Origin of the sequence: Vagococcus sp. WN89Y, from assembly GCF_052220145.1 — a bacterium.
In the GTDB taxonomy this organism is placed as follows: Bacteria; Pseudomonadota; Gammaproteobacteria; order Enterobacterales; family Enterobacteriaceae; genus Kosakonia.
This window is the reverse complement of the sequence record NZ_JBQPOM010000028.1, coordinates 346,029-403,699: the sequence shown is the minus strand read 5'-3', so window position 1 is coordinate 403,699 and position 57,671 is coordinate 346,029. Positions and strand designations below refer to the sequence as shown.

The following is a 57,671-nucleotide window of genomic DNA, read 5'->3' as shown; positions in this document are numbered from 1 at the left end:
GTTTGTTTAATCTGCCGTGCCCCCGTTTCTGGGATTTGCTGTTTTTGCTCCCCTTTCTTACGCCGCCTTATATTGCCGCGTTATCATGGATGCTGGTGCTGCAAACGAACGGCTTCCTGATGCAGTTCACCGGTATCGATTTGAATGATGTGTTGTTCAGCAAAAGCGGTATTGTGCTGGTGATGACGCTGAACATTTTCCCGGTGGTCTATTTTGCCGTGTCACGCAGTTTGCTTGCCAGCGGGCAGCGGCTCGCGCAAGTGGCGCGGGTGCATGGCGCGACAGCGTGTAAAGCATTCTGCCATATCACGCTGCCGCTGCTCACCCCGGCGCTGGCGGCAGGTATGCTGCTGGCCTTTACCCTCGCGGCAGAGGAGTACGGCGTACCTGCGGCGCTCGGCACTCGGGCGGGCGTGGTGATGCTGACCGTGGGGATTGAGGAGAAGCTTGCTGACTGGCCCATTGATTTGCCTGGCGCATCATTGCTTTCGCTGCTGCTGATTGTTATCGCGCTGAGTGGATGGTGGTTGCAGCGCAAACTCACCGGCGATAAAGACGTGAGCAGTGTGTCGGGAAAACCTGCCGAACATGTTGGCGCACGTCTGGGACTGGCGATGCCGCCGGTTGTGGCTGTGATGGCGATGGTCGGTTTGCTGGCAGTGGTGATGCCGGGGCTTTCGATGGCGCTGACGGCCCTGAGTGGAACGCTCTCCGGTGGGCTATCGATGGATAATCTCACGCTCAGGCATTTCAGCGCGTTGTTCGTCCAGCGTGGCGATGCGCTTTCGGCTCTGGGTACCAGTCTCTCGCTGGCATTTGGCGCAGCAATCATTACCGGGGCGCTCGGTTTATGCGCCGCCTGGCTGGTAGTGATGCAGAAGGTAAAAGGACGCAGTGTAATTGATGCGCTCTCGTTGATGCCTGCGGCACTGCCGGGGGTGGTGATCGGCGTGGGGCTTATCCTGTTATGGAACCGGGCGTTCTGGCCCGTGTCGCCGTATAACAGCTGGGGAATATTACTGATCTCTTATTGTTGCCTGTTGCTGCCCTGGCCGGTGCGTTATATCGCCAGCGCCATGCGTCAGCTTGGCGGAAATCTCGAACCCGCCGCCCGCGTGCATGGCGCCAGCGCGTTTCAGGCGCTGCGATTGATAGTGCTGCCCCTCGTTTTCCCGGCGATGTTCGCGGCGATGCTGATGGTGTTTGCTATTGCTTCACGGGAACTGGTGACATCGCTGCTGCTTGCCCCGGCGGGTACGCAGACGGTGGCGGTGTTTATCTGGCGGCAGTTTGAGCAAGGCTCGGTTGGGCAGGGGATGGCGATGGCGACCCTCACGCTTTGCGTCGCACTGGTGCTTATGTTGACCGCGCTGGCAATGTTGCAGCGCAGCGCCCGGCAATAAAGGGCACAAAAACGCCAGTGGCGTCAGAAAAATGCGTTATAACAAAGTCTCAGTACTTCTGAGGACACGGTATGACGCCTTTTTTAACCGCCTATCTGGCCCGCATTGGCTGGAAACATACGCCCGATGCATCAGTGGAAACGTTACGCGCGCTGCACCTGCATCACAACTGCGCGGTCCCGTTTGAAAACATCGACGTGATATTGCGACGGGAAATTGAACTGACCGATGAGGCTATTTTTCATAAACTGGTGGTCGCGCGTCGTGGCGGTTACTGTTTTGAGCAAAACGGATTGTTCGAACGCGTATTAAAGGAGCTGGGTTTTGACGTGCGCAGTTTGTTGGGCCGCGTACTGCTTGCCAGTCCGCCGCAGATGCCGCCGCGTACTCACCGTATTTTGCTGGTTATGCTTGCAGGCGAACCCTGGATTGCGGATGTGGGCTTCGGCGGGCAAACGCTGACCGCACCGATTCGCCTGCGGGCAGATGAGGAACAGCAAACGCCGCATGGCATTTACCGTTTACAGCGTGCGGGTGAAGACTGGCAGCTCCAGTTTCGCCACCATGATAGCTGGCAAACGATGTATCAGTTTGAATTAACCCGGCAATATTTTGCCGACTTTGTGATGGGCAATTTCCACTCGGCGCACTGGCCTGCTTCGCATTTCCGCCACCACTTGTTGGTGTGTCGCCATCTGCCGGAGGGGGAAAAACTGACGCTGAACAATTTCCTTTTTACCCACTGGCGGCAGGGGGAGAAAGAAGAGACACAACTGCCCAACGCCACTGCGTTGTATGAAACATTACAAACGCGTTTCAATCTCGGAGTCAGTGACGCGAAGTCAGGTTTTAGCCTTGAGCAGCTGGAAAGGGTGATGAACAGTTTCGGCGTCGCACAGGGTTAGCACAACTCTTTTTGGATGGATGCCGCCAGATGATGCTGCAACGCTGCTTCATCAACACCCGGCATCCCCAGAAGCCAGATCCCGTCCAGGCCACAGGCCAGCGCGATAAGCCGCCAGGCGATATGCTCTGCACTGTCTACGTTGGTGAATTCCCCGGCCTCGCGCCCCTGGCGAATAAGCTGCACCACTTTTCCGTGCCACATCTCCATCGACAAAACATACGCGCCCTTAATCTCCGGCTCTTTTTCCGCCAGCAGTAACGCCTCGCGCCATAGCCGGATATAGGGTTCAAGCGCGCCATCTTCGCTGCCAAGCATCGAATGCAACTGCTCTCGCCAGCTTGCGGTGGGCGGCACCAGCTCAATATCCAGCAGCTCTTCAATCAGGCGGATGAATGCCTGGGATTTTAATTCATTTGCCGAGGCGAAATGATGGTGAACCTGACCGGTTGATACGCCGCCTTCGCTGGCGATACGCCGCACGGTCATTGCGGTAAAACCTTCTGCCAGCGCGACACGCATAGCAGCTTGCAGGATCACCTCCCGGCGATCGTCACGGGTTAAATAGCGCATAAAACCTCGACGTTTTGCGAATGGAGGGAGTGTAACAAAAAGCTGGACATATGTTCAACTTTACGTAGGATCGCCAGTTCTGGACATGTGTCCAGGATGTACTGGAAGGGAAAATCTATGTTTCGTCAATGGGTAACGTTGGTCATTATTGTGCTGGTGTATATTCCTGTCGCGATTGATGCAACGGTGCTGCATGTTGCTGTGCCAACGCTGAGTGCCGTGCTCAACGCCAGCGGCAATGAACTGCTCTGGATAATCGATATCTATTCGCTGGTGATGGCGGGAATGGTGCTGCCGATGGGCGCGCTTGGAGATAAGATTGGCTTCAAACGACTGCTACTTATCGGTAGCGGGCTGTTTGGGCTGGCGTCGCTGCTGGCTGCTTTTGCCGCCAGCGCGAGTTGGCTGATTGCTACCCGCGCGCTGCTCGCTATCGGCGCGGCAATGATTGTGCCAGCAACGCTCGCCGGGATCCGCAACACCTTTTCACAAACGCAGCAGCGAAATACGGCGCTGGGCGTCTGGGCGGCCGTCGGCTCCGGCGGCGCGGCGTTTGGCCCGCTGATTGGCGGCATGTTGCTGGAGCATTTTTACTGGGACTCCGTGTTTTTGATTAACGTTCCGCTTGTGCTGATGGTGATGGCACTGACGGCACGTTTCGTACCGCGCCAGCAAGGGCGCACGGATCAGCCGCTTCATTTACAACAAGCGCTGGGGCTGATTGTGGCGATTTTGCTGCTGGTGTGGAGTGCAAAAACTGCGCTTAAAGGGGCCGTTCCGTTGTGGATAGTGGGCGCGGCGTTACTGACAGGCGGTGCGTTACTGTGGCGATTCGTGCGACTTCAGCTTGCCGCTGCCACACCGATGATAGATATGCGCCTGTTTACGCACCGCGTCATTCTGAGTGGGGTGATAATGGCGGTGACCGCGATGGTGACGCTGGTCGGTTTTGAATTGCTGATGGCGCAGGAGTTGCAGTTTGTGCATGGGTTTACCCCGTTTGCCGCCGGTATGTTTATGTTGCCGGTGATGCTGGCAAGCGGCTTTAGCGGGCCGATTGCCGGGGTACTTGTTTCACGGCTCGGTTTGCGCCGGGTAGCAACCGGCGGAATGGCGCTGAGTGCGTTGAGTTTTCTGGGCCTGTCGGTGACGAACTTTTCAACCCAGCCGTACCAGGCGTGGGGACTGATGGCGATGCTGGGCTTCAGCGCAGCCAGCGCGTTGCTGGCTTCAACGGCGGCAATCATGGCCGCAGCGCCGAAAGAGAAAGCGGCGGCGGCAGGAGCGATAGAAACAATGGCTTATGAGCTGGGTGCCGGACTGGGGATTGCGGTGTTTGGCCTGATTTTAAGTCGCAGCTTTGCCGCATCGATCCAGTTACCACAAGGGTTGACGGCGCAGGAAGCGGCTCAGGCCTCGTCGTCCATTGGCGAGGCATTCCGCCTGGCGCAAACGGCGGAACCTGGAACCGGGGCCAGTATTATCGCCGCCGCGCGCGAGGCGTTTATCGGATCGCACAGCGTCGCCCTGAGCACGGCGGGTTTACTGATGTTACTGCTTGCAGCCGCCATCTGGTTTAGCCTTGCCAGGGTTGAGCAGCCCACGCACTAATCGTCAGGCTGCCTTGCGTGTTGACCACCAGCAGAGCAGCGAGCCTGCACAGACCATCAGCGCCCCTTGCCAGAAGGAAAATGACAGCGGGGCGCTGAGAACCAGCGCTGCCAGCGCCGAGGAGAGGACTGGCGTGAAGTAAGACGCTGCGGCGAGCACGGTAACATTGCCGTGCAGAATGCCCACATTCCACGCGGCATACGCAAAGCCCAATGAAATAGCGGTCAGTAATAATTTCACCACCACCGGAAAACTAAAGTTCATCGGCGGCTGCGGCGCTAACAAAAATTTCACCCACAGCATCACGGCGGTCAGTAAAACAAACAGCGTAATACCGTTGGCGCCGTTGGCATATTTCGCGGTCACGATGCAATAAAAGGCCCAAATAAACGCGCCTGTAAAAGCCAGCGCGTAACTGAGCGGGCTGGAAATTATGTTCTGGCGAATCTCCGTAATATTCAGCCCCTGGTCCCCGCCTAATACCCAGCAGACACCGAGCAGGGCCAGTAATAAGCCTGGCACCACCCAGAGCGTCGATTTTTGACCGTTAAATAAGATGGCGCAAAGGATAGTCAGGCTGGGCCATAAATAATTGACCATCCCGACCTCGATGGCTTGCTGGCGCGTGGCGGCAAAACCGAGCGACAGCGCGAGGCAGACTTCATAGCTGGCAAATAACAGACTTCCGGCAATAAGATATTTACGGGGAAAGGTGCGAAGGTTAGGAAAACCCACGGTTACTATCAGTAATAACCCGCTGAGGGTATAGATCATTGCCGCGCCGCCCACTGGCCCTAATCCTTCGCTGACCGCGCGAATAAAGCCCACCATGGTGCTCCATAATAATACCGCCAGTAAACCAATTAGCGTTGCTCGTTTTTTATTCATGGCTGCACATAATACCGGAAACAAAACCTCAACTTATACCATGAATGATTTTACCAACGCGAATCGTTATTCCATGCGCCTACTACTTTTGAGTGAGTAAATCCTGACAAGCGCAACTATTAGGTAGCAATGCCCTGGCGTTATTGATTTACCGCAATTTATTCACCGCTGTAAGTGTTTAGTTTTCCGGCCGCAGTCAACGATAAAAATGAGGAAAGCAATGGACGTCAGCCGCAGACAATTTTTTAAGATCTGCGCGGGCGGTATGGCCGGAACGACAGTTGCCGCATTAGGTTTTACACCGAAGATGGCGCTGGCTCAGGCGCGAAATTATAAATTACTGCGCGCAAAAGAGACCCGAAATTCCTGTACATACTGTTCCGTAGGTTGCGGGCTATTAATGTATAGCCTGGGAGATGGCGCGAAAAACGCGAAAGAAGCCATTTATCATATTGAAGGCGACCCGGATCATCCGGTCAGCCGTGGTGCGCTGTGCCCGAAAGGCGCGGGCCTGCTCGATTATGTACACAGCGAAAATCGCCTGCGCTACCCGGAATACCGCGCGCCGGGGTCGAACAAGTGGCAGCGTATCTCCTGGGACGAAGCCTTTAGCCGAATTGCCCGGCTGATGAAAGACGATCGCGATGCAAACTTTATCGAACACAACGCAGAGGGTGTAAAAGTGAACCGCTGGCTCTCAACCGGCATGCTTTGCGCCTCGGCGGCCAGTAATGAGACCGGCATGCTGACGCAAAAGTTTGTGCGTTCTTTGGGGATGCTGGCAGTTGATAACCAGGCGCGCGTCTGACACGGACCAACGGTAGCAAGTCTTGCTCCAACATTTGGTCGCGGTGCGATGACCAACCACTGGGTTGATATCAAAAACGCTAACGTGGTGATGGTGATGGGCGGTAACGCCGCTGAAGCCCACCCGGTTGGTTTCCGCTGGGCGATGGAAGCCAAAAATAACAACGATGCGACGCTGATTGTTGTCGATCCACGCTTTACACGCACGGCTTCGGTTGCCGATATCTATGCGCCGATACGTTCCGGGACGGATATTACTTTCCTCTCCGGCGTGCTGCGCTACCTGATTGAAAACAACCAAATCAATGCGGAGTACGTAAAAAACTACACCAATGCCAGTCTGCTGGTGCGGGAGGATTTTGCCTTCGAAGACGGTTTATTCAGCGGCTACGATGCGCAAAAAAGGCAGTACGACAAAACGTCATGGAACTATCAGTTTGATGAAAACGGCTACGCCAGGCGTGATGATACCTTGCGTCACCCGCGCTGTGTCTGGAACCTGCTGAAAGAGCACGTTTCACGTTACACGCCGGAGACGGTAGAGAACATCTGCGGTACGCCAAAAGAGGATTTCCTCAAAGTATGCAAAGTGCTGGCTTCCACCAGCGCGGCAGACAGAACCACCACGTTCCTCTATGCCCTCGGCTGGACGCAACACACGGTGGGGGCGCAGAACATCCGTACCATGGCGATGATTCAGTTGTTGCTCGGCAATATGGGGATGGCCGGTGGCGGGGTAAATGCGCTGCGCGGGCACTCCAATATTCAGGGGCTGACGGATTTAGGCTTGTTATCAACCAGCCTGCCGGGTTACCTGACGCTGCCTTCGGATAAGCAGGCCAGTCTTGAGCAATATCTGACCGCCAGTACGCCAAAAGCGACACTGCCGGATCAGGTGAACTACTGGAGCAACTATCCGAAGTTCTTTGTCAGCCTGATGAAAGCCTTCTATGGCGAGGCGGCGCAAAAAGAGAACCACTGGGGGTATGACTGGTTGCCGAAGTGGGATCAATCCTATGACGTTATCAAGTATTTCAACATGATGGCGGAAGGCAAAGTGAATGGGTATATCTGCCAGGGCTTTAACCCGGTGGCCTCGTTCCCGGATAAAAACAAGGTGGTCAACACGCTGAGCAAGCTGAAGTACCTGGTTGTTATCGATCCGCTGGTGACGGAAACCTCAACGTTCTGGCAAAACCACGGCGAGATGAACGATGTTGATTCGTCGGCGATTGCAACTGAAGTGTTCCGCCTGCCATCCACCTGCTTTGCAGAAGAGGACGGTTCGATTGCGAACTCCGGGCGCTGGTTGCAGTGGCACTGGAAAGGGCAGGATGCGCCGGGCGAAGCAATGAATGACGGCGAAATCCTTGCCGGGATTTACCATCGTCTGCGCCAGATGTACCGCACGGAAGGGGGCAAAGGCGCCGAACCGCTGCTGAAAATGTCCTGGAACTACAGGCAGCCGCACAACCCGCACTCGGAAGAAGTAGCAAAAGAGAACAACGGTTATGCGCTGGCAGATCTCTATGACGCTAACGGACAGTTGCTGGCGAAGAAAGGGCAATTGCTCAGTAGCTTTGCGCTGCTGCGCGATGACGGCACCACGGCGTCGTCGTGCTGGATCTACGCCGGTAGCTGGACGGAGCAGGGCAACCAGATGGCTAACCGCGACAACGCCGATCCGTCAGGGCTTGGCAATACGCTCGGTTGGGCGTGGGCGTGGCCGCTGAACCGTCGGGTATTGTACAACCGTGCGTCAGCCGATCTGCAGGGTAAACCCTGGGATGCGAAACGGATGCTTATTGAGTGGAACGGTGCGAAATGGGTCGGAAATGATATTCCTGATTTCAACAACGCACCGCCAGGCAGCGCGACCGGGCCGTTTATTATGCAGCAGGAAGGGCTGGGGCGTCTGTTTGCGCTTGATAAGCTTGCTGAAGGGCCGTTCCCTGAGCACTACGAGCCGATGGAAACTCCGCTGGGTACGAACCCGCTGCACCCGAATGTGGTTTCAAACCCGGTAGTACGTATCTATGAAGACGATATCAAACGCCTGGGCAAAAAGGATCAATTCCCGTATGTCGGTACGACGTATCGTCTCACGGAGCATTTCCATACCTGGACGAAACATGCTCGCCTGAATGCCATCGCTCAGCCGCAGCAGTTTGTCGAAATCAGCGAAGCGCTGGCTGAGGCAAAAGGCATTGCGAATGGCGATCGGGTCACGGTCAGCAGCAAGCGAGGTTTTATTCGTGCTGTGGCGGTTGTTACCCGCCGCCTGCGTACTCTTCAGGTGCATGGGCAGCAGGTGGAAACCATTGGTATTCCGCTGCACTGGGGTTTCGAAGGGGTTGCGCAGAAGGGGTATATCGCTAATACCCTGACGCCAAACGTCGGGGATGCAAATTCGCAAACGCCGGAATATAAAGCGTTTTTAGTGAATATCGAGAAGGCGTAAAGGAGCGAAATATATGGCTTTGGAAACTCAGGACATTATCAAACGTTCCGCGACCAACTCCGCCACGCCAGCCCCCCGGGCGCGCGATTATAAGGCCGAAGTCGCTAAGCTTATCGATGTCTCCACCTGTGTGGGCTGTAAAGCCTGCCAGGTGGCATGCTCGGAGTGGAACGATATTCGCGACGAGGTCGGGCACTGTGTTGGTGTGTACGATAACCCGGCAGATCTCAGTGCGAAGTCCTGGACGGTGATGCGGTTTAGCGAAACTGAGCAGAACGGCAAGCTGGAGTGGCTGATTCGTAAAGATGGCTGCATGCATTGTGCGGAGCCAGGCTGCCTGAAGGCTTGCCCGTCTGCCGGTGCAATCATTCAGTACGCCAACGGTATCGTGGATTTTCAGTCCGATCACTGTATCGGTTGTGGTTATTGCATTGCAGGCTGCCCTTTCAATGTGCCGCGTCTTAATAAAGAGGACAACCGGGTCTATAAATGTACGCTTTGTGTTGATCGCGTCAGCGTAGGCCAGGAACCGGCTTGTGTAAAAACCTGCCCGACGGGGGCTATTCACTTTGGCACGAAAACAGAAATGCTGGAGCTTGGGCAGCAGCGTGTAGAAAAACTGAAAGCGCGCGGGTACACCAACGCCGGGGTTTACAACCCGCAGGGCGTGGGGGGCACGCATGTGATGTATGTGCTGCACCATGCCGACCAGCCTCAGCTGTACCACGAGTTGCCAAAAGATCCGCAGATCGATACGGCGGTGAGTCTGTGGAAAGGGGCGCTGAAGCCGCTGTCTGCGATTGGATTCCTCGCCACTTTCGCCGGGCTTATCTATCACTACATCGGGATAGGGCCGAATAAAGAGCAGGACGACGAGGACGAGGAGCATCATGAGTAAGTCAAAAATGATTGTGCGCACAAAGTTTATCGATCGCGCCTGCCACTGGACGGTGGTTATCTGCTTTTTCCTGGTCGCACTTTCCGGTATTTCGTTTTTCTTCCCGACGCTGCAATGGTTGACGGAAACCTTCGGCACGCCACAAATGGGGCGCATCCTGCATCCGTTTTTCGGCGTCGCGATTTTTGTGATGCTGATGTTTATGTTTGTGCGTTTTGTGCATCACAACATTCCTGATAAAAAGGATTGGCCGTGGGTTAAAAATATTGTCGAGGTGCTGAAAGGTAACGAGCACAAAGTGGCGAAGGTCGGTAAATATAATGCCGGTCAGAAGATGATGTTCTGGACCATTATGAGCATGATGACAGTGCTTATGGTCACCGGCATTATTATCTGGCGACCTTATTTTGCCCCTTATTTTCCGATACAAGTGATTCGCTACAGCCTGCTGCTGCATGCCACTTCCGCCATTATTTTGCTGCACGCGATCCTTATTCATATGTATATGGCCTTTTGGGTCAAAGGATCGATTAAAGGCATGATTGAAGGCAAGGTGAGCCGCCGCTGGGCGCAGAAACATCACCCACGCTGGTATCGTGATGTAGAGCGACTGGAAGCGAAAAAAGAGAGCACCGAAGGTATTAAATAATCTCGCTTTAACGCTCCGGAGACTTTTCCGGAGCGTTAAGCCTGCAAGATATAGCATGCAGGTTCTATTGTTAAGTTTGAATCCCATCATTTTTAATTCCTCTTTTACAGACATCACACCCGACCAACCGTTGTAAAGGCCAGGACACGCGCCGAAAACTCTCCCTGAGCACTGCGAGCAATACCCGGACTGTTTGCCTCTGATTCATTTCTGTGTGTCGGCATTATTACCGTCGATAAATTAAAAACAACCGTAGCGGGAGGGGGAATTATCGATTGTTCGGGATGCATTCCAGAAAAAAGAAACGTGTTGCAAACAGCAAAATAGTTTGCGAGCCGTTTTCCATGTTGTTAACTCGGGTCTCGCCAGGCGGATTTTTTTGCCGCAGTGTAAACGCCGGGCTGAACGCTCGTGTATTCACCGCAAAGCGTGAAGTTATGGATTAATGTGCCAGCGGGCGTATTTCAACTGGCCTGATGGTGGTGTCTGGTAAATAATGCGTGTTGCAATCTTTTAACAAGTGGTTTGTGGTATGAAAAAAACGGTTTTTTCGTTGGCACTTGCGACCTTTGGTCTGGGTATGGCGGAGTTCGGTATCATGGGTGTTTTGACCGAACTTGCGAAGGATGTCGGTATTTCGATTCCTTCGGCGGGGCATCTGATCTCGTTTTACGCGTGTGGGGTAGTGATTGGCGCGCCGGTAATGGCGCTGGTCTCCAACCGTTTTTCCCTGAAAAACATATTACTGTTCCTGGTGGCGATGTGCGTGGTGGGGAATGCGATGTTTACCTTCTCCAGCGCTTACTGGATGTTGATCCTGGGCAGATTGATTTCCGGGTTCCCGCATGGTGCGATTTTTGGCGTAGGAGCGATAATTCTGTCGAAAATTGCACCGCCCGGCAAAGTGACCATGGCGGTCGCGGGCATGATTGCCGGGATGACGGTCGCCAATCTCATTGGTATTCCTCTGGGAACCTGGCTGGGGCATGCGTTCAGCTGGCGCTATACGTTTTTGCTGATCGTCGTATTTGATCTGCTGGTGATAGTGTCCGTTGTCTTTTGGGTACCAGCACTGTATGACAAAGCGCCAGCCCGCCTGAGCGAGCAGTTTCATTTTCTGAGAAAACCGGAGCCCTGGCTTATTTTTGCCGCCACCATGTTTGGCAACGCAGGCGTATTTGCGTGGTTTAGCTATGTGAAGCCCTTTATGGTGACGGTATCGGGCTTCTCTGAAGCATCAATGACATTCATCATGACGTTAATGGGTCTTGGCATGGTGCTTGGCAATATCTTCAGCGGCAGGTTATCGGTACGCTTTAGCCCGGTGCGTATCGCCGCAACCACAGAGCTTGTCATCATGCTGGCGATGCTTGCGCTTTTTGTCCTTGGTGAGCAAAAACAGGCGTCGCTGGCGGTGGGCTTTATTTGCTGCGCGGGGCTGTTTGCGCTTTCCGCGCCGCTGCAAATTTTGCTGCTGCAAAACGCAAAGGGCGGAGAGATGCTGGGCGCGGCCGGGGGGCAGATGGCCTTTAACCTGGGTAATGCTGTTGGTGCATGGTTCGGCGGGCTGATTATCACGTTTGGTTTTACGTACAGCTACCTTACCTTGCCTGCTGCGGTGCTGACGTTTGCCGCGATGACGGCGCTGCTGGTTTATGGACATATCAAAACAAAACAGCAGCCTGTACCGGTAACCCAGTAAGCAAAAGGGGCGCAATGCGCCCCGACTTCTGTCAGTGACGCAGGTCGATAACCATGCGACCACGAATCTGGCCTTGCTCCATCTCTTTGAAGATAGCGTTGATATCTTCCAGTGGACGCAGCGCCACTTTAGGTACCACTTTGCCCTCAGCCGCGAACTGGAATGCTTCGGTGAGATCCTGGCGTGTCCCGACCAGCGAACCGACAACCTCGATGCCATCCAGCACCAGGCGCGGGATATCGAGGCTCATGGCTTCGGGTGGCAGGCCCACGGCAACAACGCGGCCACCGGCACGCACGGCATCTACCGCTGAGTTAAACGCGGCTTTGGCGACCGCCGTCACGACCGCTGCATGTGCGCCGCCGGTTTTTTCCTGAATGACTTTTGCCGCATCTTCGCTACGGGAGTTAACCGTTAAATCGGCTCCCATACTGGCGGCCAGCTTCAGCTGCTCATCATTGACATCAATAGCGATAACTTTTGCATTGAAAACATTTTTAGCATATTGCAGCGCAAGGTTACCCAGACCGCCCAGGCCGTAAATAGCAATCCACTGCCCGGGTTTGATTTTCGATACTTTTACCGCTTTATAGGTGGTCACTCCAGCGCAGGTAATGCTGCTCGCTGCGGCGGAATCAAGCCCGTCAGGCACTTTGACTGCGTAATCAGCCACAACGATACACTCTTCGGCCATCCCACCGTCTGCGGTATACCCTGCGTTAATAACGTCACGACACAGGGTTTCATTGCCGGTATTACAGTATTCACAATGCCCACATCCCTGGAAAAACCATGCTACTGACGCCCGATCGCCTGGCTTCAGTGAGGTAACACCCGGTGCGACTTCGCTGACAATGCCAATACCTTCATGGCCGAGAATGACGCCGGTTTTGTCGCCAAAGTCGCCATTTTTCACGTGCAGGTCAGTATGACAAACTCCACAGCACTCCATTTTCAGCAGCGCTTCGCCGGTTTTTAGCGGTCGCAAGGTTTTTTCAGTGACATCAACATTATGATCTTTCGTGACTACAGCAGCCTTCATAGGTTTCTCCTTGTTATGAGGCAAAAAAACTGTGTTCCGGGTGGGGCTTTCGCTTCATCCGTAATCACCCCTTAAGGATTATCCTCCGGAAAGAATATATTCAAGTCGTATGTTACATACTGTAATCATTTTATTGACTTATTCTTATTTATAGTGGGTATAAATATTAACATTCGTAACATTTGTATGATTAATGATGTTGAAATATTTCAGTCATTCCGCTGTCATTTTTTACCGCCAGATTATGACTTCTATTAATAGATGAGTGGTTAACAATGCATCTGGTGAAAAAATTTCTCGCAGTCAGCCTGCTTCTTTCAGCCTCTGTTCAGGCACAAAATATCCTGGCGTTTCCACAACCGGAAAATAACCCGGACGAGTTCTATGCGGTCACGGAAATTCCGGCAGGTGGAATGATCAAATATGAAACAGATGCGAAAACCGGTTTTATTATTGCTGACCGTTTTCAATCGATGCCCGTCGCCTACCCGGCAAACTACGGTTCACTGACCCAGTCGCTGGCAGGCGATGGCGACCCGTTAGACGTTATATTTTATACACGTGCGCCGCTGGCTCCCGGTACGCTGATTAAGCTGCGCCCGATTGGTGTACTGAAAATGATTGATGGCGGCGAGACGGATGACAAAATTGTCGCCGTTCCGGCCAGTAAAATTGACCCAACCTATGATGAGATTAAAACGCTGAACGATTTACCGAAAATTGAGCAGCAGCGCCTCGAAGCGTTTTTCCGGGTGTATAAGCAGCTACCGGACGGGCGTAAAAAAGTTGAGCTGAACGGTTTTAACGATGCCGAAACGGCAAAAAAAGAGATCAGGCAGGCATGGGAAGCCTGGAAAGAGAAGCATCCGCAGCAATAATATGTTCAGCGCCCCAATGGGGCGTTTTACATCACAAGCGGTGGACGGGTTTCAGAGAGAGTTTTTCGTTATCTAAAAGGTACCCGTCATGACCTGCTTTCAGGGTATATTCCACGCGTTTGTTTGCGAAGTATTCCATTTTCCCTTGCGCAAAATAGTCGGTTTTAAGTAACCGCCCATCCTCTGCTCCATTTGCTGCAATCATATCGCGAATGATTATTCCCGCTGCGGTTGCCATCGCGCCGCAGGCCAGCAAACTAAAAACGACTTTTCCTGTCGGACACCTTCGGCTGACATAGTGCATTGATTTACCGCTTTGACGTTCAACATCAATAGTGGTTGCGGGAGCAACGTAGTGAATATTCTTCAGCAGTGGACTTTCACTACGATCAGCGTGCTGGATTTTTGTATGTACCGGGACCATATTCTGTGGTTGAGTACGATTATAGTGGTGCCCGATATGGCTCCGGTAGTGGTGTGTGGAAACCGGCATATATCAACCTTGCTGGACAGGAAAGCGATTATTAAAAACGCCTGGCAGGTTGTTTTCTTTCAAAATACGTCAGCCAGCAGATCAAAAACAGCCACCCGCCATATCACAGACGGGTGGCAGGAGGATTAAATCGAGGTGCGACGATAGTTACGGTACTTCGGTTCCCAGAAGTTGTCATCAATAGCTTGTTGCAGTGCTTCGGCAGAGGTTTTTACCGCCACGCCTTGCTGCTGGGCCATTTTGCCCACGGCAAAGGCGATAGCACGCGACACTTTCTGAATATCTTTCAGCTCCGGCAACACCAGACCTTCACCATTAAGCAGTAGCGGAGAGTGCTCGGCCAGCGTCTCGCTTGCAGCCATTAACATCTCATCCGTGATGCGCGATGCGCCAGATGAAATCACACCCAGACCAATACCCGGGAAAATGTAGGCGTTGTTGCACTGGGCGATAGGGTACGTTTTTTCCTTCCACTGTACCGGTGCAAATGGGCTACCGGTTGCCACCAGCGCCATGCCCTCCGTCCAGCTAATAATATCCTGCGGAGTCGCTTCCACCCGCGATGTCGGGTTAGAGAGGGGCATCACTATCGGGCGCGGGCAGTGCTTATGCATCTCACGAATAATTTCTTCCGTGAACAGACCTGTCTGTCCGGAAACGCCAATCAGAATATCCGGCTTAACGTTACGCACCACATCCAGTAGCGAGAAGGCTTCCGTTTGCGTTGCGATGTCCCAGTTATGCAGATTTTCACGTTTTTGCACCAGTTTGCTCTGGAAAGGCAGCAGGTTTGGCATCTGGTCGGTGAGCAACCCGAAACGATCCACCATATAGACTTTCTGGCGGGCGTCGGCTTCGCTCAAACCTTCACGCTGCGTCTGTGCAATAATCTGCTCGGCAATACCGCAACCGGCGGAACCGGCGCCCAGAAAAACAATTTTTTGATCGCTAAGCTGACTACCGGCGGCACGGCTGGCGGCAATTAATGTTCCGACAGTGACGGCGGCGGTACCCTGGATATCATCGTTAAACGAGCAGATTTCATCACGATAACGGTTAAGTAGCGGCATTGCGTTTTTTTGCGCGAAATCTTCAAATTGCAGCAACACATTTGGCCAGCGATGCTTAACAGCCTGGATAAATTCATCGACGAAGGCGTAATAATCCTCGCCGGTAATGCGCGGATGGCGTGAACCCATATAGAGCGGGTCGTTAAGTAACTGCTGGTTGTTGGTGCCAACATCAAGCACCACCGGCAACGTATAAGCCGGGCTTATGCCGCCGCAGGAAGTATAGAGCGACAGCTTACCAATAGGGATACCCATCCCGCCGATGCCCTGGTCGCCAAGACCAAGAATGCGCTCGCCATCGGTGACCACGATAACTTTGATGTTATGGTTCGGTACATTTTGCAGAATGTCATCCATGTATCCGCGGTTCTGCCAGGAGATAAATACACCGCGTGCGCGACGGTAAATATCAGAGAATCGCTCGCAGGCCCAGCCCACCGTCGGGGTATAAATGACCGGCATCATCTCTTCGAGATGATTTTCCACGAGACGATAGAAAAGGGTTTCGTTGGTGTCCTGAATATTGCGCAGGTAAATGTGTTTATCAATGTCGGTCTTAAAGCCCTGATACTGAAGCCAGGCGCGTTCTGCCTGTTCTTCAATACTTTCAACTACTTCAGGCAGCAGACCCAGCAGGTTGAAGCTGCTGCGTTCATCCATCGAGAAAGCGCTACCCTTGTTGAGCAGGGGAAATTCCAGCAAGACAGGCCCGGCGTAAGGAATATACAACGAGCGATTTTTATTATACTTCGCGTTCATCAAACTGCTCCTAATTTCAACAATCCCACTGCGTATCTGGCTTTATGGGGTACAGCGGCGCGCGAAAGTATAAATCATTGACAAAGCTAATGCTTCCCATTCGGGTTATTCGCTGGTTGAAATTTTATCAAGCAGAAGGGCAGAAAAACAAAACGCCACTCCGCAGTGGAGTGGCGCCGGGATGGGTGAGGTTATTCGCCGCGACGATGGCGACCGGAACGGTGGGCAATCACCGTTTCTTCCTGATTGTCTTTGCTGACCACTTTGCGGGTGTTAGACACTTTGTAATCCAGTCCCAGGATATGACGCGCCTGACGGTTCGATTTCATGCTGACTCCTTAATCCAGTTCAATGTTTCAAGGACTACCCCGGACACGGGCCGGGCGAAATGCAATCACATCATTGCATGGTATAAAAAATATACCGAATGGACATCCTGGGCGATCGCGGAGCAAAGCGCAATGGAAATTGCTGATTTTAAGAACAGTCTTTCAGCTTGCGCCAAAGACATGCACCGCGCGATGCAGTCGGGCGGCGCGCCCGGTCAAATCGTCTGCCGCGCTGGTTACGTGTTCCACCATACTCGTATTGTTGTGCGTCATGGTACCGATGCGGGAAACAGACTGGTTTATCTGCTCCAGCGCCTGAGTTTGTTCGTGCGTGGCGGTGCCAATCTCTTTTATCATCAACGACATGGCAAACACGCTGTCAATCATCGTCGAAAGGTGAGTTTCCGTATCGACAACGCTTTCCACACCGTTTTTTACATTTGCCACGTTGTGTTCAATGAGCGTTTTAATTTCTCTGGCTGCGGACGCAGAGTGCTGTGCCAGATTGCGCACTTCGGCGGCAACAACGGCGAAACCGCGCCCGGCTTCTCCGGCACGGGCCGCTTCAACCGCTGCATTAAGAGCAAGGATATTGGTCTGAAAAGCGATACTGTCAATGACGCCAATAATATCAACGATTTTGCTGTTATCCGCAGCGACAGACTCCATCAGGTTAATGGTCTGTTTCATCCGCTCGCCGCTGTTTACCGCGCTTGCGCTGGTTTCATCCGCATGGCTCATCGCCCCGCTGGCGGTATGTGCTGTTTGCCGCACTGCACTGGCTATTTCTTCAACTGCTACCGCTGTTTGATGTAAATCAGCAGAGGTTTCTTCTGTGCGTTGTTGCAGTGATTCGCCTTCCTGGCTAATACGCTGACTGATGGTGCGTATGCCATTTATCTGCGCGGATACGTCACCCACTAATGAATTAAGATTAAGACCTGACTGATTAACCAGGCGCATTAACATACCTATCTCATCCACCCGATTAAAATGTGGGTAATCAGCTTTACGCCCGGAAACAACCTTTTTCGTTTGCGCCAAAACGATTTTCAGCGGGCGCGCTATTTGGTAGTGAAGAAATATGCCCAGAGTGGCAATAACAACAGCTGTGCCGATAATTTTTTCAGCAAGACCAAATGAAACTAACTGCAATATGAGTAACAGGGTAAGCGTGAGAATTGCTGCCAGATTAAGACGCTGTGAAACATTGATGCGTTGAAAAAGAGAAAGAAAGGAGAATAATCCCCGGCGAACGACCAGCCCTTTATAAAAACGATGGCCGCGAAGTTTGTTTTCAAATACCTGCTGATAAAGTTCGGCGCTGGCTTTAATTTCTTCACGCTGAGGAATATTTCTCACCGAGATATAACCAGTGAGTTTCCCGTGTTGGTAAACCGGCGTGACGTTAGCGCGAACCCAGTAATAATCACCGTTCTGGCGGCGATTTTTCACCATTCCTGTCCAGCTGTCTCTCTGCTGGATAGTAAACCACATATCGCCGAAGGCTGCGGGGGGCATATCCGGATGCCGTATAATATTATGCGGTTCGCCCAGCAGTTGTTCTTCACTAAATCCGCTGGCATCAATAAATGCCGTGTTGGCATAAGTTATATGGCTGTGAGTATTTGTGGTCGACAGTAATGTCGTTCCTTCGTTAAGTAAATACTCATTATGTGTAACGGGTGTGTTACGCTTCATGGAAATCCCCGGAATATACCGCAATCAATACCTGAGCCTGGCGCGAGAATAACCGCAATAATTTCTGGCCAGTGACTTTTGTTGTTATTACCGGCGTATTTTCCATAAAGTTGCGCTCAACGGAAAGTAGCTGCAGTAAATATTTTTTAAGTAATACTTACTTTTTTGTTTTTGAGTATTTATATGATTTTGCGCAAAACAAAAACTGAAGATATAAAAAAGACAGGTAAGTTGCTACTTAATGCAAATTATCAGTAAACAATATTGTTGGCGACGAAATAACGTCGCCAGAAGATTAATGACTGAGGATTTGATCGAGGAACTGCCGGGTACGCGGGTGGGCAGGGTGGGTGAAGAAGCTTTCCGGCGGAGCAGATTCCACAATTCTTCCGTCGGCCATCAGGATGACATTGTCCGCCACCGTGCGGGCAAACCCCATTTCGTGCGTGACCACAATCATCGTCATACCGGTGTCTGCAAGATCAAGCATCACATCCAGCACCTCTTTGATCATTTCCGGGTCCAGCGCGGAGGTCGGCTCATCAAACAACATAATTTCTGGCTGCATACATAAGGCGCGGGCTATCGCTACGCGCTGCTGCTGGCCGCCGGAAAGCTGTAAGGGGTATTTATGCGCCTGATCCGCGATGCGCACTTTTTCGAGATAGTGCATCGCCAGATCCGTTGCCTGAGCCGCAGTCATTTTGCGCACCAGCGTCGGGCCAATGGTCAGATTCTCCAGTACGCTCAAATGCGGGAACAGGTTAAATTGCTGGAACAGCATACCGATACTCAGACGAATACGGCTGATATTGCGCACGTTATCGCTCATTTCGATGCCGTTCACGACGATTCTGCCTTTCTGGTGCTCTTCCAGACGGTTGATGCAGCGAATAAGCGTGGATTTCCCGGAGCCGGAAGGGCCGCAGATCACCACGCGTTCTCCCCGCTTTACGCTCAGGGAGACATTGTCCAGCACCTGGAATTTTCCGTACCATTTACTGACGGAATCCATTTCAATTATCGCGTCATGCGAAGGGGATGTTGCTTGCATCAGGAAACTCCTTCGGGGTTACGGCTGGCATCGATGCGTCTTTCCACCCACAAGGCATAACGGGAAAGCGAAAAGCCAAACAATAAATAGAGACAGGCGATGAAAACGTAGGTTTCGATATAGTAGCGGCGCCATTGCGGGTCCTGCATCACTGCGCTGGTCGCCGTCAGCACATCAAATAAGCCAATGATTATCACGAAAGAGGAGTTTTTCATCGCCGCAATAATATGGTTAGTCACTGCCGGCAGGCAGATGCGCAATGCCTGCGGCAGCACAATTTTGGTGGTGGTATGCCAGTAGCTGAGGTTCAGCACCGCAGCAGCTTCATATTGCCCGCGCGCGACAGACTGCAAACCGCCACGGATCACCTCTGCCTGGTAGCAGGCAAAGAAGAGCGCAATACCGATAATCACGCGCAGCAGTTTGTTCACCTCCATGCCCGCAGGCAAAAATAGCGGAAACACGTTTACTGCAACAAACAAAATAGTGATTAGCGGCACACCGCGCAGCCCTTCAATAAAAATCACCGACAGACCACGTAAAAACGGCAGCGGGGAGCGCCTGCCCAGCGCCAGCAGTACTGACACCGGCATACCAATGATAACGGTGCCGGAAAATAGCAGCAGCGTGAGCGGCAGACCGCCCCAGTCAGAAGAGGGAACCGCTGGCAGGCCAGCCACGCCGCCGTTCATTAATACCCACATAGCGACCAGCGAGACGGCCCACAGTGGCCATAAAAAGCGCGAGTGCCAACAGCGCGGTGAGAGCGTCAGACCCAGGGTAACGAACCACACGACCATCGCCAGCGCCGGTCGCCACTGCTCTTCATAAGGATAAAGTCCAAAGAGGATCGGGCGATATTTCTCACCAATAACCGCCCAGCAGGCACCGGTTGCAGCACGGCATTGCTCAGCGGTACCTCTCAGGCCAACGGCATCTTCCACACCCCAGCGCAGCAACATATTGCCGACAATAATAAGCAGCGCCAGCAGCAGAATCGTCAGCACGGTTTGTAGAAAACTGCTGAATAAATTACGTCGAAGCCAGCCAGCCACGGAGTTTTGCATAACGGTTCCTTAGCGCTCTTTGATGGCGACGTAGCGATTAAACACATTCATCAGCAATGATGTGGTTCCACTGATAAGGAGATAAACCACCATCATGATGGCGATGGCCTCCAGCGCCTGGCCGGTCTGGCTCATTACCGTGTTACTGATATTTGCCAGCTCCGGGTAGCCGATAACCACGGCCAGAGAGCTGTTTTTCGCCAGACTGACATACTTGCTCGCCAGCGGCGGAACCATGACCCGCATCGCTTGTGGTATGACCACATAACGCATGACATGCCAGGGGGAAAACGAGAGGGCGCGTGCCGCCTCCAGCTGGCCTTTTGGCACGGACTGGATCCCTGCGCGGACAATTTCAGCAATATAGGCAGATGAGTAGAGGGAAATCCCTAACAGCAGAGCGGTGAACTCCGGGCTGACAGTAAACCCGCCCTGGAAGTTAAACCCGCGCAACACCGGTTCATTCAGAGCATGTGGCGCGCCTGACAGCCACCAAACCAGCAACGGTAGGGCAACAATTAATGGAAATCGAATGCGACCGATTGGCAGTTGCTTCGCACGGCGCTCGCGCAGGAAGCGTGCGACAGGGTTAAGCAGCAGGCAGAGTAAGATGCCGGACACCAGCGCGAGTGCCGTCCATTGCCAACCGCTGTGTGCTGCCGGGACGGTAAATGTCAGACCGCGATTCGTTAAAAAACCGAAGCCTGGCAATGTGATGGCCTCGCGGGGTGACGGCAGGTTGCGGATCAGCATCGACCAGAAGATGAGATGCAGGATCACCGGGATGTTACGCAACACTTCAACCCAGGTCATGCAGACTTTCATCAGCAGCCAGTTTTTTGACACGCGGCCAATACCGACCACAAAACCCACAACCGTCGCCAGCACAATGCCGCACAGGGTAACGTATAGCGTATTCGCCAGACCTGCGGCCAGGGCGCGGGCGTAGCTGTCTTGCGGAGTATAGGCGATTAGCGTTTCGCCAATGGCGAACTGCGCGCTTTGCTGTAAAAAACCAAAGCCGGTAGCGATACGCTGCGCATGCAGATTCGCCACGACATTACTGTATAACCAATAGCTGAAGCCAATTAACAGCGCCGCCAGCAGAAACTGATAACACCAGCTACGTACGGTTTTGCTGCCGAAAAAAGTGAACAGGCGGTACGCCGTATCACCGGAGTAGTCAGTTTGTTTCATCACGAATACAGGCTTTAAGCGGAGGGGAAAAAGCCGCCCCGAGGCCGGGGCGGCCCGCGATTAACGGATTGGCAGACCGTAGAGCAAACCGCCGTTGGTCCAGAGATTATTTAAATCACGGTCCAGCGGTTCATCGCTTTTCGGGCCGAAGTGACGATTATAAATGTCACCATAATTGCCCACTTGTTTCACGACGTTATAGGCCCATTTGTTATCCAGACCGAGTTTCTGCCCGAAGTCGCCGTTAATGCCAAGCAGACTTTGCACATCAGAATTTTTCGATTTCAGCTCTGCATCGACATTGCTCTGATTGACATTCATCTCTTCGGCGTTAAACGTAGCGTATACCACCCATTTCACAATGTCGTACCACTGGTTATCGCCTTTGCGCACTGCCATTGCCAGCGGCTCTTTGGAGTACATACCTGGCAGAATCGTGTGATCCTGCGGTTTATCCGTATCAAAGGCCAGAATGCCCGGCAGCGCGACTTTGTCACGGGCAATAACATCGCAACGACCGGCGAGATAGGCAGCAACGTACTCTTTGTTGTTCTCAATCACTACCGGGGTGTAGTGCAGGTTACGCGAACCGAAGATTTGCGCGACGTTTCGCTCCGTGCTGCTGGGAGTCACGCAGACGGTTGCACCGTCGAGATCTTCAATTTTCTTCACACCGCTATTGGCACGCACCATAAAGCCAGTACCGGTGTAAAAGTTAGGCGGGGCAAAGCTTAAGCCCAGCGCCACGTCATTGGTTAACGTTGCGGTGGTATTACGTGAAAGAACGTCCACCTCACCGGACTGAACCGCCAGAAAACGTTGTGCGGTCGACAGCGGCGTAAAACGCACTTTGGAAGCATCACCCAACACAGCTGCTGCCAGAGCCCGGCAAAAATCCACATCCACACCCTGCCATTTGCCTTTGCTGTCAATCGCTGCAAAACCGTGACGGGCAGGGTGCACGCCGCAAACCAGCTCACCGCGGGCTTTGATCTTTTTTAGCGTTTCGCCATTCATGGCGGGGGCGTTATCTGCTTGCGCAGGCATCATCACACTGCCCAGCGCCAGTAATAATGCAGACGCTGTAAGGTGGGTTCTTTTGAGCATGGCCTTTCCTTTTTAAATTGCTATCAGATTAATCAACTGTATTTACTACGGTTTTCACTATCGTGTCCGTTTGTATACGTATATTCGCCATCCGTGACATTATTGGCAAAGAACGAATTTTCTTAAGCATATACCCGCACGGGCTAAAGAATTATTTCACCCAACTTTGCAGCCCCTGCCACAGCAGTTGCGCACTGAGCAGGATCATTGTCAGGCGAAACAGCACGCGAAAAAGACGCTCAGGCACATTATCCAGCACCCGGGTGCCCAGCCACGTACCGAGCGCGCCGCTGATAATCATTGCGGCCAGTACTCCAAGCCAGTTGGCCCAGGCAAAACCCATCAGCCCGAACGCCAGGATTTTCAGCCCATGCTGCAACACCATACAGGTAGCATGGGTGGCAATCAGCGGCTGGCGTTTCAGCCCCTGGGAGCTGATAAGCCCGGCGACCATCGGGCCGGTAGCGCCCACTATCATCGTGCCGATACTGCTAATACATCCGCCAGCGATAAATAACGGGCGACTAAGTGGCTTCTGCTCGCTGCGTTTACGCAGCACTGACCACAAAATAAACAGCGCCAGCGCAATGCGCGCAATGCTGTCCGGTATTATCGCCGCCACTGGCGCGCCAAGCGCGATACCGGCTGCGCTGCCAAGCAAAAACCACAGCACCAGAGGCCACACAACATGGATGCGCTGGATTAGCGTCCGGCTGAGATTCGAACCCAGCTGTACCATGCCATGCACCGGCATCAGGCTACTGACCGGCATGCCCAGCCCCATAATCGCCAGCAAAGCGGTTCCTCCACCCAGCCCCATTGCCGCAGTGAGCGCAGAAGTGAGGAAACTGCAAAACACCATTACGCCAGCAAAGAGCGGAGAAATCTCGGGCGGGATCCACGTTATTGACATTATTTATAATTATCCTGCAACAGACGTTGATATAACGCCCTTGCTTTTTCAGCGCTCAGCACCCGGCTGGCGCAATCGAGAAACTTCTGTTCAATCAGATTATCCGGTAATGGAATGGCCGGGCTTGAGCCACGGGCACCGGCAATCCGCTTATGAAACTGGCGGCCGTCAATCGTGGTCAGGGTAATAAATGCGCTGTGTGTGATCTCTTCGTCGTGGCACGTAAGCGTGACTTTATGCATCAGCGTTTGGGTGGCAACTTCTAAAAACCGCTCTTTTTCAATAAAATCATCCAGCGTCAGGGTTCCGGAAACCCAGGCGCGCGCCACGCAGTAGTGCAGGCTGAACTTTGCCGCAAGCGGGCTTTCTGGCTGCGGGATGTTGATATGTGGAAAGCGAATCGGGTGAACCTGCACCGCAATTTGCTCAATTTCCTCAGGCTTGATCCCGGTCTCTTCGCGCAGTGCCAGCACACCGTCGAGCGGCGACAGAATTGCATAGCAGCAAGGGAAGTATTTGTAATTGTTACTTTTCACCGTATCGAGGATAAACGGCGGGGCATCCCAGCGCTCTGTGAGGGGGGCGGTGTCCACATTTTCCAGTCCGTTAAAGACATGAAAATACCCCTGCTGATGCTCAAATGCTGTCGCACCGGCGGTAAAGCCCTGTTGCGCCAGCTTACAGACCATCACCGCGTTACGTGCTGCCTGGCCCACGGCCAGAGCTTTCGTTTCGCTGCCAAAATTCGATTTGATGCCTGATGCCAGCGAGGTGACCATTGTAAGCGCCGTGGCGGTTTGCTCTTCATTGAGTTCCAGCAAAACCGCGCAGGCCGCAACGCCGGCAAACACACCGACAGAGGTCGTGGGGTGCCAGCCGTGACGATACTGGAACGGGCTGACGGCTTTCCCCATGCGCACGGCCATTTCATAACCTGAAATATAGGCATGCAGTATGGTTTCACCGTTTTTTCCCTGCTCATCGGCCAGCGCCAGTAACGCAGGCAGCACGGCGACAGAGATATGCCCGTGCAGCCACGAGTTAGAGTCATCAAAATCAAGCAAATGGGAGGACGCACCATTGAGCAGTGCGGCATCCAGAGCGTTCAGCGTTAAATCGGTACCGAAGACACGGCTGTTGCCCGTCGCCGCGCAAGGCACAATCACTGCCCGCAACTTGTGCGCGCCAGCCTGCACGCCCCCGGCAAGCGTAACGCCAAGCGTATCAATCAGCGCGGTACGCGCCTGACTCAGAGCCGCCTGAGTGAATGTCTGCCGGGAGAACGCCAGCAGATTGCCAGCGAGTTGTCGGGCAATGCTCATAAAATTTCCTGTAAAAAGATTAGTTGCCAGCCAGCAGCCGGGTGATGGTCACCAGCGAGCCAGGGCGTTCAAAATGTGCCGCTGCCTCGTAGAGCGCGGCGCTGCGCTGATTACCGAGAACGGGGATGGTGAGGGCGTCAAATTTGGCGCGAAGCTCTTCATCGCTGAGCGGGTTTTGCGCGTGGCCTCGGTAGACATCGGTATGCGCTTGCAGCACTGTACCATCCTCCAGCCAGACGTCGATAAACGCAGAGCTGGCGGATTGACCGTCGACAGCCTCGACGTCCAGCAGCGACAGCAGCGCGCGCGGGCCCGGGTCGTTAATCGTTGTTGTGGTAAAATCGGAATCTGTCAACGCATAGCCGCTAAGTGCAAGTGTAATGCAGTGTGGAATGCTGAACTTGCTTTCAAGCGGTGTGCGCGGTGACATAATCCCGGCATTTACCATACCCATCGGGTGAACTTTTGCCGCAATACGGGTGATTTTCCGCCCGGCCAGTTGCGGATAAATTTTATGCGCGGTTTCGATAGACGCGTGAGTACCGCGACAGCTGGCATAAAGCTTGTAGCCATTGGTCAGTAATTCCCAGCTTTCGCCGAAATCAAGCGGCGGAATTTCGGCGCTGCCGTCCTGGATAAAGGTTTTCACCCAGCCGTCTGCTTCGTAAAAATGATGCGCGCCAACAAAATTTTCCGCCGCCAGTTGAGCTGCCATAATGCCGTCCATTGCTGCTTTTCCCGCGTGGAAAGGCTTGCCGTGCGTGCCTGAAGATTTTTGTAAACCGCCCATCATCGTGGCCGCTGCGCCGAGGGCGTTACGTACCTGTTGTTCATTGAGTTGCAGAATGACGGCGGCGACGGCAGCCGCGCCCGCACGACCGACCACAGAAGTCGGATGAAAACCGCGACGTTGCAAATTACGCCCGACGCCAGGTACCCAGCCGCCACCAAGTTTCGCCATGACTTCAAAACCGATTATAAACGCGCGCAGCACGGTTTCTTCATCAACCGGGTGCGCTTGCGCCATCGCCAGCGCCGTTGACCAGCACGGACCGCTAGGGTGTCCGGCTCCGGCAGGATGGGTATCGTCGTAATCGGCAGCATGCGCCATAGTGGCATTGACAAGTGCTGCAAGAGCGGGTGTGGTGGTGCCGGAGAGGAAAATACGCGATGCGCCGGTAGCACTCCATGATTTGGCTACCAGGCGCACCGCGTTGACAGCATCATCATTGACTGCGCCCAGGGCAACGCCCAGGAAATCAATCAGTGCGCGTTTCGCTTCATGCCGCACGGCTGGCGGCGCGAGAAGTTGATTTGCATGGCTGATAAATTGGCTGAGTTGTTCTCCACGTGTTAATGCATCGTCTGCGTTTTTGGTCATTTTAAAACAAGGTTTCCCAAGTGTTGGCTCAATAAAAGCCAGAAAGTCGTATTGTGTTTATTTGAATTCATTTGTATACAATGAATATGAGTAAAACATAGCAGTCCCTGCGCCAACGTCAAAAGATATTTTTTAGATAAGCTAAGAACAAAAAAATCAAATACAAAATCATTCCTGTGGCAAGATGTGCCTCGGCAGGGTGCAAAGACTTTGCAAAGCCATTTCCACAACGAACGGAGCTTAAAACGTGAAATCGACGGGTCGCGACGCGGGCTTAACGCCTTTTGATATATTGCTTTCCGCCATCGAAGCAGGGGAGCTGCTACCAGGAGAACGCTTACAGGAAACACGGTTGGCAGAGCAGTTTGGCCTCAGCCGCACACCGATCCGCGAAGCGCTTCATCGCCTGGAAACGCTGGGTCTTGCCGAGCCAGGTCCGCAGCGCGGGCTGATTATTGCCCATATCAGCTATGAACGGCTGCGCCAGCTTTTCTCCGTACGTGAAGGTCTGGAGCGTCTGGCGATGGAACTGGCCGTCAATGCCGCCTCTGACGAGGAGTTAGCGCTGTTACAGGAGATGGTGCATACCGAAGCCACGCTGACAGACAGTAAAGCGTTGCACGATCACAACCGTATGTTTCACCGTCAAATTTATCGCGCCACGCATAATCCCTATCTCAATGAAATGCTGGATAATTTACGCATTCACCTGTCGCTGCTGCGCGGTACAACCTATGAGCAGCCAGAGCGTACGGAAGAAGCAAAGCGCGAGCATCAGGCAATTGTTGATGCGCTTATGCGCCGCGATCGCGCGGCCGCCGAGGAAGCGGCAATTACGCATATCCGTAGCGGCTACCGTGCGCGTCTGAGTTTATTAAGTCAGCGAGAACGCTAGCAGAATGCCCTTTAATCGACCGACGGAAAGCGCCCACTCTTGCTAAACTGGCGGAATGGCATCAATTTATCGGTTTTTTTGAGGGCAGAATTTCGTGTTAGCGACATTGATCTATCGCAGCCAGCCGACAGGAGCATTCGATCCCTCCGGGCTGGCTGAACTTGTCGGGAAGGCCTGGCTGCAAAATGTGCAGTTGCAGGTGACAGGGATTTTGCTGTTCGATGGCGAACATTTCTTACAGGTTCTTGAAGGTCCGCTGGCTTCCGTCAACACCGTTTTCGCCCGTATCAATCACGATACCCGCCACCACAATGTTGTTGAGCTGTTGCGTGATTTTGCACCGCATCGGCGCTTCGCCAATCACGGTATGCTATTGTTAGATTTACAAAAACAGCGTCCCGCCGCCGTACTGCGCGCGATCCTGCGTTTCGGCACATTAAAATATCAGCTGGCAAGTAACGACAGAGTATACAAATTTATTCGTCATTTTATTGCCTCATCCGGCCACACCGCCGGGGTGCGCCACACTGCGCCCGATCAGTGGCGCTTTGTCGTTAAAACGCCACCCTTTCTGACAGGAGCCGCTCCGGATTCAGCGGATCAACCGTGCCAGTTTGCCTTTCAGCCCATTATCGAGCCGCAACGCGAGAAGATTTCCTCACTGGAAGCCTTGATCCGCGGGCCTGGCGGCGGCAGTCCGCAGGAGTATTTCTCCACCATTGCCCCTGAAAAACTGCACGAGGCGGACCTGGCCTCAAAAGGCTGGGCGCTGGCGATGGCGCGGCGTCTCGGGATTGGCAACCATAAGGTGGCGATTAATTTGCTGCCGATGTCACTGGTCAAAATCCCGGGGGCGGTGGATATTTTGCTCGACCATATTACGCGTAACCATCTGCGGCCAGGGCAGATAATTGTCGAGGTCACCGAGGATGAGGTTATCTCGGGCTATGAAGAGTTTACCTGGGCCATCCGCCAACTGCGCGCGGCGGGCATTGGCCTTGCCATTGATGACTTTGGCTCCGGGTTCGCTGGCCTGTCGCTGCTGGCCAAGTTTCAGCCGGATAAACTCAAAATCGATCGCACGCTGGTGACCGATATTCACCTGCACGGCCCGAAGCAAGCCATTGTGAAGGCTATTATTGAGTGCTGCGCTGAGCTGCAAATTGCCGTGGTTGCCGAAGGGGTGGAGAAAATCGAAGAGTGGTGCTGGCTGGAAGCGGTTGGTATCCAGCGTTTTCAGGGGTTCTTGTTCGCACGCCCGATGCTCAATGGCGTGTCGCCTGTCAGCTGGCCGCAGCGCGTTATCAAATGATCTTGTGCCTTTATTTGGCTTATAAATCATCGAGCTTCTATGCTTAACCTGTCTGCCATCTGGCAAAGGGAAAACGATGGAACTCCATAAAAAGATAGCGCGGGCGCTTGCGCTTAACTCTTCGCTCGGTCGCAGTCTGACTTTTTTTATGATTATCCTGGTGGTTGCCGGTATAACTACCAGTGCATGGACATTAACCCGCTCGTGGGAGCGCGCCATCCACGACACGCAGCGTGATGCCATGAACCTGTCGGTCTCCCAGGCGCGGCAGGCGGAAGACACCTTTTTGCAAACCGAGCTGGTGCTGCGTGATATACGCCGCAACTTGCCGCCACAGGGTGTGGGAGAACTGGATGTCGGTCAGTTCGACCGCTACCTTGCTGAATTGCAGGGACGGCTGCCGCAACTGCATGGGCTGCTGGTTTACGATACGCTCGGCAATATGAAATCCACCTCATTTGGTAAAATCCCGTCAATCTCCAATAACAGCGATCGGGAGTATTTTATTTACCACCAGCGACACAATCACGGTAGTATTCATATCAGTCATGTTATACGCAGTCGTTCCACGGGCGATCTGGTGATCCCTGTCTCGCTGCGAATAAGCGATGCCGGAGGCCGTTTTGCCGGTGTGCTGTTAGCGACGGTTAAAATCGACTATTTTCGGCATTTTTATAACTATTTTGAGCTGGAAAACCGTGACTTGTTAGCGTTGCTCAATACGGATGGGGCAGCGGTGTATGTCCGACCTTATGGTGATGAGATAATCAACCGTAATTTTTCTAAAAGTCCCTTATTCTCTGCTGGCCTTTCCAAAAAAGAGCGCGGCACCGCCACCTGGGTTTCTCCCCTTGACCGCATCGAACGCATCTACGGTTTTGCCAGGCTTGAGCGTTATCCGCTGGTGGTTGCCGCCGGGTATGACAATAAAGCGTTGTGGAATCGCTGGGTGAAAGACAGCATTGCCGATCTGATGCTCAATGTGATGCTGCTTTTAGGAACGATACTGATGGGGATTGTTATATTCCGACAGGTCAGAACCAACGTGCGCAATCAAACGGAGCTGGCGCTGTTGCGTGATGAACTGACCAGTATCAACCATACCCTGCAACTGATGGCGCTGGCGGATGGGTTAACGGGTCTTGCTAATCGTCGCCAGTTTGATCTCTTTTTATCCCAAAGCATTAAAGCCTCGGCGGTGATACAAAAACCGGTGGCGCTTATTATGGCAGATATCGACTTCTTTAAACGCTATAACGATTTTTACGGCCATGTGGCGGGGGATAATTGCCTGCGCAGAGTGGGGGCGATTCTTCAGAAATTAACGCGCGGTAAAAAAGACCTGGTCGCCCGTTACGGCGGGGAGGAGTTTGCCATGATCCTGCCGGATACCAGCCAGGAAGAGGCGCTGCGGCTGGCGCAACAAGCTGTGGACGCGGTGCGCGAGGCAAAAATTCCGCACGAACAGTCGGGTAGCCCGCAGCAAGTGGTTACGATCAGCGCGGGTTGTTTCAGCCTGGTAGCCGGGTCAAATTTTGACGACGCGGTGCGCCTGAAAGAGGGCGCGGACAAAGCGCTCTACCAGGCAAAAATGGCAGGTCGCGACCGTGCTGTGGCAGCTGGTGAGCAAGAGAAAACGCTGATGAGTGTGGCAGGCAAACTGAAATGACCCGCCGCGCCTCTTACATGCTTCGTAAAGGCGCGGATGGGGCGTGGTTATTATTGATAACTCTTATGCCACAGACCTGCGATTAGTCTTTGAACAAATTGTAGTAAGGCATGGTGCTGTCTTCAGGTGTGATCGGTGCGGCCAGCTCGCTCAGGCCGGCGGGGATTTCCAGACCAATGTCCTGAATCGTCTGTTTCGCAACGGCAGCGGTGGGGTATTCGCCGTTTGATACCGTTAAGCGTGCCAGCACCATTTCAATTTTCTCTGTTGGCGTGATGTCCAGCGCACTGACGGCAAATTCTTTATCGCTTTCGAGTTTTTCCAGCACGTCTTCAGAAGCGAAAGGAACTTTATTGATCTCTTCGATCATATGGAAAGAGGAGATATCAGAGGGCTGATTACTGGCGGCACTCTTTTTTTCAGCTTGATCATTTCTCAGGTTCTGGAAAACCTTGCTATGCGCAATAACCCAGCTGGTTATACTGAACTGCGGCAGACACGCTGTTTTCTTCTTTGAGCAATCGCGCGGAGATAAAATTATACTCTGCTTTTGTTTTTCTTAATTCGTTAAGCACTTTCGGGGATAATTCAACGTCCTCGTCGATAATTTTAAATGCCTTGCCTTTGGCATCGATAAAGACAAGGTTTTCTTCATCAATAGTATTAAATAGCAGGTAATGTTATTGCGCGAGACTTTTGGTGAAATAGTGGCGCTGCATACCCGGCTCGGGGTAGTCGGGAAGCGTCAACTGGCGCTGAAACCCTTGTTTTTCATAAAAAGGAGCGGCCTGAAAACTGATGGTATCCACCAGGACATGCTGGCAGCCCAGCGCGAGGGCTTCCCGCTCTGCGCGTTGCATTAATTGGCTACCCAATCTATTACCGCGCTGCAGTTCATGAACCCAGAGATAGTCAATACTCAGCCAGATACCTTGCTGGTGACCAATCAGCCCGCCCTGCATGATGCCGGTTTCGTCGCGAAACCAGATGCCCAGCGCCGTCCATGCGCTGAGATCAACGAACTGATTATTGTAACGACGTAAGCCCGTCAACAGTTCTTCACGTTCCTGTTCCTGAATATCATGCGTAACAATAAGATTCATGCCGGTATCCTTTTTTTTGTCTGGCTTACCAGCATAATAAAAAAAGCCCGACAGCGTTACGCTTATCGGGCCTGAAATGCGGCAAAATTTTACAGTTTGTTAAGAAACGCCAGCAGATCTTCGTTAAGTTGATCCTGATGAGTCACGGCGAAACCGTGCGGTGCGTTGTCATAAATTTTCAGCTCTGCGCCCGGTATCGATTCGGCGGCCAGTTTACCTGTGGCTTCAAAGGGCACCACCTGGTCATTACTGCCGTGAATGACAAGCGTCGGGACATCCACTTTTGCGATGTCGGCACGGAAATCTGTTTCAGAGAAAGCGGTAACGCAATCCAGCGTGCTTTTCAGTGAGGCCAGCAGGGCGATATTCAGCGTTTGCGTCAGTACGCCATCAGACACGGTTTGCCCGGCGTTGAGACCGTAGAAGGGCGTGGCAAAGTCGCTGATGAACTGCGCGCGATCTTTGCGCAGGCCCGCTTTGATCCCATCAAATACGCTTTTATCCACGCCCTGCGGGTGATCGTCGGTTTTGCCAAAGATAGGTGTAACCGCACCGAGCAACACCAGTGCGGCGACGCGTGCGCTGCCGTAACGGCCAATATAACGGGCAACATCACCACCGCCCATCGAAAATCCAACCAGCGTGACGTCCTGAAGATCCAGTGCTGTTACCAGGTCGTTAATATCCGAAGCGAAGGTGTCGTAATCATTTCCTTCCCAGGGTTGATCGGAACGACCAAAGCCGCGGCGGTCAAAGGCGATGACGCGGTAGCCGCGCTCAGCGAGAAAATTGAGCTGACTGTCCCACATATCGCTGTCCAGCGGCCAGCCATGGCTGAAGAGAACCGGTTTACCTGTGCCCCAGTCTTTGTAGTAAATCTGCGTGCCATCCTGCGTCTTGATTGTACTCATTATCTGTTCCTCTTTTTTATGGTGAATAACTGCATGCGTGAGTTTCCATCAACTAACCTAAAACTGTAGCAGCTCCAGCAAGCATGCCAGGATGAGTTATAAAGAAGGCGACCTTCGCCGTTATTAAGCAAGGCGTTTCATTGGTTCAGCGGTGCAGGTGGGGCGGCAACGCCCGCGGCAGTGAATGAAGAATTTAATCAATTCAGCGGGGAAAAATTCAGATAAATGCCAGACCCTGCATATCCGATGGGCAGAGATGCAGATTATGCTGATGGTTCAAACGGGGAGAGAGTGAAAGAGTGAGGCTTTCCTTTGTGTATGCTATTGAGGGTGTTAACCCGCAATATTCTGAGTGACAGTGTCACAAAAAACCGAAAAAAAAGGAGAGTTATGCACGTCAGACTGGCACTTCCTGAAGAGGCCGAAATACTTTGGCAGGTTCGTAACCAGGCGATCCGCTACGGTTGCAAGAATGTGTATCCCGAAGAGGTTATTGCTGCCTGGACACCTGACTCAATGCCTGAGAGCCAGCGCGTTGTCGTTCAGTGCTATCCATTTTTTGTTGTGGTCACAGATGACGAACAAATCGTTGCCAGCGGTTTTCTCGACCTTGATGCGGGGAGTGTGGAGGCCGTTTTTACTCTACCGGCCTGGCAGGGTAAAGGCCTGGCAACAATGATTATTAACGCCATCAAACATGAGGCCAGGGCGCGGGGGTTTACCCAGTTGACGCTCGCGTCCACCCCGAACGCCTGCCGCTTTTATCAACGCCAGGGGTTCATCATTATAAAGGAGAGCATTTATCCCTCATCACTGGCCGGAGCGGATTTGCCCTGTACAGATATGCGATGCGAATTAATCCATGGAGAAGCGTAATGCCGGATATTAAAACTCTCGCGAGCACGGAAGTTTACCGGAATAAATGGATGCGCCTGCGGGAAGACAAAATCCTGCGCGAAGACGGTAACGAAGGTATCTATTCAGTGGTCGAAAAAGCGGATTTTGTGGTGATAATCCCCCGCCAGGGCGACAGTCTGTATGTGGTGGAGCAGTTTCGCTATCCGCTGGGGCAACGCACCATTGAGCTGCCGCAAGGTTCGTGGGAGTGCGCGCCGCAGGAAGAGCCGCTGCGCGTGGCGGCCGGGGAATTACGCGAAGAAACCGGGCTGGTGGCAGCAAAAATGCAGTGGGTAGGCTATCAGAAACTGGCGCAGGGATATTCGAGCCAGGGGTACCATATTTTTCTTGCCGAAGAGCTTACGCATTATCAGCAGCAACTTGATGCGGAAGAAGTGGGACTTACCACCCGCATGGTAACGATAAGCGAGTATGAAACGCTGATTCGAGAGGGGCTTATCACTGACGCGACTTCCGTGACGGCTTATTTGCTGGCAAAACTAAAGGGCCTGCTCTAAATTTTCCAGTGAAATATCTGAAATACGGTGCTATGCGTGAATTTTTAAAGTATCAAAGACCATAATCCATACAGACTTGGTTTCTGTACTATTTTTCGGATAAATTATTATGCGTTCATTATTATTTAATAGAATGGCATTCGCTGTTTTTATTTCTCTTTGCAGTAGTTACAGTTTCGCTAATGAAGAAATAAACGCGCCCTTTCAGTTGCAAAATGTTTACCAGGCAAAGGAAAGCAGCGTAAAACGCTGTCTTGTTTCTCACGGGGACGAGGGCGAGGTGGCAATGGCTGCATGCAACAAACAGCCTGATGCCGGGGGATTATACGTGCTGGTTAAAGGCGCGGATGAGTATTATACAATACGCCCGGTGAATAACTCAGAGCAGTGCCTGCGGACATTTGCCGGAGAGCAAACGGTTAAAATGGATCATTGCGCGGAAAATCGAAACACAGCGGCGAATTATTCCTCAATGCGCTACTGGAAGCTGATAAAAATTGACGGTGTGTATAATCTAGAAAATAAATACAAAAGTGACATCGGCTCAATATACAGCTGTTTCAGCGTGCCGGTCAGTGGCGATAATGTCGGCGTTGGCGAGTGCGTAATATCCGGCGGAAGTGTCGATTATAATAATATGCGGTTATGGCGACTGATAAATTAATCCGCCGGTTCCGCTTTTAACCGCCGCCAGAAGGTGGTTCGGCTGATCCCCAGATACTGCGCAGCTGCGGTTTTGTCACCGTTAAAATTAACGAGCGCCTGCCTTGCGCTCTGCGTGGTTTGTTTCGGCATTGTGGCTGTTGAGGCGGGCGGGCTGCTGGTGAGCTCGGGCAAGAGTTGCTGTAAAAAGCGAGCATCCAGCGCCGCAGGCGCCTCGACACTTAAAAAAAGCGCCAGCCGCTCCATCATATTACGCAGTTCACGCACGTTGCCGGGCCACGGGTAACCCAACAGGAGAGGCTGGCATTGCGCCAGGCCGGTGCGCACCGGCGCCGTGAAGGGGATGGCAAGATCCGCCAGCGACTGTTTGAGAAAGCTTTCCGCCAGCGGCACAATATCCGCCGGTCGCTCCCGTAAGGCTGGCAGTTTGAGGCGCAGAATACTGAGCCGGTAAAACAGGTCGCTGCGAAACTGACCCTGTTTCATCTGTGCTTCCAGGTTACAGTGGGTTGCGCTGATGACCCGCACATTCACTGCAATGGGGTGATGACCGCCCACACGAGTGACCTCTTTTTCTTCGAGCACGCGCAGCAGGCGCGTTTGCAACGGCAGAGGCATCTCGCCAATCTCATCAAGAAACAGCGTCCCACCATTAGCGATTTCGAAAAGCCCCGCACGGCCACCCCGGCGTGAGCCGGTAAAAGCGCCTTCTTCATAACCAAAAAGCTCGGCTTCCAGTAATGATTCCGTTATGGCGCCACAATTGACGGCGACAAAAGGCGAGGCGCGTTTGATTTGCCTGTTTAGCCGGGTAGACATTTCCCGATGCAGGGCCTGTGCTGCCAGCTCTTTGCCGCTGCCGGTTTCACCTTCAATCAGTACTGAAGCCGCCGAACGTGCATAGAGCATTATCGTCTGGCGCACCTGCGCCATTGGCGCTGAATCACCGCGCATATCTTCAAGCTGATAACGCGTGCGTAGCGCATTACCTGTACCGTATTCACCCTGTCGGCGCAATGTCGCCTGGGTAAGGCGAGTCAGATCCAGCGCATCGCTGAATGCTTGCCTCACGGTGGCTGCGGAGTAGATAAAGACCCCGCTTAATCCTGCTTCTTCGGCCAAATCACTGATAAGGCCTGCGCCCACCACGGCTTTGATCCCGGCGGCTTTCAATTCGTTGATTTGCCCGCGGGCATCCTCTTCGGTGGTGTAACTGCGCTGCTCCAGCCGCAAATGAAAGGTATCCAGAAAAGCGCTGAGTGCCGGAAGCGTTTGCTGATAGGTCACGACGCCGATCGCAGAGGTCAGTTTGCCCGCCTTCGCCAGCGCCTGCAGTACGTCGAAGCCGCTGGGTTTTATCAGGATCACCGGCACGGACAAACGGCTTTTCAGATACGCGCCATTAGAACCCGCCGCGATAATGGCATCGCAGCGCTCGGTTTCGAGCTTTTTTTGGATATAGCTGACCGCTTTTTCAAAACCAAGCTGAATAGGGGTGATGTTTGCCAGGTGGTCAAACTCAAGGCTGATATCACGAAAGAGTTCAAAAAGGCGCGTGACAGACACCGTCCAGATAACCGGCTTCTCATTGCTTTCGTGTGCTGCAAACGGGGAATCAGCCATAGACGCATCCTTTTTCTGTACCAGATTTCGTTTTAGTCTTGTTTCAATAATGTTGCAATGAAACGAGCTGATACGTTTTATGAAACGTTAGCTGACACGCTTTTATGCGGCCAAAATGTGTCATATAAAACTATCCTGTTGATTTAAAATCGGAAAAATAAAAAACACTATTACTTAACCTTCCTGGCATTACCTTTGCTTATCACTCTTAACTTTATTAACGAGTTGATAACATAAGGACTGGCTATGCCTCAGCACTCTCCAGGGCAGGCGTTTCGCGCCGCGCTTAACGAAGAACATCCCTTACAAATCGTTGGCACTATTAATGCTAATCACGCCTTGCTGGCGCAGCGCGCCGGGTATCAGGCGATTTATCTCTCAGGTGGCGGGGTAGCGGCAGGTTCGCTGGGCTTGCCGGACCTGGGTATCTCTACTCTGGATGATGTCTTAACCGATATCCGGCGTATCACTGATGTTTGCCCGCTACCGCTGCTGGTGGATGCCGACATTGGTTTTGGCTCATCCGCTTTTAACGTTGCGCGCACGGTGAAATCTATCGCCAAAGCAGGGGCAGCCGCGCTGCATCTTGAAGATCAGGTGGGGGCCAAACGCTGCGGACATCGCCCTAACAAAGCCATCGTCTCCCTACATGAGATGGTCGATCGCATTCATGCGGCGGTGGATGCGCGTACCGATCCGGACTTTGTGATTATGGCGCGTACCGATGCGCTGGCGGTGGAAGGGCTGGATGCAGCGCTGGAGCGGGCGCAGGCGTATATCGAGGCCGGCGCGGATATGCTGTTTCCTGAGGCCATCACGGAACTTGCCATGTACCGTCAGTTTGCCGATACGACTGGCGTGCCGGTGCTGGCCAATATCACTGAGTTTGGCGCAACGCCGCTATTTACAACCGAAGAGCTACGCAGCGCAAACGTCGCGATGGCGCTCTATCCGCTCTCTGCTTTTCGCGCCATGAACCGCGCTGCCGAGCAGGTCTATAACGTATTACGTCAGCAGGGCACGCAAAAAAGCGTTATCGACATCATGCAGACCCGCAATGAACTCTACGAAAGCATCAATTACTACCAGTACGAAGAGAAACTTGACGCTTTGTTTGCCCGCCAGCGCGGGGAATAAGTTTCCGTTTGCCAGATACACCCTACATAAAATGACGAGGACATCATGAGCGAAACGACGACCCTGCAAGGCAACACGCCCGCTAAAGGCAAAAAATCGGTTGCGCTGTCCGGCGTACCGGCCGGGAACACCGCGCTATGCACCGTGGGTAAAAGTGGCAACGATTTGCACTACCGGGGCTACGACATTCTCGACCTTGCCGCGCAGTGTGAGTTTGAGGAAGTGGCGTATTTGTTAATTTATGGCAAGTTGCCCAATAGCGACGAGTTACAGGCATATAAAAGCAAGCTGAAAGCGCTGCGCGGCTTGCCTGCGAACGTGCGTACCGTGCTGGAAGCGTTACCGGCTGCCTCGCACCCGATGGATGTCATGCGTACCGGAGTCTCCGCGCTGGGCTGCACGTTACCGGAAAAAGAGGGGCACACTGTCTCCGGCGCGCGGGATATCGCCGACAAGCTGCTCGCTTCGTTGGGTTCAATTTTGCTTTACTGGTATCACTACAGTCATAACGGCGAGCGTATTGTGCCGGAAACGGATGATGACTCGATAGGCGGGCACTTTTTGCATTTATTACACGGCGGAAAGCCCCCGCAAAGCTGGGAAAAAGCGATGCATACCTCGCTGGTGCTGTATGCCGAGCATGAATTTAATGCGTCCACCTTTACCGGGCGCGTGATTGCCGGTACGGGCTCGGATATCTACTCCGCCATCATTGGCGCAATCGGTGCGCTGCGTGGGCCAAAACATGGCGGCGCAAATGAAGTCTCTCTCGAAATTCAGCAGCGTTATGAAACACCGGACGAGGCAGAAACCGATATCCGCAAACGTATTAGTAATAAAGAGGTGGTGATTGGTTTCGGGCATCCGGTCTATACCCTGGCTGACCCGCGCCATCAGGTTATCAAGCGCGTCGCGCATCAGCTCAGCGTAGAAGGCGGTACGCTGAAGATATATAACATCGCCGATCGATTGGAAAGCGTTATGTGGGAAACGAAAAAGATGTTTCCTAACCTCGACTGGTTCTCTGCGGTTTCTTACAACATGATGGGTGTTCCCACCGAGATGTTCACGCCGCTGTTTGTCATCGCCCGCGTCAGCGGCTGGTCGGCCCATATTATTGAGCAGCGTCAGGACAATAAAATTATCAGACCTTCCGCAAATTATACCGGCCCGGAAGACAGGCCCTTTATCCCTTTGCAAGACCGTAAATAATAATACCTCTGAGGAAATGACCCTATGTCTGCACAGATAAACATCCGTCCTGAATTTGATAAAGAGATTGTCGATATTGTCGATTACGTGATGAATTACGCCATCACCTCAAAAGTGGCTCAGGAGACGGCGCATTATTGCCTGCTTGATACGCTGGGATGCGGGCTGGAAGCGCTCCAGTACCCGGCCTGTAGAAAACTGCTCGGCCCAATCGTGCCAGGAACTGTCGTGCCGAACGGCGTGCGGGTGCCGGGCACACAGTATCAGCTCGATCCGGTGCAGGCGGCGTTCAATATTGGCGCGATGATCCGCTGGCTGGATTTTAACGATACCTGGCTTGCCGCCGAGTGGGGGCATCCTTCAGATAACCTGGGCGGAATACTAGCCACTGCCGACTGGCTTTCGCGCAATGCCGTCGCGGCAGGAAAAACACCACTGACAATGAAACATGTGCTGGAGGCGATGATCAAGGCGCATGAAATCCAGGGGTGTATTGCGCTGGAAAACGCATTTAACCGGGTCGGACTGGATCACGTCCTGCTGGTGAAAGTGGCCTCGACTGCCGTGGTAGCACAGATGATGGGGCTGACGCGTGAGGAAATCCTTAATGCCGTCTCGCTTGCCTGGGTTGATGGCCAGGCGCTGCGTACCTATCGCCACGCGCCGAATACCGGAACACGAAAATCCTGGGCGGCGGGGGATGCGACTTCCCGCGCGGTGCGCCTGGCGCTGATGGCCCGCACCGGCGAGATGGGGTATCCCTCTGCGTTGAGTGCCAAAACCTGGGGTTTTTACGATGTTTCGTTTAACGGAGAAGCGTTTCGTTTCCAGCGTCCTTATGGCTCATACGTGATGGAAAACGTGCTGTTTAAAGTGTCGTTCCCGGCCGAGTTCCACTCCCAGACGGCGGTGGAAGCAGCCATGACGCTGTATCAACAAATGCAGGCAACGGGGAAAACGGCGCAGGATATCGAAAAAGTGACGATTCGCACCCATGAAGCCTGCATTCGTATTATTGATAAGAAAGGGCCGCTTAATAACCCGGCAGACCGGGATCACTGCATTCAATATATGGTGGCTATCCCGCTGTTGTTCGGGCGTTTAACCGCGGCGGATTATGAGGAGGACGTGGCGCAGGATAAGCGTATTGATGTACTGCGCGAGAAGATCAGCTGTGTGGAAGATCCTGCGTTTACCGAGGATTATCACAATCCGGAAAAACGCGCGATTGCCAACGCTATCACGCTGGAATTCACCGATGGATCGCGCTTCGAAGAGGTGCTGGTGGCATATCCCATTGGTCACGCGCGTCGTCGCCATGACGGTATTCCTGCGCTTATCGAAAAGTTCAGAGTCAATGTGGCGCGTCAGTTTCCGTCTCGCCAGCAACAACGCATCCTTGATGCCTCCCTGGACAGAACGCGGCTGGAGCAGATGCCGGTTAACGAGTATCTCGATTTGTACGTTATTTAATCGTGCTGTAAGGCGTAACTGCAACAGGAGAGCATTATGTCTTTTGACGCGTTTTATCAGCGCTCGATCGCGCAACCCGAAACGTTCTGGGCTGAGCAAGCTCAGCGTATTGACTGGCATCAGCCGTTTACGCAAACACTTGATCACAGTAATCCGCCGTTTGCCCGCTGGTTTTGCGGCGGTATGACTAATCTGTGCCATAACGCTATCGATCGCTGGCTGGATAAGCAGCCCGATGCGCTGGCGCTGATTGCAATATCGTCCGAAACAGACGAAGAAAAAGTGTTTACTTTCAGCGAGCTGTATAACGAAGTGAATATTGCGGCAGCGATGTTGCTGTCGCTTGGTGTGCAGCGCGGCGACCGGGTGCTGGTCTATATGCCGATGATTGCCGAAGCGCATATTACGCTGCTGGCCTGTACGCGTATTGGCGCTATCCATTCGGTGGTATTTGGTGGTTTTGCCTCTCACAGTCTGGCGGCGCGCATTGATGACGCGCAGCCGGTGGTGATTGTCTCGGCAGATGCCGGGGCGCGCGCGGGGAAAATAATTCCTTATAAAAAGCTACTGGATGATGCTATCAGCCAGGCTCAGCATACACCGCGCCATGTACTGATGGTGGATCGCGGTCTGGCAAAAATGGCGAAAGTAGCGGGGCGCGATGTTGATTACGCTACGCTGCACCAGCAGCATAACGGTGCTCGCGTGCCGGTGGTGTGGCTGGAGTCGAATGAAACAGCGCTGATCCTCTATACCTCTGGTACGACCGGTAAGCCGAAGGGAGTTCAGCGGGATGTTGGCGGCTATGCCGTCGCGCTGGCAACGTCAATGGCCACCATATTTGGCGGGAAAGCAGGGGGCGTATTTTTTTGCGCCTCGGATATCGGTTGGGTCGTGGGGCACTCATATATAGTCTATGCGCCACTGCTGGCCGGTATGGGAACCATCGTTTATGAAGGGCTGCCGACTTACCCGGACTGCGGTGTGTGGTGGCGCATAGTCGAAAAATATCGGGTTAGCCGAATGTTCACCGCGCCGACCGCCATTCGGGTGCTGAAAAAATTCCCGACGGCGGAAATCCGCAAACACGATCTCTCTTCGCTGGAAGCGCTTTTTCTGGGAGGAGAGCCGCTGGATGAACCGACAGCCAGTTGGGTGACGCAAACGCTGGGCGTGCCGGTTATCGACAACTACTGGCAGACTGAAACTGGCTGGCCGATCCTGACCATAGCCCGCGCGCTTGACGATCGGCCGTTACGCCTCGGCAGTCCTGGCGTGCCGATGTATGGTCACAACGTTCAGTTGCTCAATGAAACCACTGGCGAACCTTGCGGGGTGAATGAAAAGGGGATGCTGGTGATTGAAGGGCCGCTGCCGCCTGGCTGTATTCAGACAATATGGGGCGATGATTCGCGCTTTGTGAGTACCTACTGGTCACTGTTTGAGCGGCAGGTCTATTCAACCTTTGACTGGGGTATCCGTGATGAGGACGGTTACTATTTTATTCTTGGGCGCGCAGATGATGTGATTAATGTCGCCGGGCATCGGCTGGGGACGCGGGAGATTGAGGAGAGTATTTCCGGTTATCCGAACGTAGCGGAGGTTGCTGTGGTCGGGGTGAAAGACGCGCTCAAGGGGCAAGTTGCGGTTGCGTTTGTTATCCCGAAACAAAGTGATAGTCTGGACGATCCTCAAGCCGCGCAGCGTGAGGAAAAGGCCATTATGTCGCTGGTGGATGGTCAGTTGGGCAGTTTTGGCCGCCCGGCGCACGTCTGGTTTGTTTCACAACTGCCAAAAACCCGCTCCGGGAAAATGTTGCGCCGGACTATTCAGGCCATCTGCGAAGGGCGCGATCCGGGAGATCTAACCACGCTTGACGATCCCGCCGCGTTGCAACAAATTCGCCAAGCGATTGCGCCACAGTGAATGTTTCCCTGGTGTTCAATGCACCGGGGGAATTTGAATACGACTCATAACAGAATTCGTTAAAAATAATTAGCTGGCTGGTCATAATAAAATCATTTCTTTGTCGTAGTGAAACCACACTATTGTAGATTCACACTTTTATTCATTCGCTGGCAAAGAGGGTTGCGCTATGCGCCTGGCATCCTACAACGTTGAGAACTTATTTGATCGCGCAAAAGCAATGAACCAGGAGAGCTGGGAGCAGGGTAAGCCTATTCTTGAGGCTTTTGCTGCGCTCAATAAACTGCTTGGCGAAATTGTTTATACCCCGGAAATGAAAGAGAAAATGGTGGTGCTGATGAACGAACTTGGGCTGCGTAAGTCCGATACGGGTCCGTTTGTTATTCTTCGCCGTAACCGGGGGAAGTTGTTGACCAGGCCGACGGATGGCAGCCAGCTCAAAATTATCGCCGAGGGGCGCGCTGACTGGGTTGGTTCGCTTGAGCTGCGCGAGGCGCCTGTCAATGAAGTCGCAATGAACCTGACGGCGCAGGTCATGATTGATTTGCAGGCGGATGTCCTGGCTGTCGTCGAAGCGGAGAGCCGCCCGGCTTTGCTGGCCTTCAATACTGAAATTCTTCCCGCGCGAAATGGCAAGCCTTTTGCACATGTGATGGTTATTGATGGTAATGATGAGCGCGGGATCGATGTCGGCCTGATGACCAGAGAGGCGTTTCCCATCGGAACAATACGCAGTCATGTCGATGATAAAGACGCTGAAGGTAAACTGATTTTCTCGCGTGATTGCCCGGAATTTTCCCTTACTTTAGGAGGTGGTGAAGCACTTTATGTGCTGGTAAATCATCTTAAAAGTAAAGGTTATGGTTCGAAGGGCAGTTCCGATGCACGGCGAAAAAAACAGGCGCAGCGAGTAAAAGAGATATATCAGCAGCGGATTAAAGACGGATACAAATACATCGCTATTATGGGTGATTTTAACGACACACCTGAAAGTAAGGCGCTGGAACCTTTATTGCAACAAACCGATTTGCAGGATGTTTTTCTTCATAAAAACTTTGATGATGGCGGTTATCCTGGTACCTGGGGAAACTGTAATGCCAGCAATAGAATTGACTATATTTTATTGTCGCCAGCGTTATGGGCGAAGGTGAAAAAAGGCGGTGTGTTTCGCAAAGGCATGTGGCCCGGTGTGCGGCCAGCGAAGTGGGAAATCTATCCGGAGCTGAAAAAACCGGTCAATGCAGGCTCCGATCATGCGGCTGTCTGGGTGGAACTTGATGTATAAGTGGACGGAATTTGACCTTTTTTGCGCAGCGTGTATGGTTCAGGGTCTGGTAATTAATTGAAAGGATGCATAATGGTATCGGTTGAGTATTTACAAACAAAATATCCTGGCGCTCAGGCATGGGCGTTTGGCGATAGCCCGGAATTGGCAAATGAGCTGGCAGAATTGGTCAGTAAAGGGTTAAAAACCGCGTCATGTGGTTCTTTGGTGTCATATCTTTCAGAAAATAATCCGCCGAGCGTCGGCAGTTTTCATATTATTCTCGACGGGCAACAAAAGCCTGTTTGCGTTATCCGATTAATTTCGCTGCAGTTGATGAAATTCTCTGAAGTGACAGAGGATTTTGCGCGAAAAGAGGGAGAGGGTGACCTTAGCCTGGCATACTGGCAAAACGCGCACCGGGCATTTTTTAGCCGGGAAGGGACTTTTGCCGAGGATATGGAACTGGTTGGCGAAGAGTTTCGGCTGGTTAGTTTATGCACACCGGAGAATACATTGTAAACGAAGCCCTCTGAGCGGCTGAAATAACAATGATGTTGCTTCTTTCGGGTTGCCGTACTTTCATTATTTCTCACTTTTGTTGCAAAACGCAATTTATCCCAGCCGATCATTCTCCCGTCGGCTGGACATTCCTGCTTGTCGCAATCCATGTGTTGATCGGTACGCTGTGGTCGCTGATGCTTATTATCGCTACTCGTTATGCAGCGGGGATCTGCAAAGGCCTGCAGTGGTGAAATGGATGGGCCGCACCATGGGCTGTCTGTTTCTCTTGTTTGCCGCAAAATTGGCGATGAGTCGGAGATGATAAAATTGAGACTGTTACTTTTGTAAGGTTGAGCCTCGTTGTGCTGTCTGACGTTGCTCAATGATGTGAGTCGATTGCCGGAGAAAGAACGTCCAGAAGCCATTAGCGAGCAGAATAAGGATGACACCAAGGATGACCGCAAACCAACATAATTAACCAGATTCTATTTTAGTGCGCATAATGTGCATTATGTTAAATTTGATTTTTACGGCAAGATAGGCACTTAGCTCATAACCCTGAACTGCCCACAATCATTGCTGTGCTTACCCTTCCCTTATCTTTTCTTGCCGTTCGTTATGTGTAATGTTGGTAACTGTATAAGGATGATATTTCACAGGAACCAGTGAGGACATTATGATAAGGAAGAAAATTGTACAACAACTCCTGGAGTGGATTGAGTACATCCATATTTTCTTTTTAAAAAATGCTCGCGTTCTCCACGCAATCGTTTTCAGCGCGAGCATTCATCTATTGTCTTTATTCTTGCGCAGAACCTAAAATCTGATAAAACATTGCCGCAAGAACATCTTCCCGAAACTGATGATAATAAATATCTTCGTCAGACCTGGTTGACCGTTTTTTTCTGCCGGTTTTTGATGACGCCAGGTTGATACTCCATGTGCGCTCATCGACGACCCCTTTTGCTACCTGGCCGTTGTGGCTATAATCAAACTGCTCCATCAGCGCGTTCACAAGTATCACCAGCGAATCCGCATTGTTCATTTTTACATACGCGCCAAGCATGGGATGCTCTCTTACCCTGGCTTGTGCAAGTGCACGATCCAGCTCGGTAAGTGGAGTAAAATCCTTAGGCTTCCAGGCATCAATAAAGAGCTGTTTCTGACCGAGAGCGGCATAAGCGCTCTCCTTTTCCAGTGCGTATTGCCCAAATGAAGCGTGATGTTCCGGCAATTTGGTAAAGCCGGTAGTGAGCTGATTGAGATAGCTGAAATCATCACTATGAGTAGCGAGATGGCTCATTTCATGCATAAGCAAACTGGCGATATCCGCTTGCTGCATTAATTTTGGCAGGAGGATCATTATGCGTGCGGCAGGATCCTGTGCCAGAACAAAAGCCTGCATTGTCATTGGTGTAAAAGGCGTCATCGGAACAACACGCGCTAATTGCTGCTCGACTACATGATAATTCGCGATTTTGTACAAACGCTCTGCGAGAACATCAAGTCGCTGATATGACTCGCCCAGAATACGCGGATTGGTTGAGTTGACAAAACGAGCCAGCGTAATAAGAATATTCTCGCGGATCATAGGATTATTTTTCGCTTGCATCAATAATACTGCCAGTTTTTCCGCTGTCGAATGTAACTGGAGGAATTCGGATTCTATTTTTGCGATTTGCGAGAGGTTCACTATACCCGCCCCGCCCGCCTCCTTAAGTAAAATAAAATTATTTTTTACGATTTTCATATCTTTGGAGTTTTCAAGAAAATCTGTTACTAATTTATCCCATTTACTAATATATGCTTCGGGCGCGTCCATTAGTGGCATCCACTTTGAGAGTGGGTAGAATTTTTCAATATCTGTACCCGTATTGCGTAAGTAATGGGCACGTATCATTGCTTTATCGATTGCTTCATTACCCGATTTCCCCATAGGAGGAGGATCCAGACGAGGAATTTTACTGAGTTCGCTTTGCAGGTTGGGATTACTTTCGATACCCTCACGGATACTTTTTGACAAAGGTTCGACATCTATATTATCCAGTACTTTCTGGATATCCTCATACTTGAATTTAAAGGACGTCATTTTCTCTTGCCATGCCTGAGGCACATAGATATGGCGGCCATGTTTCGGATAATTAGCTGGTGAAATTGAGGATTTCTCTTCGGCAAGTGCTAAGTTTTTCCTGGCAATCTGATCTGGCAAATCGAAATCCGCATAGGTTATTAATAGGTCGTTTCTTTCACCTTTCTTAATCATATCGCGAAGCCATTCATCTTCTGGAACATAAATGCAGGAATAGTCCTTGCCATGTGTAACTATATTGATGACTACCCTGTCTGTTTCTCTTTCTCCGACTACAGTATATCTATTGCGAATTAAATTATATTTGATGTCTTCCCATTCTGTGATTACCCGATAACGTGTTTTAAATTTTAATAATTCCAACGCTTGCTTGATATCGTAAAGACGCTCTTGCTGAAAGAGAAAATCCGTGATTCGGCCCATACCGTGGGCAACATATGTTCCTGAGCTGCCTGCAATGGGTTCAAACGCACCATTGTTTGCGGGCAGATTATCAAATTTGCGGATCATTTCATCAAGGTCGTGCCGGGATTCCTTGCTAAGAGTTGAAGGTTTCGTCGCGGGCCTTTTTAATTTTCTCAGTCCATTCCTGGTGAGCGTATCTTCGAGCTTTGTTTTCGTAAATTGAAACCATTGTGGCAATGTGGTACGAAAAGCCGTGCTACCTAAACGAGTGAGGCGTCTTGCTGCTGTTTTAATTAGAGGACCGGCAACTTCGGAGACAATATTTGTCCCGACTTCAATGGCTACAGCCATCACCATCGCCTGAATATAAACTTCACGTTCATCATCGCTATCAGCCTGCGAATAAAGCACAGCATGCGGAACGATATCCAGAAATAATGATGTCGCAATCGATGCCAGCACCCAAACCCATGCAGGCCCGCCAATAATTAATGTTGCCCCCATCAACAATACGCCAGAAACAATGGACAAGGCATTAAGGCGTTCGTAAATAATTGAACGTGTTAGCTCGGCATCGGAAAAAATAGCGGTATCGTAAAGATCCTTAATATCCTCATGGTACAAACTGATTAGGCGTTCGGTAAGTTCTGATGCAGGGGGTGTAATGAATGTAAATGGAGCAATTAAATTTTTAGTACCATGCATCGAGTCGGTATAATGATAACCGAAAGCATTGTTTACCTGTTCCAGATTGCGGCCCGCCCGGGTTGTTCGATATCTGGACATAAAGTCATGGAACTCTTTTTGACTTTCAATAACCAGCTTATTGCGGGTTTTTATCTCTTCTTTTCCGGCAAGGATTGTTCTTACAAAGCCTGGCCAGGTGGCTTCATAATAATCATTATCCCATACTGATAAAAAAACACCTATTTGCAAACCGTTTAACCCACCGAGTACGGCTTTGTTCGCCGGGATGAAAATCACCCCCGATAACGGGACGCCAAACCAACGCACTATTTGCGCTTCGATTTTACCTTGTAAAAACATCGCCATTGCATTAGCAAAAATATCATGATAGTCATCAGATGACTGGATGGCGTTTTTCCTTGCAAGGTAATTAAAGGCTGACTTTCTGATCATAATTCGATAGAGATCTCGTAGTGCTTGCCTGTCATCTATAAAGAGCGAGTCGATATGTTTATCTATTTCTCCACTAATGCCATTTTCAAGCCGTTCTCGTAGTGATGAAGAAAATGAGTCTGGCCAGAAAATACGCGACTTAGTATTGTATTTTTGATCGTATTCCCGATGAATTCCTCTGACAATTTGCTGCAGACTATAAACCCTAGGCGGTCTGTTCTTCCCACCAAAACCATCAAAACTCTTTATTTCTTCATCAGGATGGCGTGGGAAGTCGACATTAAAAAGCGATGCTGAATTGTATTTGTCATTCTGGCTGTAATATTTTAACGTTGTTTTTATCCATGACTCAATAAATTGCTCGGGGTTAAGAATTTCCCTCTTCGCAATATAAATCATGTTATCGACCGTCTCCTCCAGTGCCGCTTTCAGTTTTTGCTGAGTATAGACTTCGGCATTGAATCTTTCTGTAGGTAAAGCCCCGGCGGCTTTTGCTTTATTGCGAACATACCTCCAGTTAATCCATTTTAAATCTGTTGTGGTTTCGTTTGCCGGGAGAGGTAGTATCGGTACGTTTGTTTTTTCCCTTATGCGGTTATTATCAAGTTGCTCTTTTTTTCTCCACCACAGCGGCACTAGTTCAAATACGATTTTGTTATAATCACTTAAGTATTTATTTTGCTCCTTTATGCGCCATGATCCTGATATGTTTTCCCTGATTATATGCCTGAGCTGTTCATCCAGCACAGCATAATTATAAGTTTGTGCTATATTGTTATTTTTTAGCCCATCACGAATTCGCCCTGCGGTGAGAATACTGGTTCCTGCATAAAAATTAACGACATTAATTACGTCACTATTTCCCTCCCAGGAAAGAATTGTTGAATCAATAAAGCTTTTGATAATACTTTTATAGTCATTGGTGAATTTCGACATGTCGATACTATCCAGCCAGGGTATAGGGTAGTTATCCCAGAGAAACTCATTAAAAGCGATACCCTGGTCTGGCCATGTTGTTTGATTTTTTAATGCCTCACCAATACGCTCGTTTTCATGCGCAGTAAATACGCTTAACTGAATATGGCGTTTCTGTAGATTATTATTTTGTTTTATTAACTCGCGCAGTGCCGATGGCTCAATAGCATTGTTATTCCAGTCGCTATTGAGATTTTTTATTATCGAACCCGTATTGCGTGCGGCGTAAGCGTATTCCACAGACTGCTTATTATCCATGCGCAATAGTATCTTCGCCCAGTCATGCAAAATTTTTTTATAAAAGAGTTCATAATACTTTCCCAGGTGCAGCCATGTTGCCACCGGCAGACTCGCCTCAGGAGGAAATAGAGCTCTGTCGGTGGAAATTGCGCGAGATGCTGCCAGAAGTTTCTCCTGAAAAGGAGGGCTAAATGTTTCAATAGCGAGTTGATCCATCCGCGTAAACCAGGCATCAGCAAGGGGAAAGCTTTCTCGTGGCGCAGCCAGACTAAAATTTTGATGAGCCTGAGGGCCGGATTTGAGTAGTGCCAGCAGCGGTATTTCCGCGGAACCGGTCGCAAGCTGTTGCTCTCGACGTGACCAGTAATCCCGTCGTGATAGCGTTTCCTGTCCGGTTTCTCGTTTTACTTTGCCCACAGGAGGTGATAGCAATTCAGCTGTATGGACCTCTTCTTCTGACTCGTAAACCTCGTGATCGGCTTTAGTAAATCCATATTCGCTGATAGGGAGCCGCGTATGGTTTTCCGATTGCGTAGCGATAGTGTTTAAGAGCCAGTTTTCCAACACCGTTCGCTCGTTATCATCAAATATGTCGCTCAGATCGGCCTGTTCTTGCGTGAGATCGTGTGGTTTTTGGCTACCGAACATCGAATACCAGGCATACCCCATAAGGGCGACTACCGAGGTGCCCAGCGCCGCCTGCCCTGCGCCACGCCAGCCAAGGCTTGCAACAGTGGGCAGCACCAGTGCAGCCGCCAGGCTTTTATCGCTGCTCCCTGACGAGACCGGCTGCTCTGTGCCATCCGGTGAAAGGGCACGGCGAGAGGCGACTACGCCCTCTTCTCTCACCTGCTGTAATGTGGCAGCGGAAAGTGAGAACTGGCATGTGTCCAGCGGTTTCCAGTCGTTTAATTGCCTGGCTGGCGCTTCTGCACACGACCACGCATCGCGCTCCAGCAACACTAAACCTTTTGGCTGCTGATGAGGAACGTTTTCCTGAATGCATAAATAATCTTTGCCTGCGCTGGCTGCTGGCAATTGGCAATGTGCTGTTGCGTGTTGCGCCATTGAATCGATCTGTTGCCAATAATTACTGATACGGATAACTAAATTTGCCAGATAAGGCGGCAGTTGCAAAAAACGTCTTTGTGGGGCCAGGGGAGCGCGCATCCAGTATTTCAGCGTAATTGCCGTGATTGCCAGCGCGGTAAAAAGTGAACCGTTGGGACTGTTTTCATCAATATTCAGGAACTGATTAATAAAACCCTCTCCCGCCCAGTCGATAATCGTCTCGCGGGCAAACTGTGCCAGTTGAGAAATTATATTCCCCTCGGCTAATAGATGACTTGTTGCCAGACCGAGCGTGTTTAACACGGCGATATCAATATTTTCTTTATGTATAATTGCATTATATAAACTGTATGCGGCATTGATTAACTCAACTGGCAGAACAGGAAGCCCCTTGAGTAGCACTTGCAGAATAAATTGTTTTTGCTTTAAATCCGCATACTGACAGACCATCTGCTGTACGGAGCGGCGGCAATCTTCGGTAAATGGAACAAGCGTTTCAGGTGCCTCTTTGGTACAGAAGCATGATTCATCAAGCGTGAATGTGCGCTGACTATAAAAATATTTATTTTGCTCATTTTTTAACGGAAAAAACAGATTTATAAAATCATTGTAAGAGGCGAACCCAGGTAAAGAAACAGGCATGGCATCTTTCCTTTATTAATTATTCGTGAAGGATTTATAGATTATATCTTCGGGTGGAAGACTATTTTCGAATATAAAGGTATTGCCTGCTTAAATATGTCACGAAACGTTTTAATTAATTATTTTGTTGTGGTTCGCTATTTGCCAGGAAGGTTGTGAAAAACAGGTAAAATAAGGAGCGGGTTGCGCTCCTTATTGCTTATTACTGCCTTATGAACAGCGCGAGACTGCGGCCTTCGAGGTCGTAATCTTTTTCCCGGTTAATGACGATACCGCGTTCCGCTTTTTCAGATGTTGAAAGTTCCAGAACCCAGCCGCCTTCGCCAAACTGAGGAATGCGAAACGGCACATTGCCCTCGAAGGGGTTGAACAGTATCAGTACATCGTGCCAGATCCCTGCTTTATCCTGCAGATCGCTGCGACCAAGATAGACGCCGAGCGTTGAGCCTTCTTCCCACTGTTCCGGCTGTTGAAAGCCGCCGCCTGCGTTGAACCACTTAATTTCCATGCCATCACGCCAGTTTTCGCGGCGTAATATAGGCTGCTGATGACGCAGTTTAATCACTTTGCGGGTAAACTCGCGTAGTGCCTCGGCGCTCGCCGGTAAATTCTCCCAGTGCACCCAGGATATTTCGCTGTCCTGGCAATAACCGTTATTGTTCCCCAGTTGGCTGCGGCCAAACTCATCGCCCGCCAGTAGCATCGGCGTGCCGTGGGAGAAAAACAGCGTCGCAAGGAAGTTGCGCTTCTGACGCTCGCGCACAATATTGATGCCCTCATCATCAGTCGGCCCTTCGACACCATAATTGTATGACCGGTTATCATTGTGGCCATCATTATTATCTTCGCCGTTCGCTTCGTTATGCTTTTCGTTATACGAAACCAAATCGTTCAACGTGAAGCCATCATGCGCGGTGATAAAATTGACGCTTGCCCAGGGGCGACGGCCACGAGTGTCGTAAAGATCGCCGGAGCCGAGCAGGCGGGCCGCAAAATCGGTTGAGACGTTATCGCCCTTCCAGTATTCACGCACGGTGTCACGGTATTTATCATTCCACTCCGCCCAGCCAGGCGTGAATCCCCCCACCTGATAACCGCCAGGCCCGATGTCCCAGGGTTCGCCGATCAATTTCAACCGGGACAACAACGGGTCTTGCGTCATGGCATCAAAAAAACCGCCGCGCTGATCGAAGCCCTGCGGTTCACGTCCCAGAATGGTGCCTAAATCGAATCGGAAACCGTCAATTTCCATCGTGCTGGCCCAGTAGCGCAGGGAATCCATCACCATTTGCAGCACGCGCGGGTGCGAGGTGTTTACCGTATTCCCCGTACCGGTATCATTGATGTAATAACGGTGCTGATCGGCAATGGTGCGGTAATAGGAGAAGTTATCAATGCCTTTGAAGGCAAGCGTTGGTCCCAACTCGTTGCCCTCTGCCGTGTGGTTATACACCACGTCAAGGATGACTTCGATTCCGGCATCATGAAAGGCGCGCACCATGTCGCGAAAGCCCTGCATCCCTTTCGGCCCGTAATAACGTGAGGCAAGCGCAAAAAATCCGAGCGAGTTATAACCCCAAAAATTTTTAAGCCCCTTATCGAGCAAATGTTGATCGTCCGGGAACCAGTGCACCGGCAACAGCTCCACGGAGGTGACGCCCAGGCTTTTAATGTAATCCACCGTGGCTTTATGCCCCATGCCTTCAAATGTGCCGCGTAGTTCAGGAGGAATGGCCGGGTTGAGTTGCGTGAATCCTTTGACATGCGTTTCGTAAATAACTACTCGGGGCCACGGCACAACCGGGCGGTTACCGTCAGCTTTGCCTGCAAACTCGTGCGGATCGATAACCCGGCATTTCGGGGTAAACGGTGCGCTGTCACGCTCATCAAAGCTCAGATCTTTATCTTCGTGATAAAGATCATAGGCAAAGTGCGCGTCATTCCACTCGATTTCACCCACCAGCTCGCGGGCATAAGGGTCAATTAACAGTTTGTTGGGGTTAAAACGATGCCCGTTTTCCGGATCGTAAGGGCCATACACACGGTAGCCATAAAGCGCGCCCGGTTTCAGGCCAGGGACATAACCGTGCCAAATCTCATGGGTATATTCAGGTAGCTCTAAGCGGGCAATCTCCTTTTTGCTCACCGGATCGAACAAGCATAACTCCACGCGCTCGGCGTGGGCTGAAAAGAGTGCGAAATTGACGCCTTCACCGTCGTAATTTGCGCCAAGAAGATGGCAATCCCCTGCAAATATTTGAAAAGGCTTTCTTTTTGACATATCTCCCTCTTTATCCCGAGACGGGACTCTCACATAAACAACTGTTTATTGACCTACGTATACCAACAAAATCATGTGCTTATTAATATTACCGGTGAGAAGTTTCCGGCAGACTTCGGCACATAACGCGCCGTCAATTCGATCTCTTTGCCGCTCAGCATGTCGCGATAACGGCGATTTATCAGTTCCTCAGGTATGGCTATCTCAGCCTGCATGACACCTGTACCATCGTCCGAGATGCCAAAAACAAGGCGCGGAGCGATAACAATCAACGCCTCCTCTTCGCCCACCCGCGCATAAGCAATAACGTTGTCTGCTTGCGCCCCGCTGGCGCTAAGTGGCACATAATAACCACGACGGAACAGCGCGGCTTTTTGCTGGCGCAGTGTAAGCAGGGTTGCGATAAGATGCTGCTTCAGTTGCCCGCTCAGCCACCCTTGCGGTGTGTAGAGCACGGATTTATCGTCTTCGGCCAGTAGTTGCTCCAGCGCCGAAAAGTCAGGTGGAAGCCGGTTATCCGGATCGACCAGGCTGAAATTAAGCGCTTCGCTTCCCTGGTAGATATCCGGCACGCCCGGCGCGGTGAGTTTTATGACGGTCTGCGTCAGGCTATTAACCAGCCCCGCATGGATAAAAGGTTGCAGTGCGGTGGTGAAATCCGCCAGAAAAGCCTGATTCCTAAGCAGATGGCGCACGTAATCCAGCACGGCGTTTTCATACGCATCGTTGGTCCCGGCCCAGTCGGTGCGCAGCTTTGCTTCGCGCAGCGCTTTCTCAATAAACGCCACGAAGCGTTCTTCAAGCGCGGCCAGGCCATCGGTATCATCAGGCTTGAGCGAAACCGGCCACACCCCTGCCAGCGCCTGAAAGATCATCCATGTCACCTCAGGTTTCGGCGCGGCGCCATCTTCCAGCATAACAACCTGCTGTGCGTTCATCTGCTGCCAGCGTTTGACGCATTGCGCCCAGAGTTGTGGGGCTTCGGTCAGGGTATACAACCGTGCCCGCGCGTCTTCGCCACGCTTGGTGTCATGGGTCGAGGTGCAGGAAAGCGCATCGGGTTGCTGCAAAAGACGGGTTTTCATTTCGCTATGGAAACGGTTGAGATAGAACGCGCGAGGCAAAGGTTCCGCCCCAACCTCATTGAGCGCAAGATCCATGTTCTGGCGAAAAAAGAGCGTATCTTCCACTGATTTCGCCATCAACGGCCCGGTCAACTGCTGAAAACGGGTACGGAAAACAGCCGCATTGGCGCGAGCAGCATCGGACACCTCCTCCGTGAGAACGTTGACAAGGAACTCGAGCGCCGCGCTGTCAGGCGCAAACGCGCCATGTCTGACCTTATCAGCCACACGACGTAGCAACGCCTGGTCAGCTTGCGGCATCCCCTGCTCAGTTCCGTAAGTGCGGTATACCGGAAAAGCAATCAACAGCTCCCGCAGCGCCTGCTGGATGTTGGCGTCATGCAGCGACGCGTTTTCTGCTGCGGCAATCTCCTGTGCCAGCGCTAATAGCCGGTTGAATTCTCCTGCGAAATTACGATCGACCATCAAAAATTTGGCTGCCCGCAACTCTGCTTTCATATCAACGTCCTTGCCGATGTTTTCGACGTAGGCGCTGCGCAGCTGCGGAATTTTTTCATCATCGACCAGCACATCGGAGAGCGAATCGATAAATTCGTAACCAGTTGTGCCAGAAATGGGCCAGTCGTCCGGGAGTTGTTCATCGTGGCCGAGGATCTTTTCAACGGTGATATAACATGCCGGGCCGACTTTCTGGCGCAGGCGATCCAGGTATGCTTTTGGATCAGCAAGACCATCAATATGATCCACACGCAGCCCGTCGACGGCACCTCTATGTACCAGCTCAAGGATCAGTTGGTGGCTATCGTCGAAAACCGTCTCATCTTCCACTCTGACGCCCACCAGCCCGGTGATTTCAAAGAAGCGCCGGTAAGAGAGGTTGCTTGCCGCATCCCGCCAGCACAGCAATTGCCACGGTTGTTGGTCATGCAACTGCGCAATTTTCGCTTTATCGCTCAGGGATAAAATTGCCTCTTCGCGCCCTTCCCAGCTTTCCGGTACCAGAGAGTAAAAGCTTTCATAGTAGGCCAGCGCAGGTTTACCACTTTCAGGGGAGCGTTTGATACTTATCTCGCCCTTTTCCAGCGCGTTCTCGAACGAATCCCCCAGAAAAGGCAGCGTCAGGCGGCGTGACCAGTCGATATCAAAATGGTGTGCGTAGCGGCTTTTTTCGCCATATTCAAGCACATCGAGCCACCAGGGGTTCTCCATGGATGCCGCCATATGGTTAGGCACGATATCCAGGATAAGGCCCAACCCGGCTTGCTTAAGCGCGCGCACCAGTCTGTCGAAACCTTCACGCCCGCCAATGTCCGGATCGATTTCATTTGTGTTGGTGACGTCATAACCATGCGTCGAACCGCTGGTGGCGGTGAAAATGGGGGAAGCATAAAGATGACTGATACCAAGTTGTTTGAGATAAGGTATCCGCTCTGCGGCGCGATCGAAGGTCATGCCGTTGCGAAACTGGATCCGGTATGTTGCGGTCGGGATCATTTTATTACCTCCCTGGCGGCCAGGCGAACAATGACAGCATTTTGCGCCAGCTCATGGCCCGCATTCCCTGAGGAAAATACCGTCTCGCCAGGGAGTTCGGGTAGCGCCTGCGAATGATTGGCGATATTAAGCGCCATCGATAACGTGCCCTGCGGGAAATCCCAGCGCACACAGACAAACCCCGGCGCGGTTTTTACTACCTGGCCGTGCTGCGTGGTCGCGGTAGCCAGCAGCGGCACGATATGTTTTTGCCGCAGCGCCAGGAGTTGGCGCGTCAGTGCCAGCCACTGCTTGCCCTCTTCACTGTCGCGCTCTGCCCAGTTTAGCCGGGAGCGCTCAAACGTCTCGCGGGCGTTCGGATCGGGTACGCTTTTCTCTGCATGCCCCGCATGCCCTTGAAACTCTTTCGCCCGCCCTTCGCGCACCGCCTGGGCCAGTTCGCCATGAAAATCGGTAAAAAATAAAAACGGGTGCGTTTCACCGTACTCCTCGCCCATAAACAGTAGCGGAATATGCGGTGATAACAGCAGCATGGCGCACAGGGCTTTGGTGCGCCCGACGCCCGCCAGTTCAATCAGCCTCTCTCCCTGTGCGCGATTGCCGACCTGATCGTGGTTTTGTATAAAATCAACAAAGGCAACCGGCGGCTGACCCCGGCTATCAACCCCTCGCTTCTCGCCACTATGGGGCGAAAATTCGCCCTGCCAGGCAAAGCCTTCGGTAAGTGTTCGCGCCAGTAATTTTTCCGGCTGATGGGCAAAATCGGCGTAATACGCGTGCGTTTCGCCGGTGGCAAAGACATGCACCGCATTGTGGAAATCATCGTTCCACTCGGCGGTATACAGCGGGGCCGCGCCGTCTTTTTCGCGCGGATGCAGGAAGATAACGTTGCGAGAATCTTCAGTTGTCAGGTGAATCGGTCGCCCGGAAACCTCAGCACGAATGCGTTCGGCTATCTCAATAAGTACATGTTTTTGAGCGCTGTCTTTGATTTGATCAATCGCATCAAAGCGCAGGCCATCCAGATGGTATTCCTCAAGCCAGTAGAGTGGCGCTTCAACGATATATTTTCGCGCGGCGTCCACGTCATACGCGATACCCGCTCCCCAGGGCGTCTGGCGTTGCTGATGGAAAAAATCGGGTGACAGCAGCGGCAGATAATTGCCTTGTGGGCCAAAGTGATTCAGTACGATATCCAGTACGACTGACAGACCATAACCGTGTGCCGCATCGATAAATGCTTTGAACTCATCCGGGCTGCCATACGCAGCGTGCGGTGCATAGAGCAGCACGCCATCGTAACCCCAGCCGCGATCGCCGCCGAACTGCGCAACCGGCATCACCTCAAGCATCGTGATGCCCAGTTCCGCCAGATACGGTAACTTTGCGATGGCGGCTCTGAAGGTGCCCTCCGGGGTGAAAGTCCCGATATGCAGTTCATAGACCACGGACTCTTCCCAGCGATGCCCCTGCCAATGCGTGTTTTGCCAGGCATAGGCTTCAGGATTGACCACCAGCGAAGGGCCATCCACATCGGCTTTTTGTGCGCGGGACGCGGGGTCGGGCACCACGGTGCCGTCAGCAAGTGAATAGCTGTATTGCGTCCCCGCTGCCACATTTTTAGCAATGGCTTCGTACCAGCCATCTTCCCCAGCGCTGCTCATGGCAATTTTTTCACCGGCAAGGTTCAGGGTGACGGCATGTTGCCCGGTTGCCCATAAGCGGAACCGAACAGTATCTTCAGCGATGTATTCAGCACCCCATGTTTTAGCGAATGATTTAGTTACCATGCAAATACCTCACCAGGATGTCATGAAAATCAATCATAGACGTTAATTCGGAATGTGATGGGGCACATCCAGGATTCAGGTGCGGTAAAACGGGCTAGTGGTGGGGATTAAGTATGCTGAGTCAATAAGTTACAGTGATTCAATCAATGTTATAAGGCGTGCGTGTAGCACGATTTGTGGCGGTATAAAATGGGTAAGCTGGCGGCGTGAAAACCACGCCGCACACTGTCAGCAATCGGCTGAATATGCCCTGTCTCGCTGTGCTTCAATCTCTTTTAAGCGAGTGGATAACACGCCAGTTAAATGTTGCCAGGCGATACTGCCAAGCGGGACGCGCAGCGGCGGTTCTGGTGCATCGGCAACGGAGAGGATGGCATCAACGGTGCGCTGTGCATCGCCTTTGATTTCAACACTGCCGCTGGCGATGCCGCGACGCATTTCGCCCGCAGGTGTATCGTCATATACCGCCAGCGGTGTGGCGTGATCAAGACCAATGCCAAAACCGGTCTCTGTCGGGCCAGGTTCGGCGATAATAATATCGATCCCAAAGGGTTTGACCTCCTGTGCCACCGATTCGAGAAAGCCCTCTATGCCCCACTTACTGGCATGGTAGAGGCTGAAATTAGGGTATGCTACCTGCCCGCCCTCCGAGGAGACCTGGATGATGCGCCCGCCTTTTTGCGCGCGCAATAAAGGCAAAACGGCTCGTACCAGCTGGATGGAACCGGTCAGGTTGGTGGCAATTTGCCGCTCAATCTGGGCATCGCTGACCTCTTCCGCCGCGCCAAACAGACCGTAGCCTGCATTACTCACCACCCGCTCGATTGGCCCCCAGGTGGCAAAAGCATGTTCCAGGCTTTGACGCATTGCCGGGATGTCGGTCATATCAAAACAGCAGATAAACAGCCGGTCGGTATATTTATTTTGCAAATCTTTTAGCGCATCCGGGCGGCGGATACAGGCCACCACGCTATCGCCGCGCGCCAGTAATGTTCGCGTCATGGCCAGTCCCAGGCCGGATGATGCGCCGGTAATTAACCAGGTATTCATAGATGCCTCCGCTAACTCAACAGTGAAGAGATAGCTTAGTGCGCGCCTGATGCTAAGATAAGACTCAACAATCAGCATGAAGTGGTGAAAATT

Annotated in this window: 44 protein-coding genes (1 of these 44 only partly in view); 21 read left to right on the top strand and 23 right to left on the bottom strand. The window is 52.0% G+C overall.

The features are described 5' to 3' along the window. Nucleotides 1-1,403, top strand: partial view of an ABC transporter permease gene (locus ACTU3N_RS10440; RefSeq protein WP_443086058.1) — the 3' portion only. The gene continues 253 nt to the left of window position 1, outside the view; the window shows 1,403 of its 1,656 coding nt (coding positions 254-1,656); the start codon falls outside the window, past its left edge; its stop codon occupies nt 1,401-1,403. Nucleotides 1,404-1,474: 71 nt separating this feature from the next. Then, nucleotides 1,475-2,308, top strand: a complete 834-nt coding sequence (locus ACTU3N_RS10435; protein ID WP_443086057.1) for an arylamine N-acetyltransferase — start codon at nt 1,475-1,477, stop codon at nt 2,306-2,308. On the opposite strand, the gene ACTU3N_RS10430 is transcribed toward ACTU3N_RS10435, so the two are convergent. Continuing rightward, complete coding sequence (locus tag ACTU3N_RS10430; protein WP_443086056.1) at nt 2,305-2,880, bottom strand: TetR family transcriptional regulator; 576 nt, start codon at nt 2,878-2,880, stop codon at nt 2,305-2,307. The two genes, ACTU3N_RS10435 and ACTU3N_RS10430, sit on opposite strands and share 4 nt — an antisense overlap. A 117-nt stretch (nt 2,881-2,997) precedes the next feature. Here ACTU3N_RS10430 and ACTU3N_RS10425 point away from each other — a divergent pair, with 117 nt between their 5' ends. Further along, the gene (locus ACTU3N_RS10425) at nt 2,998-4,491 is read left to right on the top strand and encodes a SmvA family efflux MFS transporter (RefSeq protein WP_443086055.1); all 1,494 of its coding nucleotides are present in this window, start codon (nt 2,998-3,000) and stop codon (nt 4,489-4,491) included. Between the two features lie 3 nt (nt 4,492-4,494). Here the strand turns inward: ACTU3N_RS10425 and yddG are convergent, their stop codons facing one another. Continuing rightward, nucleotides 4,495-5,379 (bottom strand): aromatic amino acid DMT transporter YddG, encoded by an 885-nt coding sequence (gene yddG / locus ACTU3N_RS10420; protein ID WP_443086054.1) that lies wholly within the window; start codon nt 5,377-5,379, stop codon nt 4,495-4,497. Between the two features lie 220 nt (nt 5,380-5,599). On the opposite strand from yddG, the gene fdnG reads away from it, so the two are divergent. The 4 genes from fdnG (at nt 5,600) to araJ (ending at nt 11,896) form a co-directional block, all read left to right on the top strand. Next, entirely contained in the window at nt 5,600-8,647 is a 3,048-nt protein-coding gene (gene fdnG / locus ACTU3N_RS10415) for a formate dehydrogenase-N subunit alpha (protein WP_443086053.1), read from the top strand. Between the two features lie 13 nt (nt 8,648-8,660). Beyond that, nucleotides 8,661-9,545 carry a formate dehydrogenase subunit beta gene (gene fdxH / locus ACTU3N_RS10410; RefSeq protein ID WP_443086052.1) on the top strand — a complete coding sequence of 295 codons (885 nt, stop codon included), beginning with the start codon at nt 8,661-8,663 and terminating at the stop codon, nt 9,543-9,545. Next, entirely contained in the window at nt 9,538-10,194 is a 657-nt protein-coding gene (fdnI, locus tag ACTU3N_RS10405) for a formate dehydrogenase-N subunit gamma (protein WP_443086051.1), read from the top strand. Before fdxH ends, fdnI begins: the two co-directional genes overlap by 8 nt. A 532-nt stretch (nt 10,195-10,726) precedes the next feature. Further along, on the top strand, nt 10,727-11,896 hold the full coding sequence (araJ, locus tag ACTU3N_RS10400; RefSeq protein ID WP_443086050.1) for an MFS transporter AraJ: 1,170 nt from the start codon (nt 10,727-10,729) through the stop codon (nt 11,894-11,896). Nucleotides 11,897-11,927: 31 nt separating this feature from the next. Here the strand turns inward: araJ and adhP are convergent, their stop codons facing one another. After that, a complete protein-coding gene (adhP, locus tag ACTU3N_RS10395; protein WP_443086049.1) occupies nt 11,928-12,938 on the bottom strand; it encodes an alcohol dehydrogenase AdhP in 1,011 nt (336 codons plus the stop codon). A gap of 275 nt (nt 12,939-13,213) precedes the next feature. Here adhP and ACTU3N_RS10390 point away from each other — a divergent pair, with 275 nt between their 5' ends. Next, the gene (locus tag ACTU3N_RS10390) at nt 13,214-13,816 is read left to right on the top strand and encodes an inorganic diphosphatase (RefSeq protein ID WP_443086048.1); all 603 of its coding nucleotides are present in this window, start codon (nt 13,214-13,216) and stop codon (nt 13,814-13,816) included. Nucleotides 13,817-13,847: 31 nt separating this feature from the next. Here the strand turns inward: ACTU3N_RS10390 and ACTU3N_RS10385 are convergent, their stop codons facing one another. The 11 genes from ACTU3N_RS10385 to ACTU3N_RS10335 all read right to left on the bottom strand — a co-directional run bounded on the left by ACTU3N_RS10385 (nt 13,848) and on the right by ACTU3N_RS10335 (nt 26,209). Next, nucleotides 13,848-14,309 (bottom strand): hypothetical protein, encoded by a 462-nt coding sequence (locus ACTU3N_RS10385; protein ID WP_443086047.1) that lies wholly within the window; start codon nt 14,307-14,309, stop codon nt 13,848-13,850. 125 nt (nt 14,310-14,434) lie between these two features. Continuing rightward, nucleotides 14,435-16,138 (bottom strand): NAD-dependent malic enzyme, encoded by a 1,704-nt coding sequence (locus ACTU3N_RS10380; RefSeq protein ID WP_443086046.1) that lies wholly within the window; start codon nt 16,136-16,138, stop codon nt 14,435-14,437. 191 nt (nt 16,139-16,329) lie between these two features. Next, nucleotides 16,330-16,467 (bottom strand): stationary-phase-induced ribosome-associated protein, encoded by a 138-nt coding sequence (gene sra / locus ACTU3N_RS10375; RefSeq protein ID WP_443086045.1) that lies wholly within the window; start codon nt 16,465-16,467, stop codon nt 16,330-16,332. Nucleotides 16,468-16,629: 162 nt separating this feature from the next. Then, nucleotides 16,630-18,168 (bottom strand): methyl-accepting chemotaxis protein, encoded by a 1,539-nt coding sequence (locus ACTU3N_RS10370; protein ID WP_443086044.1) that lies wholly within the window; start codon nt 18,166-18,168, stop codon nt 16,630-16,632. Between the two features lie 295 nt (nt 18,169-18,463). Further along, entirely contained in the window at nt 18,464-19,222 is a 759-nt protein-coding gene (locus tag ACTU3N_RS10365) for an amino acid ABC transporter ATP-binding protein (RefSeq protein WP_443086043.1), read from the bottom strand. Continuing rightward, on the bottom strand, nt 19,222-20,289 hold the full coding sequence (locus ACTU3N_RS10360) for an amino acid ABC transporter permease (protein ID WP_443086042.1): 1,068 nt from the start codon (nt 20,287-20,289) through the stop codon (nt 19,222-19,224). Before ACTU3N_RS10360 ends, ACTU3N_RS10365 begins: the two co-directional genes overlap by 1 nt. Before the next feature lie 9 nt (nt 20,290-20,298). Continuing rightward, nucleotides 20,299-21,486: an amino acid ABC transporter permease gene (locus ACTU3N_RS10355; protein ID WP_443086181.1), complete on the bottom strand. Its 1,188-nt coding sequence runs from the start codon at nt 21,484-21,486 to the stop codon at nt 20,299-20,301. A 60-nt stretch (nt 21,487-21,546) separates the two neighbouring features. Further along, nucleotides 21,547-22,593, bottom strand: coding sequence for an amino acid ABC transporter substrate-binding protein (locus ACTU3N_RS10350; RefSeq protein WP_443086041.1), 1,047 nt, complete (start codon nt 22,591-22,593; stop codon nt 21,547-21,549). A gap of 151 nt (nt 22,594-22,744) precedes the next feature. Next, nucleotides 22,745-23,506, bottom strand: coding sequence for a sulfite exporter TauE/SafE family protein (locus tag ACTU3N_RS10345; RefSeq protein WP_443086040.1), 762 nt, complete (start codon nt 23,504-23,506; stop codon nt 22,745-22,747). After that, complete coding sequence (locus ACTU3N_RS10340) at nt 23,506-24,828, bottom strand: MmgE/PrpD family protein (RefSeq protein ID WP_443086039.1); 1,323 nt, start codon at nt 24,826-24,828, stop codon at nt 23,506-23,508. The genes ACTU3N_RS10345 and ACTU3N_RS10340 overlap by 1 nt, the downstream gene beginning before the upstream one ends. 19 nt (nt 24,829-24,847) lie before the next feature. After that, a complete protein-coding gene (locus ACTU3N_RS10335; protein WP_443086038.1) occupies nt 24,848-26,209 on the bottom strand; it encodes an MmgE/PrpD family protein in 1,362 nt (453 codons plus the stop codon). Nucleotides 26,210-26,456: 247 nt separating this feature from the next. Between ACTU3N_RS10335 and ACTU3N_RS10330 the strand changes: the two genes are divergently transcribed. The 3 genes from ACTU3N_RS10330 to ACTU3N_RS10320 all read left to right on the top strand — a co-directional run bounded on the left by ACTU3N_RS10330 (nt 26,457) and on the right by ACTU3N_RS10320 (nt 30,085). Next, the gene (locus ACTU3N_RS10330) at nt 26,457-27,104 is read left to right on the top strand and encodes a GntR family transcriptional regulator (RefSeq protein ID WP_443086037.1); all 648 of its coding nucleotides are present in this window, start codon (nt 26,457-26,459) and stop codon (nt 27,102-27,104) included. Between the two features lie 94 nt (nt 27,105-27,198). Beyond that, entirely contained in the window at nt 27,199-28,416 is a 1,218-nt protein-coding gene (locus ACTU3N_RS10325; RefSeq protein WP_443086036.1) for a diguanylate phosphodiesterase, read from the top strand. Nucleotides 28,417-28,492: 76 nt separating this feature from the next. Continuing rightward, nucleotides 28,493-30,085 carry a diguanylate cyclase gene (locus ACTU3N_RS10320; protein WP_443086035.1) on the top strand — a complete coding sequence of 531 codons (1,593 nt, stop codon included), beginning with the start codon at nt 28,493-28,495 and terminating at the stop codon, nt 30,083-30,085. 82 nt (nt 30,086-30,167) lie between these two features. Here the strand turns inward: ACTU3N_RS10320 and ACTU3N_RS10315 are convergent, their stop codons facing one another. From ACTU3N_RS10315 to ACTU3N_RS10305, 3 genes are all read right to left on the bottom strand, one after another. After that, nucleotides 30,168-30,455, bottom strand: a complete 288-nt coding sequence (locus tag ACTU3N_RS10315) for a hypothetical protein (RefSeq protein ID WP_443086034.1) — start codon at nt 30,453-30,455, stop codon at nt 30,168-30,170. 310 nt (nt 30,456-30,765) lie between these two features. Continuing rightward, nucleotides 30,766-31,188: a GNAT family N-acetyltransferase gene (locus tag ACTU3N_RS10310; RefSeq protein WP_443086033.1), complete on the bottom strand. Its 423-nt coding sequence runs from the start codon at nt 31,186-31,188 to the stop codon at nt 30,766-30,768. An 89-nt stretch (nt 31,189-31,277) separates the two neighbouring features. Then, nucleotides 31,278-32,099 carry an alpha/beta fold hydrolase gene (locus tag ACTU3N_RS10305; RefSeq protein ID WP_443086032.1) on the bottom strand — a complete coding sequence of 274 codons (822 nt, stop codon included), beginning with the start codon at nt 32,097-32,099 and terminating at the stop codon, nt 31,278-31,280. 390 nt (nt 32,100-32,489) lie between these two features. On the opposite strand from ACTU3N_RS10305, the gene ACTU3N_RS10300 reads away from it, so the two are divergent. The 3 genes from ACTU3N_RS10300 (at nt 32,490) to ACTU3N_RS10290 (ending at nt 34,178) form a co-directional block, all read left to right on the top strand. After that, the gene (locus ACTU3N_RS10300; protein WP_443086031.1) at nt 32,490-32,975 is read left to right on the top strand and encodes a GNAT family N-acetyltransferase; all 486 of its coding nucleotides are present in this window, start codon (nt 32,490-32,492) and stop codon (nt 32,973-32,975) included. Next, on the top strand, nt 32,975-33,514 hold the full coding sequence (locus ACTU3N_RS10295) for an NUDIX domain-containing protein (RefSeq protein ID WP_443086030.1): 540 nt from the start codon (nt 32,975-32,977) through the stop codon (nt 33,512-33,514). The genes ACTU3N_RS10300 and ACTU3N_RS10295 overlap by 1 nt, the downstream gene beginning before the upstream one ends. A 109-nt stretch (nt 33,515-33,623) precedes the next feature. After that, nucleotides 33,624-34,178 (top strand): hypothetical protein, encoded by a 555-nt coding sequence (locus tag ACTU3N_RS10290; protein WP_443086029.1) that lies wholly within the window; start codon nt 33,624-33,626, stop codon nt 34,176-34,178. Here ACTU3N_RS10290 and prpR read toward each other — a convergent pair. Continuing rightward, nucleotides 34,175-35,800: a propionate catabolism operon regulatory protein PrpR gene (gene prpR, locus ACTU3N_RS10285; RefSeq protein ID WP_443086028.1), complete on the bottom strand. Its 1,626-nt coding sequence runs from the start codon at nt 35,798-35,800 to the stop codon at nt 34,175-34,177. The two genes, ACTU3N_RS10290 and prpR, sit on opposite strands and share 4 nt — an antisense overlap. Nucleotides 35,801-36,046: 246 nt before the next feature. Here prpR and prpB point away from each other — a divergent pair, with 246 nt between their 5' ends. The 7 genes from prpB to ACTU3N_RS10250 all read left to right on the top strand — a co-directional run bounded on the left by prpB (nt 36,047) and on the right by ACTU3N_RS10250 (nt 43,567). Further along, nucleotides 36,047-36,937, top strand: a complete 891-nt coding sequence (gene prpB / locus ACTU3N_RS10280) for a methylisocitrate lyase (RefSeq protein WP_443086027.1) — start codon at nt 36,047-36,049, stop codon at nt 36,935-36,937. Nucleotides 36,938-36,982: 45 nt separating this feature from the next. Next, nucleotides 36,983-38,149 (top strand): bifunctional 2-methylcitrate synthase/citrate synthase, encoded by a 1,167-nt coding sequence (gene prpC / locus ACTU3N_RS10275; protein ID WP_443086026.1) that lies wholly within the window; start codon nt 36,983-36,985, stop codon nt 38,147-38,149. Nucleotides 38,150-38,173: 24 nt separating this feature from the next. Beyond that, entirely contained in the window at nt 38,174-39,622 is a 1,449-nt protein-coding gene (locus ACTU3N_RS10270) for a bifunctional 2-methylcitrate dehydratase/aconitate hydratase (RefSeq protein ID WP_443086025.1), read from the top strand. Nucleotides 39,623-39,658: 36 nt separating this feature from the next. Next, complete coding sequence (prpE, locus tag ACTU3N_RS10265; RefSeq protein WP_443086024.1) at nt 39,659-41,548, top strand: propionate--CoA ligase; 1,890 nt, start codon at nt 39,659-39,661, stop codon at nt 41,546-41,548. A gap of 169 nt (nt 41,549-41,717) precedes the next feature. Next, nucleotides 41,718-42,833, top strand: a complete 1,116-nt coding sequence (locus ACTU3N_RS10260) for an endonuclease/exonuclease/phosphatase family protein (RefSeq protein ID WP_443086023.1) — start codon at nt 41,718-41,720, stop codon at nt 42,831-42,833. 72 nt (nt 42,834-42,905) lie between these two features. Beyond that, nucleotides 42,906-43,334: an ASCH domain-containing protein gene (locus ACTU3N_RS10255; protein ID WP_443086022.1), complete on the top strand. Its 429-nt coding sequence runs from the start codon at nt 42,906-42,908 to the stop codon at nt 43,332-43,334. 29 nt (nt 43,335-43,363) lie between these two features. Continuing rightward, the gene (locus tag ACTU3N_RS10250; protein WP_443086021.1) at nt 43,364-43,567 is read left to right on the top strand and encodes a hypothetical protein; all 204 of its coding nucleotides are present in this window, start codon (nt 43,364-43,366) and stop codon (nt 43,565-43,567) included. Nucleotides 43,568-44,115: 548 nt separating this feature from the next. On the opposite strand, the gene ACTU3N_RS10245 is transcribed toward ACTU3N_RS10250, so the two are convergent. The 5 genes from ACTU3N_RS10245 to ACTU3N_RS10225 all read right to left on the bottom strand — a co-directional run bounded on the left by ACTU3N_RS10245 (nt 44,116) and on the right by ACTU3N_RS10225 (nt 57,578). After that, the gene (locus ACTU3N_RS10245) at nt 44,116-49,878 is read right to left on the bottom strand and encodes a hypothetical protein (protein ID WP_443086020.1); all 5,763 of its coding nucleotides are present in this window, start codon (nt 49,876-49,878) and stop codon (nt 44,116-44,118) included. A gap of 202 nt (nt 49,879-50,080) precedes the next feature. Further along, nucleotides 50,081-52,159: a glycogen debranching protein GlgX gene (gene glgX / locus ACTU3N_RS10240; protein WP_443086019.1), complete on the bottom strand. Its 2,079-nt coding sequence runs from the start codon at nt 52,157-52,159 to the stop codon at nt 50,081-50,083. A gap of 71 nt (nt 52,160-52,230) precedes the next feature. Beyond that, nucleotides 52,231-54,738 carry a malto-oligosyltrehalose synthase gene (gene treY / locus ACTU3N_RS10235; RefSeq protein WP_443086018.1) on the bottom strand — a complete coding sequence of 836 codons (2,508 nt, stop codon included), beginning with the start codon at nt 54,736-54,738 and terminating at the stop codon, nt 52,231-52,233. Beyond that, on the bottom strand, nt 54,735-56,528 hold the full coding sequence (gene treZ / locus ACTU3N_RS10230) for a malto-oligosyltrehalose trehalohydrolase (protein ID WP_443086017.1): 1,794 nt from the start codon (nt 56,526-56,528) through the stop codon (nt 54,735-54,737). Before treZ ends, treY begins: the two co-directional genes overlap by 4 nt. A gap of 228 nt (nt 56,529-56,756) precedes the next feature. Next, on the bottom strand, nt 56,757-57,578 hold the full coding sequence (locus tag ACTU3N_RS10225; RefSeq protein WP_443086016.1) for an SDR family oxidoreductase: 822 nt from the start codon (nt 57,576-57,578) through the stop codon (nt 56,757-56,759). Between the last annotated feature and the right edge of the window lie 93 nt (nt 57,579-57,671).

Bases quoted from the DNA above. Each gene is read 5' to 3' on its own strand.
- glgX (WP_443086019.1), bottom strand. From the start codon at position 52,159: ATGTCAAAAAGAAAGCCTTTTCAAATATTTGCAGGGGATTGCCATCTT.
- ACTU3N_RS10350 (WP_443086041.1), bottom strand. From the start codon at position 22,593: ATGCTCAAAAGAACCCACCTTACAGCGTCTGCATTATTACTGGCGCTG.
- ACTU3N_RS10370 (WP_443086044.1), bottom strand. From the start codon at position 18,168: ATGAAGCGTAACACACCCGTTACACATAATGAGTATTTACTTAACGAA.
- ACTU3N_RS10360 (WP_443086042.1), bottom strand. From the start codon at position 20,289: ATGCAAAACTCCGTGGCTGGCTGGCTTCGACGTAATTTATTCAGCAGT.
- ACTU3N_RS10315 (WP_443086034.1), bottom strand. From the start codon at position 30,455: ATGATCGAAGAGATCAATAAAGTTCCTTTCGCTTCTGAAGACGTGCTG.
- treY (WP_443086018.1), bottom strand. From the start codon at position 54,738: ATGATCCCGACCGCAACATACCGGATCCAGTTTCGCAACGGCATGACC.
- ACTU3N_RS10260 (WP_443086023.1), top strand. From the start codon at position 41,718: ATGCGCCTGGCATCCTACAACGTTGAGAACTTATTTGATCGCGCAAAA.
- ACTU3N_RS10380 (WP_443086046.1), bottom strand. From the start codon at position 16,138: ATGAACGCGAAGTATAATAAAAATCGCTCGTTGTATATTCCTTACGCC.
- ACTU3N_RS10390 (WP_443086048.1), top strand. From the start codon at position 13,214: ATGCATCTGGTGAAAAAATTTCTCGCAGTCAGCCTGCTTCTTTCAGCC.
- adhP (WP_443086049.1), bottom strand. From the start codon at position 12,938: ATGAAGGCTGCTGTAGTCACGAAAGATCATAATGTTGATGTCACTGAA.
- prpC (WP_443086026.1), top strand. From the start codon at position 36,983: ATGAGCGAAACGACGACCCTGCAAGGCAACACGCCCGCTAAAGGCAAA.
- ACTU3N_RS10430 (WP_443086056.1), bottom strand. From the start codon at position 2,880: ATGCGCTATTTAACCCGTGACGATCGCCGGGAGGTGATCCTGCAAGCT.
- ACTU3N_RS10250 (WP_443086021.1), top strand. From the start codon at position 43,364: ATGATGTTGCTTCTTTCGGGTTGCCGTACTTTCATTATTTCTCACTTT.
- ACTU3N_RS10365 (WP_443086043.1), bottom strand. From the start codon at position 19,222: ATGCAAGCAACATCCCCTTCGCATGACGCGATAATTGAAATGGATTCC.
- ACTU3N_RS10335 (WP_443086038.1), bottom strand. From the start codon at position 26,209: ATGACCAAAAACGCAGACGATGCATTAACACGTGGAGAACAACTCAGC.
- ACTU3N_RS10340 (WP_443086039.1), bottom strand. From the start codon at position 24,828: ATGAGCATTGCCCGACAACTCGCTGGCAATCTGCTGGCGTTCTCCCGG.
- ACTU3N_RS10305 (WP_443086032.1), bottom strand. From the start codon at position 32,099: ATGAGTACAATCAAGACGCAGGATGGCACGCAGATTTACTACAAAGAC.
- treZ (WP_443086017.1), bottom strand. From the start codon at position 56,528: ATGGTAACTAAATCATTCGCTAAAACATGGGGTGCTGAATACATCGCT.
- ACTU3N_RS10435 (WP_443086057.1), top strand. From the start codon at position 1,475: ATGACGCCTTTTTTAACCGCCTATCTGGCCCGCATTGGCTGGAAACAT.
- ACTU3N_RS10425 (WP_443086055.1), top strand. From the start codon at position 2,998: ATGTTTCGTCAATGGGTAACGTTGGTCATTATTGTGCTGGTGTATATT.
- prpR (WP_443086028.1), bottom strand. From the start codon at position 35,800: ATGGCTGATTCCCCGTTTGCAGCACACGAAAGCAATGAGAAGCCGGTT.
- ACTU3N_RS10295 (WP_443086030.1), top strand. From the start codon at position 32,975: ATGCCGGATATTAAAACTCTCGCGAGCACGGAAGTTTACCGGAATAAA.
- ACTU3N_RS10310 (WP_443086033.1), bottom strand. From the start codon at position 31,188: ATGAATCTTATTGTTACGCATGATATTCAGGAACAGGAACGTGAAGAA.
- ACTU3N_RS10225 (WP_443086016.1), bottom strand. From the start codon at position 57,578: ATGAATACCTGGTTAATTACCGGCGCATCATCCGGCCTGGGACTGGCC.
- ACTU3N_RS10245 (WP_443086020.1), bottom strand. From the start codon at position 49,878: ATGCCTGTTTCTTTACCTGGGTTCGCCTCTTACAATGATTTTATAAAT.
- ACTU3N_RS10385 (WP_443086047.1), bottom strand. From the start codon at position 14,309: ATGCCGGTTTCCACACACCACTACCGGAGCCATATCGGGCACCACTAT.
- ACTU3N_RS10290 (WP_443086029.1), top strand. From the start codon at position 33,624: ATGCGTTCATTATTATTTAATAGAATGGCATTCGCTGTTTTTATTTCT.
- ACTU3N_RS10320 (WP_443086035.1), top strand. From the start codon at position 28,493: ATGGAACTCCATAAAAAGATAGCGCGGGCGCTTGCGCTTAACTCTTCG.
- fdxH (WP_443086052.1), top strand. From the start codon at position 8,661: ATGGCTTTGGAAACTCAGGACATTATCAAACGTTCCGCGACCAACTCC.
- ACTU3N_RS10255 (WP_443086022.1), top strand. From the start codon at position 42,906: ATGGTATCGGTTGAGTATTTACAAACAAAATATCCTGGCGCTCAGGCA.
- ACTU3N_RS10270 (WP_443086025.1), top strand. From the start codon at position 38,174: ATGTCTGCACAGATAAACATCCGTCCTGAATTTGATAAAGAGATTGTC.
- fdnI (WP_443086051.1), top strand. From the start codon at position 9,538: ATGAGTAAGTCAAAAATGATTGTGCGCACAAAGTTTATCGATCGCGCC.
- araJ (WP_443086050.1), top strand. From the start codon at position 10,727: ATGAAAAAAACGGTTTTTTCGTTGGCACTTGCGACCTTTGGTCTGGGT.
- prpB (WP_443086027.1), top strand. From the start codon at position 36,047: ATGCCTCAGCACTCTCCAGGGCAGGCGTTTCGCGCCGCGCTTAACGAA.
- ACTU3N_RS10345 (WP_443086040.1), bottom strand. From the start codon at position 23,506: ATGTCAATAACGTGGATCCCGCCCGAGATTTCTCCGCTCTTTGCTGGC.
- yddG (WP_443086054.1), bottom strand. From the start codon at position 5,379: ATGAATAAAAAACGAGCAACGCTAATTGGTTTACTGGCGGTATTATTA.
- prpE (WP_443086024.1), top strand. From the start codon at position 39,659: ATGTCTTTTGACGCGTTTTATCAGCGCTCGATCGCGCAACCCGAAACG.
- ACTU3N_RS10300 (WP_443086031.1), top strand. From the start codon at position 32,490: ATGCACGTCAGACTGGCACTTCCTGAAGAGGCCGAAATACTTTGGCAG.
- ACTU3N_RS10355 (WP_443086181.1), bottom strand. From the start codon at position 21,486: ATGAAACAAACTGACTACTCCGGTGATACGGCGTACCGCCTGTTCACT.
- sra (WP_443086045.1), bottom strand. From the start codon at position 16,467: ATGAAATCGAACCGTCAGGCGCGTCATATCCTGGGACTGGATTACAAA.